The organism is uncultured Gilvimarinus sp., from assembly GCF_963975215.1.
Classification (GTDB): domain Bacteria; phylum Pseudomonadota; class Gammaproteobacteria; order Pseudomonadales; family Cellvibrionaceae; genus Gilvimarinus.
Map to the genome: position 1 here is coordinate 172361 of NZ_CAXBFW010000001.1, position 57671 is coordinate 230031.

A 57671-nucleotide genomic window follows, 5' to 3' on the forward strand; every position below is an offset into this window, starting at 1 on the left:
CCTGTGGGTGAATACCGGCCTCATGGCCGATGTACTGCGCTCGCTGGAGCGCGGTGCCGAAGGGGTTGGTTTGTATCGCACCGAGGTGCCGTTTTTACTGCGCGATCGCTTCCCCTCTGAGGAAGAGCAGCGGGTCATTTACCGCGAGCAGTTAGAGGCGTTTGCGCCCCACACCGTCACCATGCGAACCCTGGATATTGGCGGGGACAAGGCGCTGCCTTATTTTCCGATTGAAGAGGATAACCCCTTTCTGGGGTGGCGCGGTATTCGGGTAACACTCGACCACCCGGAGATTTTTCTGGCGCAAATTCGCGCCATGATCAAAGCCAGTAGCGGGCTGGATAACCTGCGTATTCTGTTGCCAATGATCTCGAGTGTGTCGGAGCTGGAGCAATCTAAAGCTTTGATTCATCGCGCCTACCACGAGCTGATCGAAGAGGGGTATGACGTCAACCTGCCTCCGCTCGGGGTGATGATTGAGGTGCCGGCGGCGGTTTATCAGGCGCGCGAGCTGGCTGCCCGAGTTGACTTTTTGTCGGTCGGCAGTAATGACCTTACTCAGTACTTATTGGCGGTGGATCGCAACAACGCCCGGGTGGCGGATCAGTATCAGGCGTTTCACCCGGCGGTGTTGCGCGCCTTGCAGCAGGTGGTAACCGATGGTCACACTCAGGGGGTGAGCGTTGGTATTTGTGGCGAGCTGGCCGGTGACCCGGGGGCGGCTATCTTGCTGATGGCCATGGGTTACGATGTGTTGTCGATGAACGCCACCAACCTGCCCAAAGTAAAGTCTGTTATCCGTGCGATTAACTTAGAGCAAGCCGAAGCGCTGCTGGACGATGTGATGCGTTTGGTGGACGCCGAGCAGGTGCGCGCCCGCATCGATCAGATGCTGCTGGAGACCGGCGTTAACCGCGTGGTGCGGCCCCTGGAGATAGACGCATAGGCGTATCGCCTACTCGCGGTTTTATCTGGCACAAACGCGGTGTTATGATTGCCGCTCTTTTTTTAGCTGGCGCTCGCTCTATGCTTACCCATCCCAATTTTGACCCTATTGCTGTCTCAATCGGCCCGTTAGACGTTCACTGGTACGGCTTGATGTATTTGGCCGCGTTTGCCTCGGCCTGGTGGATTGCCATGCGCCGGGCGAAGCGCCCGGACTCGCCAGTGACGCCCGCCCAGGTAGAAAATCTGATTACCTATGGTGCTTTCGGTGTGGTGATTGGCGGCCGTGTGGGCTATGTGGTGTTTTATCACTTTGATGCCTGGATGCGCGATCCACTGTGGCTGTTTCGTATTTGGGAGGGCGGCATGTCCTTCCATGGCGGTCTGATTGGTGTGCTGCTGGCTATGCTGTTTTACGCTCACCGGATTCGCATCCCCTATTTACGCTTAACCGACTTTGTGGCTCCTATGGTGCCGCTGGGGCTGGCTTTTGGGCGGCTGGGTAATTTTATTGGCCAGGAGTTATGGGGACGCCCTACAGACTTACCCTGGGCCATGGTATTCCCTAACGATCCCGAGCAGCTGGCGCGCCACCCTTCTCAGCTGTATCAATTTGCTCTTGAAGGTGTGTCGCTGTTTTTGCTGCTCTACTGGTTTTCACGCAAGCCGCGCCCGACCGCCGCGGTCAGCGGTATGTTTTTAATTGGTTATGCCTTCTTCCGCATTCTGGCGGAGTTTGCCCGCGAGCCCGATCAGCATATCCAGTTTGATTTGTTTGGCTGGGTCACCCGCGGCCAGCTGCTGTGCCTGCCGATGGCGGCCCTGGGTATCGGGTTGCTGATTTACGCGTATCGCTTTAGCGGAGCCGATAAAGCGCCCGCCGAGCAAAAGGAGGCCCCGTGAAGCAGTATTTGGAGTTAATGCAGGATGTGGTCGATAACGGCACTGATCGTGGTGATCGTACCGGTACCGGCACGCGCTCGGTGTTTGGCCGGCAACTGCGCTTTGATTTAAGTCAGGGCTTCCCTTTGGTGACCACCAAAACCGTGCACCTTAAAAGTGTTATCGTCGAGCTTTTGTGGTTTTTGCAGGGGCGCACCGACGTGCAGTGGCTGCAGGAGCGCGGCTGTAAAATCTGGAACGAGTGGGCCAGCGGTGACGGAGATCTCGGGCCGGTCTACGGCAAACAGTGGCGCAGCTGGGCTTGCCCCGATGGCTCGACCATTGACCAGATCGGCGATGTGGTTGCCCAGATAAAAGCCAAGCCCACCTCGCGCCGGTTAATTGTCAGCGCCTGGAACCCTGCCGATTTGCCCGATGAATCTGTTAGCCCGCAGGATAACGTGGCCGCCGGGCGTATGGCGCTGGCGGCCTGCCATACGTTATTTCAGTTTTATGTGGCCGATGGCAAGCTGTCTTGCCAGCTGTATCAGCGCAGTGCGGATTTGTTTTTGGGCGTGCCGTTTAATATCGCCAGCTACGCCCTGTTGACCCATATGATTGCTCAGCAGTGCGATTTGGGGGTGGGGGATTTTGTCCATACCTTTGGTGATTGTCACCTCTATCACAATCACCTGACTGACGATATTGTCTATGAGCAGCTCGGGCGCGAGCCTAAGGCGCTGCCTAAGCTGGCGATTGCCCGCCGGCCGGCGTCGATTTTTGACTATCAGCTCGAAGACTTTAGTTTTGAGGGGTATGATCCGCACCCGCGCATCAAAGCGCCGATTGCGATTTAAACGGGCTGATAAAACGAGGTGTACCCGATGCAAGTAGCCATGATTGTAGCCTGTGGTCATGACAACGCGATAGGCAAAGGCAATGCGATGCCCTGGCATCTGCCGGCAGATTTACAATACTTTAAATGCGTTACCTTGGGGAAGCCCATTATGATGGGCCGCAAAACGTACGAGTCGATTGGCCGGCCGTTGCCGGGCAGGCTTAATATCGTGATTACCCGCGACCCGAACTGGTCGGGGCCTGAGGGCGTGGCAACCGTTGCCAGTGTTCCGGCGGCGATCGCTTTGGCGCGCGCTGAAGCCGACGGCGATGAGGTGGTCATTATCGGTGGCGAGCAGATTTACCGTGCGGCGTTGCCGCTGACCGATCGTATTTATAAAACCGAGATTGATACGCGGGTAGAGGGGGCGGATGCGTTCTTCCCTGAGCTACCCGCCGAGCATTGGCGGGAGGTATCCCGGCAGGAGGGTGATGCAGAGGCTCCGCTGCGCCATCGTTTTTTAGTTTTGGAGTCAAGCTCTGACACGGATTCTTAATAATTAAATTGTATAAGATCCGTAGGTTTTGCAACCTAGTTCAGATCAAAAAGTAATCATGTGTTACTGGTGCTCGGTTGGGGGGCGGTAAAGTGTTACCCGCCTGATACCTATGTACACATGTGCAATACCATTTGGATAAAGCATTGAATGTAGAGGAACGCTCTTATTACAATGCTGCGTTCTTAAGCTGCCTCGAAAGAGGTATTCGTGGATTATGTGTCTGTGGCAGCACTCTGTCGCATATAACCTGATTGCAAGCACCCGAGTTGGGGGAAATATGAAAAAGCAGCGATTGAAAGCCGTGGCTCTGACCACTGTGCTTTCTGCCAGCGCGCTAGTGGGTAGCGTGGCCTTGGCAGATCAAACCCTGGATGAAATTCTTCAGGTAAGTCAGGCCAAAACTACTTTGGCGCGAGATTCTCAAAAACGTATCGATCGTTTGTCTCAGGAGACTGAGGACTTGCTGGTTCAGTTCAAGCAAGTTAACAAGCAAATCGAAGACATGCGTGTATACAACAGCCAGTTAGAGAAGCAAATTGCGGCTCAGTTAGCTGTTATTAAAGATCTGGATGACTCAATCGAGAACGTAACCGTGATCGAGCGTCGCATTCAGCCTTTGGTTCTGCGTATGCTGGATGCACTGGAGCAGTTCGTTAAGCTGGACAAGCCATTCAAAATGGATGAGCGTCTGGCCCGTATCGAAATGCTGCGTAACAACCAGGATCGTGCCGATATTTCAGTTGCTGAAAAATTCCGTCAAGTTCTGGAAGCCTACAAAATCGAAAGTGATTACGGCCGCTTCATCGAAGCGTACCGCGATACTCTGGATGTAGGTGGTCAGGAGCGCGAAGTAAACATTCTGCGCATCGGCCGTGTATCTCTGATGTATCAGACTACCGACACCGAATCATCAGGTGCCTGGGATCCTACTCAGGGCGCTTGGGTTGAGCTGGATAACTCTTATCGCGGCACTATTTTGAAAGGCTTGCGCATCGCGCGTAACGAAGCCTCTAAAGACATCATGTTTGTACCTGTCCAAGCACCGGAGGCAGCAAAATGAAAATGAAGTTTGCAAAACGCTGTCTGGTAGTAATGGCTGCCGGCTTAATGAGCACCAGTGCTGTAATGGCACAAGAAAGCGATCAGGCGGCAAGCCTGGATGAGCTGTTGAACATGGTAAAAGACTCGCGCGTGGCTGAAACGGCCGAGCACCGCAAGCGCGAACAACAGTTTACCCGCGAGAAAAACAATCAGGCGAGCCTGCTGAAGCAAGCTCAGGACACTCTGACTGCCGAAGAGCGTCGCTCTGAGCGTCTGGAAGAAACTCACGCCGAGCAAGAGTTAGATGTAGACGCCAAGCGTCAGCAGTTTAACGAGCGCTTAGGTTCACTGCGTGAGCTGTTTGGTCACCTGACCTCTACCGCTGGCGATCTTCGCTCTACGTTGAGTACCTCTTTGATTTCGGCGCAATACCCGAATCGTGGAGAGTTCCTGGCTGAGCTGATCGACAAAATGAACTCGAACACTCGTTTGCCTAGCATCGAAGAAATCGAGCGTCTGTGGTACGAGCAACAGCGTCAGATGGTTGAAAGCGGTCGCGTAGTAACCTTTACCGGTACCGTCATCAAGCCTAACGGCGAAAACGCCGAGCAAGAAATTGTTCGTGTTGGTTCATATAACTTGCTGTCTGAAGGCAAGTACCTGAACTACGTTCCGGATGGTTACAAAATGGAAGAGCTGATTCGTCAGCCTGACGGTAACTACTTGGATGCGGCTTCTGAATTGCAAAACGCTACCTCTGGCTTGGTTGGTGTCGGCCTTGACCCCACAGGCCCTACCGGCGGTACTCTGCTGGGCGCGCTGATTAACAGCCCGACCTGGAAGGAGCGTCTGTTGACTCAAGGCGGTGTGGTTGGTTACGCGATTATGGCGGTTGGTGCTCTGGGTCTGTTGATCGGCCTGTGGCGTATCATCTACCTGTTCACTGTAAGCGCTAAAGTAAGCAGCCAGCTGAAGTCAGATAAAGCCAACACTAACAACCCACTGGGTCGTGTGTTGAAGGCGGCGGAAGAAAATCCAAACGCCGATACCGAAACCCTGGAGCTGAAGCTTGAAGAGGCGGTGTTGAAAGAGCGTCCTGCGATCGAAAGTGGCTTGGCAATTCTGAAGATTATTGCCGCGGTTGCGCCTCTGATGGGTCTGTTGGGTACCGTTACCGGTATGATCTTGACCTTCCAGGCTATTACGATCTTCGGTGCGGGCGATCCGAAAAACATGGCAGGCGGTATCTCCTCTGCATTGATCACAACGGTTTGGGGTCTGTTAGTAGCGATTCCTGTGGTACTGATCCACACCGTGGTTAATGGCCGTGCTAAGCGTGTTATTCATGTTCTTGAAGAACAATCGGCAGGTATCATCGCCGAAAACGCAGAACGCAAGTAGGAGATAGAAGCATGCTGGCATTAATGGAAGCTATCGCAGCCATTAGAGCCTTTTTGGATCAGGGCGGTATGGTATTGTTATTTATCGCCGCCCTTACCTTTGTCATGTGGACCCTGATTTTTGAGCGGGTGTGGTATTTCAAAGGTGGTCTAAAAGGCGACCTTCAAAAATCTTTGGATATTTGGGAAGAGCGCAGTGAGCGTAAATCTTGGAATGCCCATCAGATCCGTTCGGCACTGATTTCTAAAGTCGAGCTAAAGGTTAATACCAATATGGACATGATCGCCACTATGGTGAGCTTGTGTCCTCTGCTCGGTCTGCTGGGTACGGTTACCGGTATGATTGAAGTGTTTAACGTTCTCGCAATGACCGGTGGTGGTGATGCCAAAGAAATGGCAGGCGGTGTATCTAAAGCGACAATCCCGACAATGGCGGGCATGGTTGCAGCGCTGTCAGGCTTGTTTGCCAACACCTACCTCACCCGGATTGCCGAGCGTGAAAATCAGTTGTTTGCCGATCACCTGACAATGGATCACTAAGGCTGGCACGTCGTATCAACCAGTAATAAGAGATTTGTCATGAGCAGGAAAAACGAATCTGAAGACGATCAGACCGGGGCGATCGATTTAACCCCTATGCTCGATGTGGTTTTCATCATGTTGATCTTCTTCATTGTGACTGCCACATTTATTAAAGAGACCGGGGTTGAAGTCGAGCGTCCGGAAGCAACCATGGCTGACGAAAAGAAAAACGCCAGTATCCTGATTGCTATTACAGACGAAGATGAAATCTGGATCGACAAGAACCAGGTTGATCCCCGTGGGGTGCGAGCGCAGATAGAGCGTTTGCTTGCCGACAACCCGAGAGGCTCCGTTGTTATCCAGGCCGATGCCGAAGCTAACGTTAAATTGTTAGCCGAGGTTGCCGATACTGCCCGTCAGTTGAATGTGAGCAACGTCGCTGTCTCCACAGCTAAGAAATAGGCCGCTATGAAACTTGTAAGAGTAATTATTGCTGCCGTTTTGGCGGTGGTCGTGACCCTCGGCCTTTTGTTTCTGATGCACTCGTTGATCAACTCCGATCTGAAGGCAGATGAGCAAGACGAGCAGGTACGGATCGAAGATATTCGCATGCCGGATACCGAGATCGAGACCCGTTACGAGACGGCTAAACCCGATAAGCCTGAGACACCCGAAACGCCTCCACCGGATATCCCGGAGCCGGATTTCGAGTCACCCGATATTAACCCCGAAGGGTTGAATATGGATGCACCGTCTCTGAGCAGTGATATCAATGTTAGCGCTGGCGGTATTGGTGGTGACGGTGAGTACCTTCCAATTGTGAAGGTTGCACCTCAGTATCCTCGTCGTGCAGCTCAGCGTGGTATCGAAGGGTTTGTGACTGTTGAGTTTACGGTAACCGTTAATGGCTCTACCAAAGACGTTGTGGTGATCGAAGGCATCGATAAAGATGGCGACCCAACCAGCATCTTTGACCGAGCGGCCATTAAAGCGGCCGAGAAGTTCAAGTATAAGCCGCGTGTTGTAGACGGTACGCCTATTGAGGTGCCGGGTGTTCGCAACCGCTTTGTATTTGAGCTTGCGCAATAAGGGTGATGAAAATGAAGAATGTAAAATCGATGATTTCAGGCACCTTCAAAAAATCACTGTTGGCTTCGGCGCTGCTTGCAGCGCCAGCCGTTACAGGATTTGTTGCGTACCAGCTGGTGCCGAACCAATCGTTATTGGTGGCCGGCAGTGCGCAGGCGCAAAGCGTACAGCCCATGCAGCCCGCCGAGCAAAAGCTTGATCCGCGGCGCTTGCCTGGTTTGTCGCAGAGCTTTATTGAAGATCTGCAGGAAGTCAGTGAAGCGTTAGACCCAACCGAAGAAGCTATTGCTGAAGGTGCTAAGTCTGACCCGCGTAGAGCATTGCAGATCGTCAATGAAATGGCTGAAGATTTGGGTGATTACAACCCTTATGAAAAAGTCATGGTCTACACCTACTACGGCTCCATCTACTACAACCTCGAAAACACCGAGAAAACGATCGAGAGTTTCGAGAATGTAATAGCGCAAAGCCCAAATTTACCGGTAGGTACCGAAGCTCAGTATCTGTACACCTTGGCGCAGCTGTATAGCCAGGAAGATCAGCCGCAAAAAGCACTGGATTATCTGAAGCGCTGGAGCAAGATGGTCACCAGCATTTCGGCCGAGCAATACGCCGTAATCGCACAGGTGTACTACGCCAACGATAATCTTGATGCGGCGCTGTCCAACATGCTGGAAGCGTCTCGTCAGTATGAGGCTGCGGGCAAAATTCCCAAGGAAGAGTGGTTAGGTTTTACGCGGGCGGTTTATTACACCCGTGAAGACTTCCCCGCAACTTTGGATATTGTTGAGCAGCTGGTGCGTCACTACCCTAAAATGAGCTACTGGCGTCAGCTGGTAGGTTTGTACTACGAGCTGGGGCGTATCGATGATTACTATCGCGCGCTGGACTCTATGTATGTGATGGGTGGCTTGAAAAAAGAGGGCCAGTTGCGCACTTTAGCGGGGGGCTTTATTGATAAAGACGCCCCTTACAAAGCCGCTAAGGTTTTAGACAAAGGCATTAACGAAGACAAAATCGTTGCCCCTACGTCGAAGAACTTAGAGCTTTTAGCCAACTCTTGGCGTTTGGCGCAAGAGACCGAGAAAGCGCTGGTTGAAATGAAGCGTGCGGCGGCTAAAGCCGAAGACGGTGATCTGTACTTTAACTTGGCGCGCTTGCTGTTCTCGCGCGACCAATTTGCTGAGGCGATTTCCGCTGGTAACAATGCGCTGAAAAAGGGTGGCTTAAGCCGTCCCGATTCGGTTCACCTGACCATTGGTCAGGCCGAGTTGTCTCGCAACAACTTTGATGCTGCCATTGCATCTTTTAAGAAAGCGGCAAAAGATGATCGCAGCCGCAAGTTTGCCACTCAGTGGACAAGCTACGCGGAGAGCGAGAAAAAGCGTCAGGAAGCACTGAAGGACAGTTAAGTTAGTAGGTCTGTCTTACAGTAAAAAAGCCGGCATTTGCCGGCTTTTTTTATGGGCAAAAGTTAGCGCACTAAAAAAGCCCGCCAGATTAAAAACCTGCGGGCTTTTTGTCGTTTTAGCCGATAAGCGCAAGCTTAGTCGAGCAAGCTTAGATCTCTTACGGCGCCTTTGTCGGCGCTGGTCGTGAGCTTGGCGTAGGCTTTAAGCGAGGCGCTGACCTTTCGTGGGCGATTCTCCACAGGCTTCCACGGGTTGTCGCGCTGCTCCATGCGCTCGCGGCGATCGTGCAGCTCGCGCAGGCTAATTTGCACATTGATGGAGCGCTCGGGGATATCAATACGAATGATATCGCCTGTCTCCACTAATCCGATGGCACCGCCAGCGGCGGCCTCTGGGGAGGCGTGACCAATAGACAGGCCTGAGGTACCGCCTGAGAATCGACCGTCCGTCAGCAGGGCACAGGCTTTGCCCAAGCCTTTTGATTTAAGGTAACTGGTGGGGTACAGCATTTCTTGCATACCGGGCCCACCGCGGGGGCCCTCGTAGCGAATAATCACCACGTTGCCAGCTTTTACCGTGCCGTTAAGTACGTCTTCTACCGCTTGTTCCTGGCTTTCAACCACGTGCGCCGGACCTTCAAACACTAAAATTGAATCATCTACGCCAGCGGTTTTGACCACACAGCCGTCTTCGGCGATATTGCCATACAGTACCGCAAGGCCTCCCTCCGTCGAGAAGGCGTGCTCCAGCGAGCGGATACAGCCAGTGGCGCGGTCACCATCGAGGCTTGGCCAGCGCGTCGCCTGAGAGAAGGCCACCTGGGTGGGGACACCGCCGGGGCCGGCTTTAAAGAACTCTACAACCTCGTCGGATGGGTTGCGCATAATGTCCCATTCGTCGAGGGCTTCTTTTAGCGTGTCGCCATACACCGTGGGTACCGAGGTGTCGAGCACGCCGGCGCGGTCGAGTTCACCCAAAATACCCATCACACCGCCGGCGCGATGGACATCCTCGATATGGTATTGCTGCGTGTTGGGGGCCACTTTGCACAGCTGCGGCACCTCGCGCGAGATGCGGTCGATATCGCTCATGCCAAAGTCCAGCTCCGCCTCTTGCGCGGCAGCCAATAGGTGCAAAATGGTATTGGTGGAGCCGCCCATGGCGATATCCAGTGCCATGGCATTACCAAAGGCCGCCTTAGAGCCGATTGCGCGGGGCAGTAAGTGCTCTTCGTCGCCTTCGTAGTAGCGTTTGGCCAGCTCGACAATGCGGTGGCCGGCGCGTTTAAACAGTTTTTCGCGATCGGCGTGAGTGGCAACGATGGTGCCGTTACCAGGCAGCGATAAACCCAGTGCTTCGGTCAGGCAGTTCATGGAATTGGCGGTAAACATTCCCGAGCAAGAGCCGCAGGTCGGGCAAGCGCTGCGCTCAACCTCGGAGAGGGTCTCGTCATCGACACTGTCGTCAGCGGCCATTACCATGGCATCGATCAGGTCTAACCCGTGATCGAGGAGCTTGGTTTTACCGGCCTCCATGGGGCCGCCAGAAACAAAAATCACCGGTACATTAAGGCGCATAGCCGCCATCAGCATTCCGGGCGTGATCTTGTCACAGTTGGAGATGCACACCAGTGCGTCGGCACAGTGGGCGTTGACCATATATTCAACTGAGTCGGCAATAATGTCGCGCGAGGGCAGGGAGTAGAGCATGCCATCGTGGCCCATGGCGATACCGTCATCGACCGCAATGGTGTTAAATTCTTTGGCGACACCGCCGGCCTTTTCCACCTCGCGGGCAACCAGTTGGCCCATGTCTTTTAAGTGCACGTGGCCTGGCACAAACTGCGTAAACGAGTTGGCGATGGCGATAATCGGCTTTTGAAAGTCATCGTCTTTCATGCCGGTGGCGCGCCACAGGGCGCGGGCGCCGGCCATGTTGCGGCCGGCGGTGGTGGTTCTGGAACGATAGGTTGGCATAAATACCCCGTTTAACACTATCAAGTAAGATCCCCGGCGCGAGGCGCCCCGGGAACCGGATAAATTCTAACCGGCAAGGATAACAGAATGGTGCCGTAAGGTCAGGCAGTGCGGTCGATTTGAGCGGATTAAGCGATCAGCGAATATCTTTGATAAACACCTTAGAGCCGCGCTGGTAGTTGTACATAGATTGCCGCTCGAGGGGTAAATCGCTGATTGCACCGGGTACAAACCCGTGCTCTAAAAACCAGTGAGCGGTTTGTGTGGTTAACACAAACAGTGTCTCAATGCCGCCGTCCCGTGCCCGCCGCTCCAGCTGCTCCAAAAGCTGCGATGCGCGCCCGCCTTTGCGGTATTCCGGGTGAGTGGCGACACAGGCTAGCTCGGCGACTTGCCCATAGGGGTAGACGGCGGCGCAGGCGATAATAGTGCCGTCTTTTTCCAGTACGTTAAATTTGGCGATCTCTGTCTCGAGCAGCTCGCGGGAGCGCCGCACCAAAATACCCTCGGCCTCGAGGGGCTCTATCAGGCCCAAAATGCCGCCAACGTCGTCGATGGTGGCGCCGCGCAGCTGCTCGTAATGGCCGGAGTACACCATGGTGCCCTGACCGTCGCGGGTGAACAGCTCGGCCAGCAGAGCGCCATCGGTGGTGTAGTTTACCAGCTGGGCGCGCTGCACACCTTGCAGGCAACTGAGGTAGGCGCTCTCCAGTGCCAATTGGGCCAGCTCGCTTGCCTGACCGTTTCGCTCTGCTAAATGTTGCTTGCATTGTGCCAGCGTAAACTGCCGTATTAAGCGCCCATCGGCGCCGGCAACACCGTCGGTATCGCAGTAGGCCAGCAGCTTGTCGGCTTTTAGTGCGATGGCCGCCTGAGTGGCCACATCGGTATAGGTTAGATTAAACACCTCACCGGTGGCGGAGTAGCCTAGGGGCGATAGCAGCGCGATCGCGCCGGCATCCAGCGCTCGTGTCAGTTGCGCGACGTTGATGCGACGCACTTTGCCGGTGTGCTGTAGGTCGACGCCGTCGAGTACTCCGTGGGGCATGGCTGCCACGTAATTGCCACTGGCGACCTCGATCCGCGCCCCGTGCATGGGCGAGTTGGGCAAACCGGTAGACAATGCCGCCTCCATGGTGATGCGCGCCTCGCCAATGGCCTGCAGCACACCCTGCAGTGACTCGGTGTCGGTAATACGCAAATTGCGGTGAAATTGCGTGGCGCACTGATGATTGCTTAGGCGTAAGTCGATTTGTGGCCGCGCGCCGTGTACCAGTACCAATCGCACCCCTAGGCTCGATAGCAACGCCAGATCGTGAATGATGTGGCCAAAGTTGCCGTGGGTTAATGCCTCGCCCGGGAGCATTACCACAAAGGTTTTGCCACGGTGGGCATTGATGTAGGGCGACGAATGGCGAAACCATTTTACGTAGTCCTGAATGTTGCTCACGCTCATGTTGTGCCCTTGTGGTTGGCCTCGGTGGCCGTTGAACTGATACAAAAATGATGGATAAGCGAGCGCAGAACGTCAATAGCCGGTGCTAACTGCTCGATCGCGATAAACTCATCGGGTTGGTGGGCCTGATCGATCGAGCCCGGCCCCATAACCACGGCCTGCATATCCAACTGCCGGTAAAAGGGTGCTTCGGTGGCAAAGCCTACGGCTTCGGCGGTGGCGCCGGTGAGTTTTTCACAGGCGCGTATAAGCTCACTATCGCGCGGCTGCAGTAATGGATCGACGCCTTCAAACAGGGTTGAGAAGACAATATCAATTTTCCGGCGCTCGGCTATGGGGACCAGCCGGCGGTTGATTTCGTGGCGCAATTCATCGTTGTGCATATCGGGTACCGAGCGCAAATCAAAGTGCAGCTCGCACTCGCCGCAAATGCGATTGGCACCGTCGCCACCGTGAATGCAGCCTAAGTTTAAGGTGGGCACGGCCACGGCAAAGCCCGGGTTGTGAAAGCGTTGCTGCAGCTCGCCGCGGTACTTAATCAGCTCGGAGGTGACTTCATGCATGGCCTCCAGGGCGCTGTTGCCCAGTGCCGGGTTGGACGAGTGCCCGCTTTTTCCCAGTACCCGGATGGACTCCATCAAAATACCCTTGTGCATATTGATGGGGCGCATGCCGGTGGGCTCGCCCACTACCGCGTAGTGCCCGGGGGCGATACCGGTGTCGAGCAGCGCCCGGGCACCGCTCATACTGCTCTCTTCGTCGGCGGTGGCAAGTACCACAATGGGGGCGCGCAGCCGGGCGGGGTCAATGTCGCGTACCGCCTCTATAACCGCCGGGAAGAAGCCTTTCATGTCGGTCGCCCCCAGGCCGTACAATCTGCCCTCGCGCTCTGTCAGCGTGAAGGGGTCAGAGCTCCATTGGTCGGCATCGTAAGGCACAGTATCGCTGTGACCGGCAAATACCAGCCCGCCTTCGCCACGGCCGAGGGTGGCCAATAAGTTGTACTTGCCCGGATGTTCGGGCACGGCGATGATTTCGGTTTGAAATCCAAGCGCCGCAAAATCCTCCGCTAGCTGATCAATCACTGCTTTATTACTGGTGTCCCACTGGGGTAGCGCGCAGCTGACCGATGGCTGAGCCACCAGGCGCGCCAGGGTTTGCGTGTAGCGATTTAGATCAAACGTCATAGCTGGACTCTCGATGTGTGAGTCGAGAGTGTAATACAGCTAGGCTAAACGCAGAAGAGCCCGCAATAGCGGGCTCTTCTGGTGGGCAGCTAATAGGTGTGATTAGCTGAACATGCCTTTGAACATAAAGAAGAACAAAATGGCCAGGCCCGCGCCGGCGGGCAGAGTCACCACCCAGGACATAAAGATCGAGCCCACCACGCGCAGGTTAAGCGCGCCGATGCCGCGCGCCATACCAACACCCAGTACAGCGCCCACCAGAGTGTGGGTGGTCGAAATAGGCAAGCCGGTGCCCGAGGCCAGTACCACGGTAGCGGCCGCGGCCAGCTCGGCGGCAAAGCCACGGCTAGGGGTCAGCTCGGTGATCTTTTTACCGATGGTAGCCATCACCTTAAAGCCGTAGGTGGCAAGGCCGATGACAATACCCGCACCACCGATCAGCAACACCCAGCTGGGCATGGCCGACTGGGCGGTAACACCGCCGGTTTTGATGACGTTAATAATCGCGGCCAGCGGTCCCACGGCGTTGGCAACATCGTTAGAGCCGTGGGCAAAGGCCATGGCGCACGCGGTAAACACCATAAGAATGGCAAACAGGCGCTCAACGTTAGCAAAGCGATTGCCCGTGTCAGTGGCCTCATCGCGTTTGATGTTACGTAAGAAGTAAATGCCAACGGCAGCTACAACTAATCCCAGCAGCGCAGCGATGCCAGCGCTTTGGAGAAAGCTTAAGTCGAAGCCGGTATCCTTAAAGACATGCTTTAAACCTTTAAGAATGGTTACCATGGCAATTAAAAAGCCTACGGCGAACATGTAAAAGGGGATATAGCGTTTGGCGGATAAGAAGGGGTCTTCGGTATTGAGGATAAGTCGCTGTACTGAGCGGAATATCCAGAAGGCGATAGTGCCGGCCAGCAGCGGCGAGACAACCCAGCTGGCGACGATAGACATCACCTTGCCCCAGGCGACCGCCTCGACCGATATCCCCACCGCCGCAAACCCGACGATGGCACCGACGATGGAGTGGGTGGTGGATACCGGCCAGCCGAGAATACTGGCGATTAGCAGCCAGGTACCCGCCGCCAGCAGGGCGGATAACATCCCGTACACAAGTAGCTCGGGAGAGCCCGCCATTACCGCCGGGTCGACGATCCCTTTGCGGATGGTGGAGGTGACCGCGCCGCCGGCGAGGTAGGCCCCCAAAAACTCAAAAATCATGGCGATAATAATCGCCTGTTTAATGGTCAGCGCTTTCGAGCCAACCGACGTGCCCATGGCATTGGCGACATCGTTGGCCCCGACCCCCCAGGCCATAAACAGGCCAAAGACGCAGGCGAGAATGAGTAGAATCTGGCCGTATTCTGCGATAACGGTCATGTGTGTATCCCCAGTAGTATTTTATTGGTGCAAATTCAGGCGGCGTACCGCCGCATATTAGCGCGCCAGCAGCAAGTGTAGACGGCTGCCCACGGCTTGGGCGCGGTCGGCTAAATCGCCAATCCAGTCGATCACTTTGTAGAGAAACATCACATCTACCGGTGGCCACTCGGACTCGAGCTTAAACAGCGCGGAGCGGATCTCGACTTGGAGGCTGTCGTTTTGGCGCTCGTACTGGTCGAGCTTTTCGATCATATCTTCTACCAGTGTTAGCTCGCGGCCACTAAAGCCGGTTTCGAGCAGCTCGTCGAGCTCGTTAATGGCTGTGAGGGCCTGCTCGGCGGTGCGCTGGCCCGACTGGACAAAGTCGACAAACAGCTGCTGCAGCGAGGCGGGGATACGCATTTTGCGCCCCAGCATGATGCCGGCGATATCCTGCGCTTTATTGGCGATGCGATCTTGCATGCTCAGCAGCTCGAGCAAGTCGGTGCGCGGTACGGGCAGAAACAGGCTTTTGGGCAGGTGCAGGCGCAGCTGCTTTTTCATGTCGTCCGCCTGATGCTCCAGCTCAACAATGGCTTCCTGGGTGGCGCGAGCCTGCACCCAGTCGTCGTTAATGACAGCCTCAAAAAAGCTCACCAGCTTGCTTGAGGCGTTGACGGCCACCGCCATATGCTCTTGCATCGGCTTAATGGGCGAGCGTCCAAACATGTTGGAAAATGGATTACCAAGGGGCATAAAATGTCTTCCTTCCGTAAAATGAGCGCGCAGTATAAAAATATCTGTGCGTCAGGTCACCCGTTAAGGCATATTTGTCTTCAGTCCGGGCGATACACCGCCGTGACGGCTGGCGTCGATGCAGGCTACAATCGCCGCTGACATGAAGGTTGATGGAGTAAGGTATGACGCAAAAGGTAGCGACTGACCGGGTGCTGGATTTGCGCTCGCTGCTGAATGATTTAGTGAGCGAAGGCCGCATGAGCCAGGAAGACGCTAACTTGCTGCAAGGCGCCAACCGCAACCGCCAGCAAGCCGCCATGCACCCGCTGGCGTATATTGCCAGCCAGTCCGTTGAGGATTTAACCCGCCCCAACAAGTTGCTCGACGGTGAAACCCTTACCCACTGGCTGGCCGGGCGCGCCGGGCTGCCAGTGGTGCATATCGATCCGCTCAAAATAAACGTCTCCCAAGTGACCTCGGTGGTCTCTTATGCCTTTGCTAAGCGCCACAGCATACTGTGCGTTGAAGTAACTCCCGACGAAGTCGTGATTGCCTGCGCCCAACCTTTCGTAGCCGGGTGGGAGCCTCAGGTCGAGCATGTGGCTCGTCGCCGGGTGCGGCGAGTGTTTGCCAATCCGGCTGATATCGATCGCTTCAGTATAGAGTTTTATACTCTGGCGCGCTCGGTTTCGGGCGCCAGTGGCGGCCCCGGCGGTTCCGGCGCGACCAATTTTGAGCAGCTGGTCGAGCTAAAAACTCTGGGCGACCCGGACGCCGACGACAAACACGTGGTCAATATTGTCGATTGGTTGTTACAGTATGCTTACGATCAGCGAGCCAGTGATATCCATATCGAGCCGCGTCGCGAGGTGGCTCGTATCCGCTTCCGTATCGATGGCGTGTTGCACGACGTCTACGAGCTGCCGGCGTCGGTGGCGATGGCGGTGACCAGCCGCTTTAAAGTACTGGGGCGCATGAATATTGCCGAGAAGCGCAAGCCCCAGGACGGCCGCATTAAAACCCGCCGCAGCGATGACAGTGAGGTAGAGCTGCGCTTGTCGACTCTGCCCACCGCGTTTGGCGAAAAACTCGTGATGCGCATCTTTGACCCCGAGGTACTGCTGCGCAGCTTTCACGACTTGGGCTTGGTGGGCGACGACTTTGCCCGCTGGGAGGGAATGACCAGCAAGCCCAACGGCATCGTCCTGGTCACCGGCCCGACCGGCTCGGGTAAAACCACCACGCTTTACTCATCCCTGCGCAAGTTGGCCACCAGCGAGGTGAATGTCAGCACCATCGAAGACCCCATCGAAATGGTGGAAGAGAGCTTCAACCAAACCCAGGTGCACCACAAGATCGAGCTGAATTTTGCCGCCGGTATCCGCACGCTGATGCGTCAGGACCCGGACATTATTATGGTGGGCGAGATGCGCGATCTGGAAACCTCGCAAATGGCCGTGCAGGCCGCGTTAACCGGCCACCTGGTGTTGTCGACGCTGCACACCAACGACGCACCCGCCACCGTGGCGCGCCTGCTAGATTTGGGTGTGCCGGCGTACCTTATTAACGCCACCTTGCTCGGCGTCATGGCCCAGCGCTTGGTGCGAACCCTGTGCCCGCACTGCAAAGAGCCGGGCACGATTCCGCAAAAAGAGTGGGGCGCGCTGGTGATGCCCTGGAAGGTGAATATGCCCGAGGTGGTGTACCGCCCGGTGGGCTGCCTGGAGTGTCGCAACACCGGTTATCTGGGGCGCCAAGGCATTTTTGAGATTCTGGTGTTATCCGATAGCCTAAAACAGTTAATTACCGAGGGTTGCGACCTGCAGGCGTTGCGCAAGCAGGCCATGCGCGAGGGGATGCGTACATTGCGTTTATCCGGCGCGCAAAAAATTGCCGCTGGTTTAACCACCCTGGAAGAAGTGCTGCGGGTCGCCCCGCCGCAGTCAAATTAAAATACTAGGAGCAAGCATGAGCGAGCGATGGACCTTGCCGGCAGAATTAACAGCCAGTGCCGATAGTTGGCTCGAGAAGCTACAAGAAGCCCTGACCCGAGAGGGTATTGAACGCCCCGAGACGTTACTTGAGGGCGCCCCGAATGCTCCCGAGGCCACTGAATTTAACGCCGAGCTGCGCTATGTGTTGGCAACCAGCGAGTTTGTGGCAAAAACTCTGAGTATTAATCCCGGGCACTTGGCCGCTCTGGCGCGCGGCGAGTTGTTTCGTGCGCAAACAGAGGACGATATCGCCGCTCTCGCTACTAAGCTTGCCGAGTGTGCCGATCAGGCCGCGCTGGATCGCACTTTAAGGCTGGCACGTAACCGCGCTATGGTGCGTATTATCTGGCGCGATTTTACTCGCGCGGCGAGCATGACCGAGACCACCGCCGAGCTGTCGGCGGTGGCGGACACCATGATTCATGGCGCGCTCAATTGGCACTACCGCGCTCTGATCGAGCGCTTTGGCGAGCCAGTGGGGCAGAGCTCCGGTGCGGTTCAGCCGCTGGTGGTGTTGGGGATGGGCAAGTTGGGCGCCCGCGAGCTAAACGTTTCTTCCGATATTGATTTGATTTTCTCCTACCCCGAGGCGGGCGAAACCAACGGCGAGAAAAAAACCTTAAGCAACCAAGAGTTTTTTATCCGCCTGGGGCAAAAGCTGATTCAGAGTCTGGATGCCAACAACGCCGACGGCTTTGTGTTTCGCGTTGATATGCGGCTGCGCCCGCACGGACAAAGTGGTGCGCTGGTGCAAAATTTTGATGCCATGGAAAGCTACTATCAATCCCAGGGGCGGGACTGGGAGCGCTACGCCATGATTAAGGCTCGGCCGGTGGCTTGGGTTGCCGGGGGCGAGCCCGCTTGCGATGAACTAATGCAACTGTTGGCCCCGTTTACCTATCGCCAGTACGTCGACTTTAGTGTGATTGAGTCGCTGCGCGCCATGAAAGGCCTGATTAACCGTCAGGTGCAGCGCAAGGGCATGGACTCTGACGTAAAGCTCGGCGTGGGCGGTATTCGCGAGGTCGAGTTTGTGGTGCAGCTGTTTCAGCTGATTCGCGGCGGGCGTGATTTAGCCCTGCGCGAGCGGCAGGTGTGTAAGTTGCTGCCACTGCTGGAGCAGGAAAAATACCTACCTGACGGGGCAGGCAAACAATTGCTTGAGGCCTACGTTTTTTTGCGCAATACCGAGCACGCGATTCAGGGTTATCAGGATCGCCAAACTCAGTCGTTGCCAGCTGATGAGCTTGGCTGTTTGCGCTTGGCGCGGGTGATGGGCTACCCAGATTGGGCGGCGTTTTTTGCCGATCTTGAAATCCACCGTGAGCGTGTTAATAACGAGTTTCAGCAGGTCATTGCCGACCCGGACTCGGAGCACGAGGTGGACAGTGAGTCGCTGGATGCGTGGTTCTCGGTGTGGGAGGCCACCGGCCCGGACGAGCAGGCGCTTGAGGTGTTGCGCGAGGCCAACTGGGTAAACGCCGAGCGTGTGCTCGCCCTGTTGGAGGACCTGCGCCAGAGCCGCCCGGTGCTGTCGATGCAGGCTTCGAGTCGCACGCGGTTGGACGCTTTTATGCCGCGGCTGTTACACGCGCTGGATCAGGCGCCCGAGATTGAAGCGGCCGAGGGCCTCAAGCGGGTGCTGCCCTTCGTCGAAGCCGTAGCGCGGCGCAGCGCCTATTTGGTGTTGCTGGTGGAAAACCCCACCGCCATGCAGCAGTTGGTAAGGCTCAGTGCCGCCAGCCCCTGGATTGCCGATCAGTTGGCGGCGCATCCGATTTTGCTCGATGAGCTGCTGACCCCAGAAAGCCTCTATGCGCCGCCGGCCAAAGACGAGCTGCGCGATGAGATGCGGCGCGAAGTGCTGCGCATGAGCTGGGACGACTTAGAAGGGCACATGGAGTCGCTGCGTTATTTTCGCTCGGCCCACGCCCTGCGGGTGGCTGCCAGTGAAGTCACCGGTGCGTTAGCGCTGATGAAGGTCAGCGATTACCTGACCTACATCGCCGAGGTGATTTTAGAGCACGTATTGGCCGTCGCCTGGGAGAACATGGTGGCGCGTCATGGCTACCCCTGCCGCAAAGACGGCACTCAAGAGCGCGAGCCCAACCTAATTATTGTCGGCTATGGCAAGCTCGGGGGCATTGAGTTGGGCCACGGCTCGGACCTGGATTTGGTATTTATTCACGATACCGACACCCAGGGCAGCACTGACGGCGACAAATCGGTCGACAATCAAACGTTTTACACTCGCCTGTGTCAGCGCATGATTCATATCATAACCACACAAATGGCCTCGGGTCAGTTGTACGAGGTGGATATGCGCCTGCGTCCGTCCGGCAACTCCGGGATGCTGGTGACCTCGCTGGCGGCGTATGAAAAATACCAGTTTACCGAGGCCTGGACCTGGGAGCATCAGGCGGCGGTGCGGGCCCGTCCGGTGGCCGGTGACCAGACGCTGATGGAGCGCTTTGCCAAAGTGCGTGAGGCGGTGCTGGTTAAACCGCGCGATGAGCCGGCGCTGCGCCGCGATGTTATCGAGATGCGCGAGAAAATGCGGGCACACCTGGGCAGCGCCAACGGTGACAGGCAATTATTTCACCTTAAGCAAGATGCTGGAGGTATCGTCGATATTGAATTTATGGTTCAATATGCCGTTTTGGCGTGGGCCCAAAAAGCGCCCGAGCTTACCCAGTACACGGACAACATCCGGATCCTGGAGACACTGGAGCAAGTTGGCCTAATGGCCGCTGAGACAGTTGCCCAACTGATTGAAGCCTACAAGGCTTATCGGTCCACCGGACACCGCCTTGCGTTACAACGCCAGGAGGCGGTACTGCAAGGCGAAGATGAGTTTGCCAGCGAACGTCGGCAAGTGATTGATGTGTGGCAAGCGTTAATGCTGAGTCCGGATCAAACCTAACGGCTCGCTAAAACCATCGCGCCCTTCCCTTATTTTACTGTGAATATTTTTAGGAGTTGGCTATGTCATTTGCCGATCGCGACGGCGTAATCTGGCTGGATGGCGAACTGGTACCTTGGCGCGATGCGCGGGTACACGTACTGACCCACACCCTGCATTACGGCATGGGTGTGTTTGAAGGGGTTCGTGCTTACGAAACTGCCGAAGACGGCACTTGTATTTTCCGCCTTAAAGAGCACACCGACCGGTTGTTCCGCTCGGCCCATATTATGCGTATGAAGTTGCCCTTCGATAAAGAGCAGCTCAACGCCGCGCAAAAGCAAGTCGTACGGGAAAACAACCTGCACGAGAGCTACCTGCGCCCCATGGCTTTTTATGGCTCTGAGGGCATGGGCCTGCGCGCCGATAACCTCAAGGTGCATGTGATGGTGGCGGCCTGGGATTGGCCCTCGTATATGTCGCCCGAGGCGCGCGACCTGGGTATTAAAGTGCGCACCTCCAGCTACACGCGCCACCATGTGAATATCTCCATGTGTAAAGCGAAAGCAAACGGCCACTACATTAACTCGCTGTTGGCCTTGCAAGAGGCGCTCGACAGCGGTTGTGAAGAAGCGCTGTTGCTCGACAACGAAGGTTATGTGGCTGAAGGTAGCGGTGAAAACGTATTTGTGATCCGCGACGGTATTATTTACACCCCGGAGCTCACCTCCTGCCTCGACGGTATTACTCGCAACACGATCTTCGCCCTGGCGGCTGATTGCGGCTATGAAGTGCGTGAAAAGCGTATTACCCGCGATGAAGTTTATGTGGCCGATGAAGTCTTTTTTACCGGCACGGCAGCCGAAGTACTGCCGATTCGCGAGCTGGACGGCCGCGCTATTGGTGAAGGTAAGCGCGGGCCTATGACCACGCAGCTGCAAGGCCTGTACTTCGATGCGGTTAAAGGTCGTCTACCGCAACACAAAGGCTGGTTGGCCCCGATTACAGATTAATGGCCCCGGTGAGTAAGCCCCGTTCCAACGCACGCACCCTGATTGTCGGCCCCTCGTGGGTCGGCGATATGGTGATGGCGCAGAGCTTGTTTAAGCTTTTGCGCCAGCAGCGCCCCGACAGCCCCATCGATGTATTGGCACCTGCCTGGAGCCGCCCTCTGACAGAGCGTATGCCAGAGGTGGATACCAGCATTGATATGCCCCTCGGTCACGGTCAGTTGATGCTGGGAGAGCGTTACCGGCTGGGTAAGGCGCTTGCCCAGCGCGGTTACGATCATGCCTTTGTGCTGCCCAACTCGATTAAGTCTGCCTTGGTTCCGGCGTTTGCCGGCATTGAGACACGCACCGGTTGGCGCGGTGAAATGCGCTTTGGCTTGCTCAATGATATTCGCAAACTCGACCCCAAGCGCTACCCGCTTATGGTCGAGCGCTTTGCCGCGTTAGCGTTTGCCCCGGGTGCGGCACTACCCGAGGCCATACCGCGTCCGGACTTGCGGGCGAGCTCAGAGGCTCTGCCCGCCCTGTGCGAGCAGTATGATCTAAGCCTTGACCGGCCGGTGCTGGCGCTGTGCCCGGGGGCTGAGTTTGGCCCGGCAAAACAGTGGCCTGCTGAGCACTATGCCGAGGTGGCCGCCCGCGCGATTGCCTCGGGCTGGCAAGTGTGGCTATTTGGCTCCGAAAAAGATCAACCGGTAACCGCCGCGATTTGCGATTTAGTGCCACAGGCTGAGCGGCACGCGTGCTACTCGCTGGCCGGGCGCACGAGTCTGGCGGATGCGATTGACCTGATGGCCGCGGCGGGCGCTGTGGTCAGTAATGACTCCGGCTTGATGCACATTGCGGCGGCACTAGGGTTGCCGCTGGTGGCCGTTTACGGCTCGACATCACCGGGCTTTACTCCGCCGCTAAGCGATCGCGTTGCTGTGGTCTCGGAGGCGCTCGAGTGCCAACCCTGCTTTAAACGCGAGTGTCCACTGGGGCACTTGCGCTGCCTGCGTGAGTTGGATTCTGCCCGGGTGCTGCGGGCGTTGGCGGACGTGACCAGCGGCGCCATTAGCCCTTGATGTTACAGTTTTTCACAGTGTTTGAGTGGGTGTTGCTATCGGCTGGGGGCGTTTTGTGCTTCAATACGCCGGCGTTTAGTCGCTCTATTACCACGTTGCGGCGCCAGCGCTTATCCTCGTTATAAGTCTGTAATCTGTTGATGACATCGCGGGCAACAATAAGCAGCCTTGCAAAGGTGTAGGTGAGATCAATTAATGAAACCGACAGTCGCCGCTGAATTTGTTGCGCCTTTTACGCCGTTATGTCGTTATGCTTCTTACACTGTTGCCGCGGCTGTTGCGCTTTGCCTGGCGATCCCCTCGGGTTACTCCTATGCTCCTGGTCTGCTGTTCTTGTGCGGTGTGCCTATCTTGTTTATTAAACGGCCACGCTTAAACCTTGAGCGCTCTGATTGGCTGCTTATCACTACCTTGCTGTTTTACTTTGTCGTTTCGGGGTCGATTAGCGCCTATCATCAGCTGGCCGGTAGCTCGTTTGAAGAGCCGAGCCGATTTTTATTGATTGTCCCGGTGCTGCTGTATTTACTTGCCTACCCTCCGCGGGAGCAGTATTGGTGGGGGGCGCTGGTGGTGGGGACGCTGGCGGGCGGCTCTCTGGCGCTGTGGCAAATGCTGGTCGAAGGGCGGATTCGTGCCGGTGGCTTTATGAACCCGATCCAGTTTGGCAATTTATCGCTGCTGATGGGGGTGCTGTGCTTAACGGGTATTGGTTGGGCGCGTCAGCAGCGCTACGCTCACTACTGGTATGTCGCGCTGTGTTTGGCGGCCGTGGCAGGGGCGATCGCATCGTTGGTCTCCGGTGCGAGAGGGGGCTGGCTGGCGCTGCCGATAATGCTTATGTTGCTCTATCTGTCCTACCGGCGGTATTTACCGAAACGAACTCTGGCCGTGGCTTTGGCGGTGATTGCGGTGGGTTTAACGGTGCTGTACTTAGTGCCGAAAACCGGAGTTCAGGGCCGTATTGACCGCGCCGTGGAGGATTATAAAGATTATTCTAACGGTGTGCGTATGAGTAGTTCGGTGGGTATGCGGCTTGAGATGTGGAGCGCCGGAACCGAGCTGGCCGTGCAAAAACCACTTTTGGGCTGGGGTGAATCCGCTTACGGCCAGAAGCTCACCGGTTTGATTGATGACGACCGCTCGCGGATGATTATCAGCCACTACGATCATGTGCACAGTGACGCTCTGGATGTATTCTTGCGCCGGGGCATTACGGGCCTGTTCGCCTTGTTATTGATTTATGCCGTCCCCTTTATGCTTTTTGCCCGTAAATTTATTCGCGGAGGTGCGGGTGATTGTTACGCTGTTGCGGGGATGATTTTATGCTCGTCTATTGCCATATTTGGGTTAACTCAGGCGTTTTTTCGTCATAACAGCGGCGTGACGGTGTACTTGTTTTATATGGTGGTGCTGTGGGCGTATTTGCGCGCAGCCGAGCGGCGTACCGTGGCGTCTTACGTTAAACGAAGCGGTGTCGCACCCCTTGAGCCAAGCCCCGAGGTTCACCGTGCTGGGTGAGGGCGACAAGCCGGAGGCGGTTCGCTTATCGGCCGTACTCATCGTCAAAAATGAAGCTGATAAGTTGGCCGATTGTTTGGCGAGCCTGGATTTTGCCGACGAGATTGTGGTGCTGGACTCTGGCAGTGACGATGCGACGGTTGCGATCGCCGAGCGATATGGCGCTCGGGTGACGGTCAATACGGATTGGCAGGGCTTTGGTGTACAGCGCCAGCGGGCGCAAGCTTTAGCACGCGGTGATTGGGTGTTGATGATTGATGCCGACGAGCGTGTAACTCCTGAGCTGCGATACAGTATCGCGGCCGCCCTTACCGGCCCTTCCGCTATCTATTATTTAAACCGCTTAAGCTGGTGTTTTGGTCGTTATATGCGGCACACCGCCATGTATCCCGATTGGATTCCCAGGCTGTATCCGCGTACTCTGGCGGGCTTTGACGATACCCGTGTGCACGAGCGCTTGTGTAACCGGGATAATTTACCGGAGCATCGCCTGGCGGGTGACTTGCTACACTTGGTGTACGACAACGTACGCCATCTAGTGAACAAGTCGGCTCTGTATGCGGAGCAGTGGGCCATTGCCCGTGCCGAGGCCGGGCGCACCTGCTCGCTGTGGTCTGCGTTCGGTCACGGGTTGTCGTGTTTTATACGTATGTACCTGTTGCGCCGGGGGTTTCTCGATGGCGGTCAGGGGTTTTTAATCGCGGTAGTGATGTCCCACTCGACTTTTGTAAAATACGCCGATCTTTGGGTGCGCTCCCGCTCCCAGCCCCATTCACCCTGAAACTGAAGGGCCTATGAGTCGCAAACAAACCAATAACCCCAATGCTGCATCGGAGACGGCTTCGCTGACGGTTTACCTCAGGCTTTTGGCCTACCTTAAGCCGCACCGGACGCTGTTTATTTTTAGTGTGTTGGGCTTTCTCGTTTACTCGGCGGCGCAGCCGGCCATGGCGCAGTTTCTTGACTACCTGCTGACCTTTATCGAAGCCGAAGAGCGCGGCCCAGCGTGGGTACCCTCTGCCATTATCTTGGGCATTATTGTGGTGCGCGGCATGGGCGGCTTTGTCGGCAACTACCTGATCGCCAAAGTATCGTTTCGCATTGTCGATACGCTGCGGGTGCAGTTGTTTAGCCACATGGTGTATTTGCCGGGTGAGTATTTTGATCGCAATGACTCGGGCCAATTGATGTCGGTGATCACCTTTAATGTTAACAATGTGACCACGGCCTCGACCGAAGCGTTAAAAACGCTAATTCGCGAAGGCACCACCGTGATCGCGCTGCTGGCTTATTTGTTTTACAAAAACTGGGCGCTGACGCTATTAATGATGACGGTGGTGCCGCTGATTGCGGCGTTGGTGGGGTTTGTCGGCAAACGCCTGCGCCGCCTGAGCACCAAAGTGCAACACAGCATGGGCGAGATTACTCAGGTTAGCTCGGAGATGATCAACGGCTATCGGGTAATGCGCAGCTTTGGTGGCGAGGAATATGAAAAGCGCCGCTTTGCCGAGGCCAGCTGGCGCAACTACCTGCAGAACATAAAAATTGTATTAACCACGACCCTCAATACGCCGTTAATTCAAACCCTGGTGGCACTATCCATGGGGGCGCTGTTGTGGGTGGCGCTAGGCTATATCGAGATTAACGACGCGAGCGCGTTTATCGCCTATTTTATGGCCGTAGGGATGGTGTTAAAACCTATGCGTCAACTCAGTGAAATTGTCCCGGTGATTCAAAAAGGTGTTGCGGCGGCCGACAGTGTATTCCAGGTGTTGGACGAAGAAACTGAAGAAGACCCAGGCAGCTATCGGGTGGAGCGCGTGAGCGGGCAGGTGTCGATCCGCAATTTAAGTTTTGCTTACGACGATGACACCACTGTGCTGAAAAATCTGTCGCTGGAGGTGAACGCCGGCGAGACGGTGGCGTTGGTGGGGCGCTCCGGCAGTGGTAAATCTACGTTGGTGAGTGTGTTGTCGCGCTTTTATCATCAGTTTGATGGCGCGCTTGAGGTGGATGGGGTAAACATTCGCGATTATCAACTCGCCAATTTGCGCGAGCAAATCGCTCTGGTAACGCAACATGTGGTGCTGTTTAACGATACGGTTGCCAATAACATTGCCTATGGGGCACTGCAGAATATTGGCGACGAAAAAATTCGCGAAGCCGCCGAGCTGGCCTATGCGCTGGAGTTTATCGAGCAGCTGCCACAGGGCTTTGATACCCTGATTGGCGAGGGCGGTACCCGCTTGTCCGGTGGTCAGCGTCAGCGCTTGGCGATTGCCCGGGCCATTTTAAAAGACGCGCCTATCTTGCTGTTAGATGAGGCGACCTCGGCGCTGGATAACGAATCCGAGCGTTACATTCAGCAAGCGCTTGAGGCGGTGTCGAAGGGGCGCACGACTTTTGTGATTGCCCACAGACTTTCCACCATTGAGCAGGCCGATAAAATTGTGGTGATGGACTCGGGTGAGATTGTCGAGCAGGGTACTCATCAAGAGTTAATGGGCATGAATGGGCATTATGCGCGTTTGCACAGCGCCTCACTGGATGGCGCATTAGCGCCGCGATAGACAACTTTTTATTATTCGTCTGGCGAAAGGGCATACAGACTATGCAGCTTCCTGCAGCGCGATTTGACCGCGCACAAATCTTAGTGGTTGGCGACGTTATGCTCGATCGCTACTGGCACGGCGACACCTCGCGGATCTCCCCCGAGGCGCCGGTGCCCGTGGTGCGCGTAAATGAAACCGATGATCGCGCCGGCGGGGCCGGTAACGTCGCGCTTAACCTGGCGGCGCTAGGCGCGGGCGCCTCGCTCATCAGTGTGGTGGGGGCCGATGAGGCCGCCGACGTGCTGTGTGGTCAATTACAGGCGGCCAATATCCGCACCGACTTTCAGGTGGCGAAGGCCAAGCCCACCATTACCAAACTGCGGGTGATGAGTCGCCATCAGCAGTTGTTGCGAATGGACTTTGAGCAGCCTTTTACCGCGGCCGACTCCGCCGAGCTCGCGGCTAAAGCCGAGGCCATGTTGCCCAGTGTGGGCGCATTGGTGTTGTCCGACTACGCCAAAGGCACACTGGCTGATTGCCAATCTTTAATTCGCCTCGCCCGGGCACAGCAGGTACCGGTATTGGTCGACCCCAAAGGTACCGATTTTAGCCGCTACCGCGGAGCGACTCTGTTAACCCCTAATTTACACGAGCTCGAAGCTGTCGTTGGCGCGTGTCCGACCGAGCGCGTGTTAGTTGAGAAAGCGTCGGCACTCATGGCCGAGCTGGATTTGCAGGCGTTGTTGGTTACCCGCGGCGAGCAGGGTATGACTCTGCTTCGCCCAGGCGAGAGCGAGTTGCACTTGCCTGCGCGCGCGCGTGAAGTGTTTGACGTGACCGGCGCCGGCGACACCGTGATTGCGGTGCTGGCTGCGTCTATTGCCTCTGGTTGCTCATTGGCTGAGGCCACCGGCCTGGCGAATCTGGCGGCTGGCTTGGTTGTGGCCAAACTGGGTACTGCTACCATCAGTGGGCCGGAGTTGCGCCGCGCCGTGGGTGCCGAGCAGGGTGTCGAGCGCGGCGTGGTCAGTGCCGAGCAGTTAGTGTCGGCGCTATCGGAAGCTCGCGCCCAGGGCGAGAAAATTGTGTTTACGAACGGCTGCTTCGATATTATTCACGCCGGCCACGTCGGTTATCTGGAGCAGGCGCGCACCTTGGGTGATCGTTTGGTGGTGGCGATTAACTCCGACGAGTCGGTGCAACGGCTCAAAGGGCCGTTGCGCCCGATTAACCCGGTAGATCGCCGTATGGCGGTGTTAGCGGGGCTCGAGGCGGTGGACTGGGTGGTCAGCTTTACTGAAGACACCCCCGAGAGTTTGCTGCGCCAGCTGCGCCCGGATGTGTTAGTGAAAGGCGGCGATTATACCGAGGATGATGTGGTCGGCGGGCCCATTGTCAAACAGTACGGTGGCGAGGTGGCGGTGCTGCGCTTTTACGATGATTGCTCCACCACCGGTATTATAGAGACCATTACCAACAAGCAGCGCTAAGTTATCGTTGCTGTGAGGGCGTCGCCGAAGAAGCCGGGGTTAGGCCTCGGCTTTTTGTTGTGCGGCCGTTTTCAATGCGCCGCGACGATATATTTGCAAATAGCAAAACAGCGCAATAATCAACGAGTAGGGCGCGCCCAGCTCGAACACTTCTTCGATGATGGTGGTGTGTACTTCGGTGTGTGCGCTGACGTCGATGCCGAACTCTCCCAGTTTACGCGCGATGCCATCCAGAGTTCGTGCCACTACCAATAGCCCGCCAGCACAACAAATACTGATTGCCACCATATTAAATTGTACGGCTCGTGTCAGAAGCGGGCGTAGGTATTTAACAATCAGCGTAATGGCCAGCCATATAACTAGCAATACCACCACCAGCGTGACGCCTTTTTCCAGCAGCGAGACATCCGGCGAGCGGAATGTGGCCGATTTGAACAGGCCCAGTGTGGAATAGCGTTTGTCAAAATCCAGCTCGCGCAGGCCGAGTAGCGTCACCGCTATTATCAATGGGTAGTGGTTTTTTAAGACATGCGTGCCGCCGAGCAAAAGCATGAGTCCGGCACACACCAGATACCCCACTGCCGAGGTGCGATCGATTAGGCCGCCCTCTTGTGCGGCTTGTTGGGTAAGCTCGTCATCCAGCGGCAGGTAATAGCCAATGATGGCTATCAGCGCCAGCAGTAACAGGCTTTGGAGCCAAAAAAAGCGGAGAGGGCGAAAAGCGGGTATGGTTTTCATGATAGTGGGCCGGTGCGCAAAAGGCGGCTATTGTAGCGACAAAACTATCAAAATGCGAAAGCCACCTCTGTCGGCGGGGTGTCGGCCAGATTAGATTAGCTTGATGACTTGCACGTCATCGGGCATACGGCTGGCTCCGGCGGCTTCGAGGGCATCAAGATACGCCTGCCAGTAGCGATCCTGGTGCTGGCCGAACTCGTAGAGTTGATCCCACGTGTAAATCCCGGTGTCGTGACCGTCGTCAAACACCAGTTTTACCGCGTAGTTGCCGACCGCCTCAATGCGCTTAATGTTAACGTCCTGTTTGCCAGTTTGCAGTGTCGCCTGCCCCGGGCCGTGGCCTTTGACCTCGGCGCTGGGGGAGTGGACGCGCAAAAACTCAGCGCTTAAGCGGTAGTGATTTGTGCCGAACTGGATTTCCAGTTCGGCACTTTTGCTGTGCAGCGTCAGACGCTCTGGGGCTCTCATGCAAATACCCGTTAAAGGATGTAGCGGCTGAGGTCTTCGTTTTGCGACAGCTCGCCCAGTTGTTTTTCGACGTATGTGGCGTCGATGGATACCTCGGGCTCGCCATTGCCGGCATCAAACGAGACGCTTTCCAGCAGCCGCTCCAGCAAGGTGTGCAGGCGACGGGCACCGATATTTTCGGTGCGCTCATTGACCTCGTAAGCCATTTCGGCAATGCGACGAATGCCATCGGCAGTAAACTCAATCTTAACACCTTCGGTTTTTAGCAGCGCCTGATGTTGCTCGGTGAGTGACGCGGAGGGCTCGGTGAGAATTCGCTCGAAGTCATCGGGGGTCAGCGCTTGTAGCTCTACGCGAATGGGTAGGCGACCTTGCAGCTCGGGAATCAAATCCGAAGGCTTACTTAAGTGAAAGGCGCCCGAGGTGATAAACAAAATATGGTCGGTTTTTACCATGCCGTGCTTGGTGCTGACGGTGCAGCCCTCGATTAACGGCAGCAAATCGCGCTGCACGCCTTCGCGCGACACATCGGTGCCGCTACTTTCGCCGCGCTTGGCGACTTTATCGATTTCGTCGATAAACACAATGCCATTTTGCTCGACAGATTCGATCGACTGAGCTTTTAAATCTTCGTTGTTCACCAGTTTGGCCGCTTCTTCCTCTTGCAGGGTTTTGAGCGCCTGCTTCACGGTCATTTTGCTGGTTTGGGTTTTGTCGTTAGACATGGACGAGAACATATTTTGCAGCTGGCTGGTCATCTCTTCCATGCCAGGAGGCGCCATAATCTCTACCCCCACTGGAGTGGCGGAGACTTCGATCTCAATTTCGCGCTCATCCAATTCACCTTCGCGCAACTTCTTGCGAAAGATCTGTCTGGTGTTTTGGCCGCTGTCGGTTTCTTCGTCGCCACGGGCTTTGGGTAGCAATACGTCAAGTACGCGATCTTCGGCGGCTTCGGCTGCGCGTAACTCGACGCGCTTCATGGCTTGCTCGCGCTGCATTTTAATGGCGCTTTCAAGCAAGTCGCGAATAATCGACTCGACATCGCGGCCCACATAGCCTACCTCGGTAAATTTAGTGGCCTCGACTTTAATAAAGGGTGCGTTGGCCAGCTTGGCTAAACGGCGGGCAATTTCGGTTTTGCCCACGCCGGTGGGGCCAATCATCAAAATATTTTTTGGCGTGATTTCGCTGCGCAGGTCGGCCTCTACCTGCATGCGGCGCCAGCGATTGCGCAGGGCGATGGCAACAGAGCGCTTGGCGTCGTGCTGGCCGACAATAAAGCGGTCGAGCTCGTGAACAATTTCACGGGGAGTCATGCTAGACATATCGATAGTACTCGCGGTTTAGTAATCCAGTGTTTCGATGGTCTGGTTGTGATTGGTGTAAATGCAGATATCGCCGGCGATGTTTAGGCCTTTTTCGACAATGCTGCCGGCGTCTAGCTCGGTGTTATCCAGCAGCGCGCGTGCCGCCGACTGAGCAAACGCACCGCCAGAGCCGATGGCGATTAGGTCGTCTTCGGGCTGAATAACGTCGCCGTTACCGGTGATAATTAGCGAGGCCTCTTTGTCGGCAACGGCCAGCAGTGCCTCTAGCCGGCGCAGTGAGCGCTCGGTACGCCAGTCTTTGGCAAGCTCTACGGCAGCGCGAGTGAGTTGGCCGTTGTAGGCCTCTAACTTGGCTTCAAACCGCTCGAATAGGGTAAAGGCGTCGGCGGTGCCGCCAGCGAACCCGGCCAACACCTGATCTTTGTATAAGCGCCTGACTTTGCGGGCGTTGCCTTTCATGATGGTGTTGCCCAGTGATACCTGGCCGTCGCCACCGATAACTACGGTGTTGCCACGGCGCACGGAGAGTATGGTGGTGCCTCGGTACTGTTCCACGGAAAGTCCTTTGTGCAATAAAACTGATGCCACCGTATGGGTGCCGGTGGCGTTGAACTGAATAGATGGGGGCGCACCCGATGATTTCAAGCGCGCGAGGGGCGAGTGCTAGTTACCTGGCTTGCGCTTGAGAACGAGTGCGTTGTATTGGTTGGATACCAGGGTCGAGCGGGCTTTGGCCAGGCGGCTTTGGTTGTCGAACGGGCCAACGACAACCCGGTGCCAGCGCTCGCCATTATTAATGGTGACGCTTTCGGTGCGGGCGTCCAGATTAAGCAGGATGAGCTGGGCGCGCAGTTTATCGGCGTCGTCCGGGCTGCGAAATGAACCGACTTGCAGTAAATACTCCACCGGTGCGGCCGGTGGGGTATCGTCGCTGCGACGTGTGGGCTCAGTGGCCGGTACGATCACTTCCTCCTCTTGCAGGAGCTTGTAAAAATCAAAGCGCGGTTTGGGCAGTGGCGCTTCTGCCTCGGGCTCGGGGGCGGGCCTTGCTTGCGGCTCGGGCGTTAATTGGGTGTTGGGGGTGGGCTGAGGCGTCGTCCGGCCGGGCGAGATTCCCCACAAGTACACCAAAAACATAATAAAGGCGCCTAACATGGAGCCAATAAACAGCCATACCCACCAGGGTATTTGGCTGCGCGGCGGCTGGCGCTTAGGGGCTGGGCGCTTTTTGCGGGCGTAATCGCGGGTCATGTCGGGTCGCTTAACAGTAAAAGGCGCTATTTTACGGGCGTGTAGGCCGCCGCTGCAATTGCCTAAGTGCAATAAGCGGCAATCAGTGCTCTCAACTCATTTCCTGAGGGTCAATATCAATCGCCCAGCGGGTGTCGCGCGTTATTTTTTGTTGGTCGAGAAGGCCAATAAGCTGGCCTAAATAAACGCTAAGGCCCCGGCGACTCAACGCTTTAAATTGCAGCAGGTAGCGAAATCGTTGGCCGCGTTTTTCCATGAGTGCCGGCAAGGGGCCGAGTATTTGTATTTGATGCTCGCTGGGTAGGGTTTCGGCCAGCTCGCGCGCGGTTTGCAAAACAGCCATGGCAGCACCGGGGTTAGGAGCGTCTGCGCGCAACAGAGCGAGAAACGCCAGGGGGGGCATTAGGGTGAGCTCACGTTCATCGAGCAGCGCCTGGGCAAATTGCCCGTAACCTTGGTTAAGCAGTAATTGCAGCAACGGGTGGTCGCCGTGCTGGCTTTGCAGTAGTACTTGCCCAGGCTGGTCGGCTCGCCCGGCTCGCCCCGCCACCTGGGTAATCAGCTGCCCCATGCGCTCGGGCCCGCGAAAGTCGGCACTAAACAGGCCGCTGTCGATATCCAAAATAACCACAAGAGTCACTTTGGGAAAGTGGTGGCCTTTGGCGAGCATCTGTGTGCCCACTAAGATGCAGGGTTCTCCCTCGTGTACTTTATCGATTAGGGCGTCCAGCGAGCCCTTGTTGCGGGTCGAGTCGCGGTCGATACGGATAACCGGCGTATCCGAAAATGTTTGGGATAAATACTCTTCGCTGCGCTCGGTGCCGGCGCCCAGCGGCTCGAGCCTGGGGCTTTGGCACGATTCGCAGCGCTTTGCCGGCGGCCGCTGGAAGTCACAGTGGTGGCAGTGCAGGTGGTATGGGTTGCGATGCAGGGTAAGCTTGGCATCGCAGTGCGGGCAATTAAGTTGATGGCCGCAATCGCGGCACTGCAGTACTGGCGCAAAGCCGCGGCGATTGAGAAATACCAGTGCCTGATTGCCAGCCCCGATGTGTTGCTCTATCGCGTTGAGCGCTTCAGGCGTTAAGCCTTGGTGCTCTTTAGCGGATTGGCTATCGATGACCTCAATGGGGGCGGTGGGGTTGGCGGTTGCTCGCTGGGTGAGCCGTAGGTGTTGGTAGCGCCCGGTACGGGCGTTGTGCAGCGCTTCAAGTGAGGGCGTCGCTGTGCCTAATAGTAGTGGGATGTTGAGTTTTTGCGCGCGTACGGCGGCCAGATCACGGGCTGAATAGCGAAACCCGTCCTGCTGTTTAAAGGAGCCATCGTGTTCTTCGTCGACAATAATCAGCGCCGGGTTGGCCAGCGGGGTAAAAATAGCCGAGCGAGTACCAATAATAACCCGTGCTTCACCGCTGCTGGCGCGCAGCCAATTGTTTAACCGCTCGGTATCGTTAAGCGCCGAGTGCACCGCGCAGACGCTGGGACCAAAGCGCCGGCGAAAACGCGCCAGGGTTTGTGGTGTTAAACCAATTTCGGGCACCAGCACCAGTGCCTGTGCCTGCGGATCGTTAGCGAGTGCGCGGGCAATTCCCTGTAAATAGACCTCGGTTTTACCGCTGCCGGTGGTGCCGTCGAGTAGGTAAATACCAAAGCTGTCCAGGCCGATGGCGTCGAGTGCGCACTGCTGCTCGGAGTTGAGCGTTAATGGTGGCTCACCGCGAAACGAGGTGGCTTCGCGGGCGGGGCGAATAAGCTTTTTATCGCCCAGAGCCCGGAGCGCCTCGCGACTATACCCTTCGGCCTTGAGCTCGGACCAGCGGCATACGCCTGTTTGCTGTAGTTTCTCGATAAGCTCCGCTTGCCTGCGCGAGCGTTTGAGTGCACCTGAGGGTAACCCTTGCCCCTCTTCGGTGAGCTCCCACAATTGCGAGCTGGGGTCGTTTTTTAGCTCGGCGGCACTGCCTTGGCGCAGCGCCGCGGGCAGTGCCGCCTGTAGTGCCTCTCCCAGCGGGGCGTGGTAGTAGTCAGCGGCCCAGCGGATAAATGCTAGCAGCGGCTCTGGCAGCAGTGGTTGCGAGTCGATAATGGTGTCAATAGGTTTAATTTTGTTGGCGTCGAAGTCGCATTGATCGGTGCTGGCGATAACGATGCCCGCCAGCGCGCGCCCGGCAAATGTCACCCGCACCCGGGACCCTGGCGCGGGCGCTGGGGTGGGGGCTAAATAATGGAATAAGCGGCGCAGGGGCACAGGGAGCGCAACAAGCAAGTAAGGAGCGGCGGTCATCATGGACGGCGGGGTCCGGCGGTTGTTTTGGGTGAATGTTGAGGGTGATAGCTTACTGGAATTGAGCCCGATTGTGGTGGTTGATGCCGCAGGCCCGCCAATATGAGCAAGTTGCACGGAAAGTGGACAATTTTGCTTGCTTTCGTGTTTTATTCTGCTAGTATCGCCGCTCTCAAAATTTAGTTGCTTTAACCCTGCGGTTCCGTGCCAGGCGAAATGATCGGGTGGCGGAGCACAAAACATAGGCGAATATCATGCAAGCAGAAATTCATCCCCAGTACGTCGACGTGACTGCAAACTGCAGCTGCGGCAACAGCATTAAAACCCGCTCTACTCTGGGCGAAGACTTCCATATCGATGTCTGCTCTGAGTGTCACCCTTTCTATACCGGTAAGCAGAAAGTGGTTGATACCGGTGGTCGTATTGATCGCTTTAACAAGCGCTTCGGTGGCCGCATCGGCGGCAAGAAGTAAGCGATTGTCGCCGCAGAGGTTAATCCCTCTCGCTAAAAAAGCCCGCCAGGATGCTGAGTGGGCTTTTTTTTGTCTGCTGATTAGGGTTTTGCCGCAGCCGGAACTTGCCCGGCTGCGGTGTTAAAACAGCTCCTCAGGGAGAACGTCCGGAGTGCGCTGGTTGCCGTTTCCGGCCTCGTTGCCCTCGGTGAGTTCGGGCACATTGTCCACCCGGAAAATCTCGAAAATTGCGTCCGGGTCTTGTGGTCCGGCGCGTTTGCCCGTTTCGGGATTGATTCTTACGGTGATAATGCCGTCGGGGCGCTGTGCGGGGCGCTCTGGCTTGTCGGCCAGCGCGGCGCGCATATAGTCAATCCAGATAGGCAGAGCTGCCGAGCCGCCGTACTCGCGGTTGCCCAGTGGCGTGTTACTGTCAAAGCCCAGCCAGGTAATGGTGACAATCTCGGGGTTGTAGCCGGCAAACCAGGCATCGCGTGGGCCGTTGGTCGTACCGGTTTTGCCGGCAATATCGCCCCGCTCAAGCACTCGGGCACGCTTGCCGGTACCGCGGGCGATGACATCGCGCAGCATCGAGTCGGCGATAAAGGCGGTTTGGGCATCGAGAATACGTTTTGCCGGTGGCGGAGCGTCGTTAGGCTTTTCGCTGGGTTGTTGCCCCCCCAGCAGTTCTTCCAGGGTGCGTGCCTCGGCGGGTTTGCTGCTGGTTGCTGTAGCGCAATTGCGACAGACGGTGTCAGGGGTGGCATTAAACACGATACGACCGTCCACTGCCTCGATGCGCTTAATCAAATAAGGCTGTACGGCAAAACCGCCATTGGCGAAGGTGGTGTAGCCCCGCGCCAGATCGAGCGGGGTGACATCGTGGCTGCCAAGGGCCAGGGATAAGTCGCGCGGTAAGGCGTCTTTATCGAAGCCAAACCGGGCAAGGCTTTCGTGGGCGGTGTCCATGCCCAGCGCGCGCAGTATACGAATAGACACCAGGTTGCGAGAGCGGTAGAGGGCCGTGCGCATACGCATGGGCCCTAAAAAGCTGCCGCCGTCGTTTTCCGGTCGCCAAGTGCCTTCAAGGCTGGCGTCCTCAATTACGATAGGCGCATCGTTAATAATGGTGGCAGGGGTGTAGCCGTGCTCCAGCGCTGTGGTGTAGATAAAGGGTTTGAAGGCGGAGCCTGGTTGGCGGGTGGCCTGAGTGACACGGTTAAAGTGGCTCTGTTCAAAATCAAACCCGCCCGCCATAGAGATAATGGCGCCATCGGTAGGATCTAGCGATACCAGTGCGGCCTCGGCTGCGGGCAATTGTGCCAGTGCGATCCCCTCTGGTGTGTGGCGCAGGCGAATAACGTCGCCAGGGGTCAGTACGTCGGACGCTTGGGTGGGTTTTTCTCCGCGATAATTCTCGCTTAGGTAGGGGCGGGCATCTGCGATACCTTGATCCCAGCCAAGTTGGGCCTCGCTTGCATCGGGTAACAGCAGTGTGGCGGACTGTTCGTCGGTATGGCTAACCACTGCGGGCGTTAGGCCGCCGTATACGGGAATGTTTTGCAGCGTGTCGAGCCACTGTTCGGCGGGGGCGTCTGCCGCCAGTTGTTGCTCGGGACCGCGGTAACCATGGCGCTGATCGTAGGTAATGAGGCCATTGATAACCGCGCTTTGCGCGACTTCTTGTAAGTGAGCATTTACTGTTGTGTAAACGCTGTAACCATCAGTGTAGGCCGAATTGCCAAAGCGTGTGATGGCATCTTGCCGCGCCATTTCGGCGACGTAAGGGGCGTACAACTCTGGTGTCAGGCCGTGGTACTTTGCCGTCACCTCGGCGGCTGTGGCTGCTTTCCAGGTCGCTTGATCTATATGCCCCAGTTCGAGCATGCGCCCTAAGATCCAGTTGCGGCGGATCAGGGCTCGCTCCGGGTTGGCCAGCGGATTGTAGGCCGAGGGCGCTTTGGGAAGGCCGGCGATCATGGCCCATTGCGGCAGGGTTAATTGGTCGATGTTTTTGCCGTAATAAACATTGGCTGCCGCCTGAATACCGTAAGCGCGGTTACCGAAGTAAATTTTATTGTTGTAAAGTGTGAGAATCTCCTCTTTACTAAGTTCACGTTCTATTTGAAGTGCTAGCAGGATCTCGTTGAATTTACGGGCAAATGTTTGCTGGAGAGTCAGGAAAAAGTTCCGCGCGAGCTGCATGGTAATGGTGCTACCACCGGACTGAATCTGACCTGTTTGCAATAATTGTGATGTGGCTCGCAAAAGTCCTCTGATAGAGACGCCGTTATGATCGTAGAATTGGGCATCCTCTGCTGATAATAACGCTTTGATATACAGCGGGGGTATATCGTCGTAATTAATGGGGGTGCGGCGCTGTTCGCCAAACTCACCAATCAGCCGGTTATCGCTTGAGTAAATCCGCAGCGGAGTCTGCAACTTAACCTGTCGCAGGCTCTGCACATCGGGCAGCTTTGGGTTTAAATAGAGGTAGAGTCCGGCAAAGGTAACGCCGGTTGCACCGCAACCTGCGACGAGTAACCAGAAAAGCAGTGTGATATAAGAATATTTTTTAGGCATTTTTTCTAAGCGAATTAGATAGTTAGCGGTATTAACCGACTGGATGCTGCATTATACGGGGTTTTTGCCTGTTTACATATGTGCGATCTTGTTGCAGGCTTAAGTTAAAGTGCTATAACATAAACGACGTCTAAGTTACGGATATAGATAGAAAAATGGGCATTTTCGGATTCTTAGAAAAAAAGACGAAGCCAGTTGTGGGGTTGGACATAAGCTCGACGTCTATAAAACTCTTAGAGCTGAGCCGTAGTGGCGATCGGTATCGTGTAGAGACCTACGCGGTTCGACCTTTGCCGCCCAATGCGGTCGTTGAGAAAAACATCAACGACGAAGCGGCGGTCGCCGAGGTTATCAAATCGCTGGTGAAGCAATCAAAGACCAAAATCAAGCATGCCGCGGTATCAGTCGCCGGCTCTGCTGTGATTACTAAGGTCATTGAGATGCCGGCCGGATTGTCCGATGACGATCTGGAGAACCGTATCTATATTGAGGCTGACCAGTACATCCCTTTCCCAATTGACGAAGTCTCGATCGATTTTGAGGTTCAGGGCGAATCGCCCAACGACCCGGATCAGGTCGAGGTGTTGCTGGCCGCGTGCCGCACCGAAAATGTCGACTCTCGGGTTTCAACACTGCAATTGGCGGGGTTGGAGGAAGAGGTTGTCGATGTCGAAGCATACGCCATGGAGCGCGCTTTTGAGTTGGTGTTAGAGCAGCTTGAAGATCAGGACAATCAGGTGGTCGCGGTATTGGATATCGGTGCAACCATGACCACGCTAAGTGTACTGGTCGATGGCAAAACCGTGTATACCCGCGAGCAGTTGTTTGGTGGCCGGCAGTTAACAGAAGAAATTCAGCGCCGCTATGGTTTGTCGATGGAAGAGGCCGGGCTTGCGAAAAAGCAGGGCGGCTTACCCGATGACTACCAATCCGAAGTGCTCCAACCCTTTAAAGAATCGGTCGTGCAGCAAGTGACCCGCTCGCTGCAGTTCTTCTTTTCCGCCAGCGAGTATAACGATGTTGATTACATTGTGTTGGCCGGTGGCGTCGCCTCCATGGAGGGGCTGGTTGAGCTTATCGAAGAAAAGCTAGGTACGCAGGCAATGGTGGCCAACCCATTCGCTAGCATGTCGGTGGCGTCGCGGGTTAATGCGGCCGCGCTGGCAAATGATGCACCCTCATTGATGGTGGCAACTGGCTTAGCGATGAGGAGCTTTGACTAATGGCGAATATCAACCTACTTCCCTGGCGTGTAAAAGAGCGGGAGAAGAAAAAGAAAGATTTTATTGCGATCATGTTTGGGGTGGCCGTTGTCACTGTTGTGATTGCCTATTTATGGATCGCCAACGCCAACGGTAAAGTCGATCATCAGCGTCAGCGCAACCAAATGCTGAAAACTGAAATCGCTACACTTGAAAGTAAAGTGTCCGAACTGAACGACTTGCAGCAGCGCCGCCAGGACTTGCTGGCTTTGATGAAGTTGATTCGGGATCTGGAGGGAACCCGCTCGGTCATTGTGCACCACTTTGACGAGCTGGTGCGCGCCTTACCGGATGGCGTTTACCTGACAATGGTGAGCCGCGAAGGTGAGCTGATGAGCATTGAAGGCTTTGCCGAATCGAATAACCGAGTGTCGAGCTTTATGCGCAATTTAGACGCTTCAGAGTGGTACAGCGAGCCTAATCTGGCTTCGGTGGATGCCGCACCACAACAGGGTGGTCAGGCAAATGCGTTTTCGATGACGGTGAAGACGATTGTCTCTAAAGCGCAACAGGCCTTACAAGAACAACAGGAGGAGCAGTAATGTCTCTGCGGGAATCCTTCGAGCAGGCTCGAGACTTTGACTATAGTGACTCCACAAAATTGGGTGTTTGGCCGCTGCCGACAAAAATTTTAGTGTGTGTCTTAATTGTGGCGGCGCTGCTGGCGGCGACCTATTACGTTAAAATTAAAGAAATTGAAAGCACTCTGGTGCGGGTAAAAGCCGAAGAGCAAACGCTGCGCAAAACGTTTGAGACAAAGAGTGCTCAGGCGGCAAACCTGGATGCCTACCGTGCGCAAATGGAAGAAATGCAGCGCTCATTCGAATCCTTGTTGGCTCGCCTGCCCACGGATACGCAAGTGCCCGGCTTACTGGAAGATATCGATGCGCGCAGTGTCGAGAGTGGTTCAAGTATCCAAAGCATTGAGCTGGAGCCTCAGCGTGCGGCAGAGTACTACACCGAGTTGCCTATTAAGATTAACGTCACGGGCAGCTATCACGATTTTGGTAATTTTGTGAGCGGTGTGGCCGGTATGCCTCGTATCGTGACATTGCATAATTTCACCATCGAGAACGCGAAAGAAGGCGGTGACTTAGTGATGCAGATCGATGCAAAAACATACCACTACCAGCCAGAGGGGGAAGCCAATGAACAACAATAAGTTAGTGTTGGCGTCCGTGTTGGCTGCAATGGCCGTGTTGGCCGGTTGTGGTGGCAGCAGTGGTGATTTGCGCGATTTGCGTAACTACATCGAAGAAACCAAGCGCCGTCCGGGCGAGCAAATTGAACCGCTGCCGGTGTTTCGGCCATTGCCACCTTTTAGTTATGCCGCTATGACGTTGCGCAGCCCCTTTGAAAAGCCGGTGGAAGAGCTGGCGCGGGTTAAGGGTGGTAAGTCAGTAAAGCCTGATCTTACCCGGGCAAAAGAGTATTTAGAGAGTTTTAATATTGCCAATATGACAATGGTTGGCTCCGTGTCAAAAGATGGCTCTCTGTGGGCACTGATAGATACCGGCCCGGGTGCTCAGCGCAGCGTTGAGCCGGTAACGGTGGGTAACTATATGGGGCGCAATCACGGCAAAATTATTTCGGCGACTCCCAATCAGCTCGAGCTGATGGAAATTGTCTCTGACGGTGACGACGGCTGGGTTGAGCGTCCACGTATTATTAAATTAGAAGAAAAGGAATAGGCGGTCATGCGTGCTTTGTTCTTAATGGGGTTAAAAATGAGAAAAACAGTCGCGTTACTTTCGGTCTGTCTGTTGTCACCGTTCGCAGGGGCGGCGGCGTTAGATGATATCCGGTTTGCGGAGCTGCCTAATCAGCGTTTTGAGGTGCGTTTGAGTTTTGATGAGGCGCCGCCAGAACCACAAGGCTACACGATAGAGTCTCCTGCTCGAATCGTGTTGGATTTCCCGGAGGTCGAGAGTGAGCTTAAAGAGCGACGCTACCCGCTGGCCTTTGATAACGGTAAGAGCGCGCTGGTGCTCACCTCGGGTGGTCGTACCCGCCTGATTCTGAACCTTGAAAATTTGACCAACTACAGCTCGCGCATCGATGGCAATGCCTACGTGATTGAGGTGGGTGGTACTGGCGAGCGGCAAGTAGCTGCGAGCAAGCCGGCGAGCGTATCGGCTCCTGTAACAGGTAGTGATGATCGCTCTCGTTCAAAGGCTACGCGTGCGGTGAGCGGCATTGACTTTCGCCGCGGCGATGCCGGTGAAGGGCGTATTATCGTAGATTTGTCTACCGATCGTATCAGTGCCGATATGCGTGATACCGCTGACGGTTTGCGAGTAACTTTTGCCAATACGGCATTGCCCAGTGAGTTGCGCCGGCGCCTGGATGTGCTGGATTTTGCGACCCCGGTAGCGACGATTGCGGCTAATAACGACAACGGCGATGTGGTGCTGGACGTATCCGCGAATGGCGATTACGACTACCTGGCTTACCAAACTGATAATCGTTATGTGATTAGCGTTAAGCCTTTGACGCCCGCTGAGAAAGCCGAGCAAGAACGTTTATTTGAATATACCGGTTCACGCTTGTCCTTTAACTTTCAGGACATCGAAGTGCGTGCGGTGCTGCAGATTATTGCCGACTTTACCGACTTGAATCTCGTGGCCTCTGACACGGTGCAGGGCCGCATAACTTTGCGCTTGGATAATGTCCCGTGGGATCAGGCGCTGGACATGGTCCTGAAAACCAAGGGGCTAGATAAGCGTCAGGTGGGCAATGTATTAATGGTGGCTCCTGCCGCCGAGATTGCTGAGCGTGAGCGACAAGAGCTTTCGACCAAGCGTCAGCTGGAGGAGCTTGCACCTCTGCGTACTGAATATATTCGGGTGCGCTACGCCAGTGCGAAAGAAATCTTTGAGCTGTTTAAAGGTGGCAGTGGTAGTGGTGATAGCGACGATGGCACTGCCAGTCGATCCACTGGCAGCGTACTGTCAGGCCGAGGGCAGGCCGTGGTTGATGAGCGCACTAACTCCATTATTGTGACGGATACGGCCGAGCGCATTGATGCCTTTAAGCGTCTGGTTGAAGAGATCGATATCCCTATCCGTCAGGTAATGATTGAAGCGCGCCTGGTAATTGCCAATAAAGACTTTCGCGAAGAGCTGGGTGTTCGCTGGGGCGGGGTCGGTGCCAGCCTGAACTCTGACTCTTTATTCGAAGTGGGTGGCTCTACTAGTGGTCTGGATTCGGATCCGGGAACGCCTGCCGACTTTATTTACGGTGGCGGCTCGATGGATCTTAATGAAAATATGATGGTGGACATGGGGGTTGCCAACCCTGTGGGCAGCATCGCATTTGGTCTGTTGACGGATAATGCTTACTTAGACCTTGAGTTGTCGGCGCTGGAGTACAACGGCTACGCAGAGATTGTCTCTCAACCGAAGGTGATTACCGGCGATAAGCAGCGCGCTAAAATCTCGACCGGTAGCGAAATTCCGTATCAGGAGGCATCGGCTAGTGGTGCGACATCAGCCTCGTTTAAAGAGGTGGTGCTGGAGCTGGACGTAACGCCGCAAATTACCCCAGACAACAACATTATTATGGAGTTGGCGATTAAGAAAGATTTACTGGCGGAGTTTAATACTGAATTTGGTGTTCCGATTATTGATATTACCCGCCTCAACACTAAGGTGCTGGTGTCCGATGGTCAGACGATTGTGCTGGGTGGCATCTTTGAGATGCAGCAGCTCAATGGTGTCGACAAGGTGCCGTTCTTAGGTGATATTCCGTACCTTGGCCGATTGTTCCGCCGCGACGTGAAAAACTCAGAGAAGAGTGAGTTGTTGATCTTTATCACGCCGCGCATTATGGCCGAGAGTTTAACCGAATAAGACTATGCTAGATCGGCACGTATTTCTTGTCGGCCCCATGGGGGTCGGCAAGTCAACCATCGGTAGAGTTCTTGCCTCCGAATTAAATGTCCCCTTCTATGATACGGATCGTGTGATTGAAAGTCGCACCGGTGCCGATATCCCGTGGATTTTTGATATGGAAGGGGAGGAGGGCTTTCGGGTTCGCGAGACCGGCGTTTTGCAGGATTTAGTTGCTGAGCCGCCCTGCGTTATCGCGACTGGGGGCGGCATTGTAACCAAGCCTGAGAACTGTGAGCTGATGTCGCAGGGGTTGGTGTGCTACTTGACGGCCTCTGTGGATCAGCTGGTAGAGCGCACATCCCGCGACAAAAAGCGACCTTTACTGCAAGTTGATAACCCGCGTGAAAAAATTATCGAAATTCTTGCTGCCCGCGACGAGCTGTATCGCGGTGTGGCTGATGTCTGTCTCAATACCGACAGATTCTCTCCCAAAGCCGCCGTCGCCGAAATTCTCGAACAACTTCCTTAAGGGCGCCTCCGTGGCGCCTGCCTGCGATTGTAGCTGATGTGCTAAAGTACAGCCATTACGATCGTGTATCCATTGAGCATCAAAGACATTAACTATGAAGACCTTAACAGTTGACTTGGGGGAGCGCAGCTACCCTATTTTTATTGGCGCTGAGCTTATGGGCCGGGCGGCGCTGTTGGGCCAATACATTGCCGGCAAGCAGGTATGTATTGTAACCAACGATACCGTAGCAAAGCTCTATCTTGTTGAGCTAGAGCAAGCCTTGAGCAACAGCGCCGAGGTTCACTCGGTTGTGCTGCCCGACGGCGAGCAGCATAAAAATCTGGAGACGTTGAACCTTATATTTGACGGGCTTTTGCAGCAGCGTTTTAATCGCACGGTTACTTTAATCGCCCTGGGTGGAGGTGTTATCGGCGATATGACAGGTTTTGCTGCGGCCTGCTATCAGCGCGGAGTCAATTTTATTCAGGTGCCAACGACATTGCTGTCTATGGTGGACTCTTCGGTGGGTGGCAAAACCGGCGTAAACCACCCGCTGGGCAAAAATATGATAGGGGCTTTTTATCAGCCTCAGGCCGTGGTCGCTGATGTGGCGGTACTGAAAACGTTGCCGCCCAGAGAGCTGGCCGCCGGTGTCGCGGAGGTTATTAAATACGGCCTTATCTGTGACTATGAGTTTTTTGAGTGGCTTGAGGCTAATATTGACCGCGTGATAGCGGGCGATCCAGATGCTCTGTCATTTTGTATTGAACGCTCTTGCCTAAACAAGGCAAAGGTTGTGGCGCAGGATGAGCGTGAAGGTGGTATTCGGGCCATATTAAATCTGGGACACACCTTTGGCCATGCCATTGAGACAGCGCAAGGCTACGGAGCCTGGCTGCATGGCGAGGCCGTTGGCGCGGGTATGGTCATGGCTCTGGATTTGTCGCGTCGAATGGGTTTGATTAACGAGGCTGACTTGACCCGGGCGGTGACTCTTATCCAGCGTGCCAACCTTCCGGTGGTAGCGCCAGCGGATATGACTGAAGCACAGTTTGTTGAGCTAATGTCGGTCGACAAAAAAGTTCAGGATGGGCGGCTTAGGCTGGTGTTGCTCCGCAAGCTGGGTGAGGCGTTTGTTACCTCCGACATCGACCGGAGCTTTTTGAGCCAAACTATTAGTGCCTGCCGTTAGGCAAGCGGGAGAGATTGCATGGTGCCGGATTACTGCGCGCGGCTAGGGTTAGATAGCGATCCGTTTACTAATGATACTTTTTATGTCACACCCGATTTAGAGTTGTTGGCTGATCAAATCACCCACGCCAGTCAGTTTAGTGCCGGCTTTGTGGTGGTTTGCGGTGAAAGTGGCCTGGGCAAAACAGCTTTTGCTAAGTTCTTTTACCGTCAGTTAATGGCTATTCAAGAGAGTGTGTTGCTGGATGTTGCTGTGGCAAGCTCTTCGCAGGCGCTTCTTTTGCAGCTGGCTGATTTTCTTGCTTTGCCCGTTTCAGATAGCTCAAGTATGGGCGAGATACTCGCCCAGTTGCGCACGACCACAAACAGTGGTGGTGAGGCGCTGGGTGTAACGGTGGTGCTGGATAATGCGCACTTGCTCGCCGATGACACATTGGCCGCCCTTGTAAGCTTGCTGCAAGTGCCCGCGGGCCACAGCCGCCCCTTTAGCTTTATACTTTTTTCCGAGTTAGAGCTGGCCGCTCGCCTCGATCAGTTTGAGATGCCTGATGTCGCGGTGCAAGATCTTGTCTTTCCTCCGATGAATGCTTCCGATGCGACGGCTATGCTTAACTATCGGGTAGAGCTCGCAGGCTTTTTGGGCGAGCCGATATTTGCGCTTCGTCGGGTGGAGTCGTTAATGGGCGACACCGGTGGGCGTTTAGATGAGTTGCTAGAGCTGGCCCGCCTGGAGCTGCAAAACCATTCCTCTGAGGCCTCTATTGATGATCCCGTACAGGGTGGGGCTAAAAGCGGTGGTATACCGGTTGTCCATATTGCGGCGGTTGCTGGCTTGCTGGCTGCTCTGGGGCTCGTTTACTTGTATCAAGGGGGCGATGTACCCGAGCCGCCAGAGCAGGGCGTGGTGAAGCGCTTGCCTGCGCCGGAGCCAGCTCCCAAGCCGGAGCGGCGGGTACTTTCGTCGAAAGAGCCGGAAGTTAATGCCCCCCTGACACATGAAGCTGTTAAACCGGTAATGCCTCCGGAGCAAGAGGCCGCTCAGGCGGCGGGCGCTACCCAAAATAAGGCGGCAGCAGATCAAGCGGAGCCTGTTGTCGAAACCCAAAAGCCTTCTGGGGCGGCCGAACCTAAGGCTGAAGTTGCTGATGACCGGGTTGATCCCGCCTCTTCTGTGGCTTCGGGCGACACAACTAACCCAGAGCCGGTTGAGCCGGAGGCCGCTAAAACACCGGCCGTCAGCTGGCAAAATGATGAGGCTGAGATTTTATCTTGGTCCGAGTCGGATTACTCACTACAAGTGTTAGGAGTGTCGAGCCGCGACGCCGCTATGAGCTATGTAAAAAAGCAGAGCAACGCTGATTCGCTGCGGGTGATGGAGACAAAACGTTCTCAGAGGCCTTGGTATATTGTGTTGGCGGGGCGTTACAGTTCAGCGGCACAGGCTAAACAAGCGGTATCAGGTTTGCCGGCAAGTCAGATAAAGGCGGGGCCTTGGCCTCGGCGTGTGGGAACGCTGCAGGAAGAGATTAGCAAGCAGTAATCTTTTGGAGTATAAAAAAGGCGGCAAAGAAAGTTTCTTTGCCGCCTTTTTTATTGCAGTTGTAACTTAATTTGATGAGTAAGAAATTACGTTAACGTGCCCGACTGAGTGAATAATCGACTCTTCGCCATCGGCTGTTGGTACGGTTACTGTAATGTAAGCCGTTCCTTCGGTCGACTGGGATTCGCTGACATTAACTGTCAATATAACGATTGTGCCCTCAGGGTTTCCGGCTAACTCACCTTCAGGAGAGACGCTAGCCTCAATACCTTCGCCAGTCGTTTCGGCGGCAATTTCCGTACCTTTAGGTAGGCCGTTGCCATTGACGTCGGCAACCATCATCGGGATCCGCATACTACCGCCAGGTTGCAAGCGAAACTGTTCCGAAGCGGCTGGTTGTCCAGGTAGACGGTAGTTGCTGCCTGGCATGAAAAAGAGTTCCTTCTCTTCGGTCGTTATTAGCATAATGTCGTCTCTGACCAGTACGCTGTCACGGCTGCAGTCGCCCGCTGCGGCGTCTTCTTCGCGGCATAAGCTTCCGTTATATATTCCGTCACCTGGAACATACTCGCCGGTGCCGCCGTCATTAATTGATGCAACTTCTTCGTTACTGTCATATTCGCCGTTAAAGTTGCGGTCTATATAGGCTGAGCCTAAATCATCGCAGCCAAATGCTCGAGAAGATGCGCCCGAGATGGGTGATGGTCGTTTGCATTGCGCCATACGTGATGCATTGTTGTCCGAGCTGGCAGTGTAAAATAAGTCGGTACCGAGGTCGTACATGCCGTTATTGTTAATGTCGACGAACGACTCGTTGCCAATGGTCGTGGCAATAATCTTGACGCGGCCGTTACGGCAGTCGCTACCTCGGCCGGCGACGTTCCCGTTGGGGCAGTAAAAGGTTAGGCTTTCTTCGTCCATCTCAACCTGAGTCTCGGAGTACAACTGTGGTTTCTGGCTGCGCCACGTGGCCGTGCAAACTCCAGGGGTGCCAATTTCTTCCTCTCCTTCATCATCAAACACAACCCCGGTTAGGCACGAGGCCGTGATCGAGCCACCATTGGTGGTGAAATACACAGGGGTGCGATTAGGTACTGGGTTGTTAAACGCGTCGGCTAAATTGACGGTAATTTGCGAGAGGACATTGTTCGTGCTCCAGGCAATAGGGTAGAGGTCGCTTGCGGCAATGCTCATGCTGTTTTGGTCGGGTAGGCCGGTAGAAACAATCAACTCGTTAGATTGGCTTGTAACGCCGGTATCGGTAGTGGCTGTTACTCGCACGCTGGTTGGGGTGGTGCCGGACTGGACGGTGGTGCTTACGTAGCCGTCGCTGCCCGATACCGCACTGGCGTTGACCAGTGATAGGCCGCCGGCCGTGGTGTTTAGTGCGAAGCTAACTTCTACGCCTTTAACGGGTGCGCCTGTTGTCCCGCGGATTTGAAAGCGAACTTGAGAGGCTTCAGTGCCTCCGGTGCCTTTTAGGGCGATGTAGTTGGGACTTGCATCGGCAAAATTGATGCTGGTCACCGTGTCAGACTCGATGTTCAGCTCAGTGGTAGCGCTGATAACGCCACCGCCATAGGTGGTGGTGGCTTTGATGCTGTCGCTGCCGATACAGCCATTGGCGGTGTAGCGCACACCCGCCTGACCATTGCTGGTGTCCACCACATTGCCGGCGCTATCGTCATCGCTGGCGCCACCAATAGGTTCTACCAAAGACTCTCCCGACGCAATACAGGGGGAGTTGAATGTCACCTGAGTGCTGTCTGTTATAAGCTCATCGCCTTGCACGACGTTCACCGTTAACGTTGTGCTGCCGCCGGCGGACAGGGCGTTGCCGTTAGTTTCGGTGCCTATTTCTCCAGGGACAAAGTCGGCGCCCGAGCCGTAGCCAATTTGTGCGACGCTGGTTGAGGGGTCCTCACCACCGGGGTCTTGACCATTAATTTGATCCAGAGTAGTGCCATCGCTGCTGCCACCACAGGCCGCAAGGCCGAGGCATAAGGCGATCGCTGAGGTTAACTTTATTGTCGTTGACCCAAGTTGTTGTATCCGCATGTTGAATTCCTGGTTGCCGGCGTTGTAATTGTGTTTGGCCGCTGTTGTGCTTGCTAAACCGCCGCCCGGCGGGGCATCGCACACCCAAGCGTGGGCTGTTAGGGCAAAAATACCCCTAATATTTAGTTGTATCGCCTAAATTAGCGTAAATCGCGAGCAGGATAAAGGGGCCAGCGTATTAAAAAGAGGAATAGTGGCACATTTTCACAAATTTCTTTTGTTTTCAGGCTTTTGTTGGCAGTTTTGCGAGTAAATTCTCGCTTGTGTCTGGCTTCATTTGCGGGCTGTGGTTGCATCTTGTGGCAATTGCCAATAACCTGAGCTTAAAGGCCCGTAATACGCGGCTTATCGTACAATCTCGCCGGCTGAGGCCGGCATCCTCGCGCCACTGTTCCGCTTGCCTAAATGGGCTTGAGCGGGTAATATTCTGCGCCCATTTGTAATAGCCCCTCTAGTTCAGGGGCTTTTTTGTCGGTAGCACTACTCGCGCTTTTGGCCGGGCGGTGCGCTGCCGCAGATACTGATATTGAGAGACAGCGTATGACCACTGGCCTGTACAGGTTGGACGAGTTTAAAGACAACTGTGGATTTGGTCTTATTGCCCACTTGAAGGGTAAGACTAGCCATCGTCTGCTCGAGACCGCGATCGAATCTTTGACGTGCATGACTCACCGTGGCGGTATTGCCGCTGATGGTAAAACAGGCGATGGCTGCGGTTTATTGCTGCAGAAACCTGACAGCTTCATGCGCGCGGTTGCGGCTGAGTCATTCTCCACGCCGTTGACCGATATTTATGGTGTCGGCGCCGTTATGTTGAGCCGCGACGCTGCGCAAGCTGACGCGGCTCGCGAAGTACTTGAGGGCGAAATCGCCAATGTCGGTTTGAGCGTTGCCGGTTGGCGTGACGTGCCGGTCGATACCGGTTGTCTGGGGCCGATTGCGCTCGAGTCACTGCCGCTGTTTAACCATGTGTTTGTCAACAGTCCCGATGGCCTGAGTAATGCCGAAGTGAGCGCTAAGCTGTTAATGGCTCGCCGACGTACCGAGATTGCCCTGCAAAGCGATCGCGCATTTTATATTGCCAGCTTAAGCACCACTGTACTGTCCTACAAAGGCTTAATGATGCCCGTGGACTTGCCACAGTTTTTTGCCGATCTTGCCGACGAACGCCTTGAGACCGCGATCTGTGTGTTCCACCAGCGCTTCTCAACGAACACGACACCCCAGTGGCCGCTGGCTCAGCCGTTTCGCATGCTGGCCCACAATGGTGAAATTAATACGGTCATGGGTAACCGCAACTGGTCGGTTGCGCGTACCGATAAGTTCTCTACGCCGCTGCTGCCCGATATTGCCGAGGTTGCGCCGCTGGTTAACCGCACGGGCTCTGATTCATCAAGCCTGGATAACATGCTGGAAGTGCTGCTGATTGGCGGTATGGAGCTGCATCGCGCCGTGCGTATGCTGGTGCCACCGGCCTGGCAAAATGTCGAGCACATGGATTCTGATTTGCGGGCGTTCTACGAGTACAACTCGATGCACGTGGAGCCGTGGGATGGCCCTGCTGGCCTGGTGATTACCGATGGTCGTTACGCCGTCTGTACACTTGATCGCAACGGCTTGCGCCCTTCGCGCTGGGTCATTACTAAAGATGACATTATTACCGTGGCGTCCGAAGTCGGGGTGTACAACTACAAGCCCGAAGATGTCGTCGCCAAGGGCCGTTTAGGGCCCGGGCAGATACTGTCGGTAGATACTGAGACGGGCGAGCTGTTTCATACGCAAGATGTCGACAACCAGCTTAAAAAAGGTCAGCCGTATAAGCGCTGGCTAAAAGACAATGCCGTTCGTATCGAGTCTACGCTCGAGACTGATGTGGCCGAAAATGGCTTGTCTGGCGCTGATATGAAAGCGTTTATGAAAATGTATCAGGTTACCTTTGAGGAGCGCGACCAAGTGTTGCGCCCGCTCGCCGAAGGTGGTCAGGAGGCCGTAGGCTCGATGGGGGATGATACCCCTATGGCCGTGTTATCGAGCAAACAGCGCTCGGTGTACGATTATTTCCGTCAGCAGTTTGCGCAGGTGACTAATCCGCCCATCGATCCGCTACGTGAAGCCATTGTGATGTCGCTCGAGACCTGTGTTGGTCGCGAGTTGTCGGTATACGAGGAGACCGAAGAGCACGCTAATCGCGTTATTCTAACCTCGCCGGTACTGTCTCCTGCTAAGTTTCGCGCCCTCACTAATCTGGGCCGCAGCGACTATAAAGCCGAGACTTTCTCGCTGGCCTACGACCCCTCAAAAACGGGATTGCAGCAGGCTATTAACGATTTGACAGCGCGCGTGGCCAATGCCGTGCGTGGTGGTACCGTTTTGGTGGTGTTGAGCGATATGGAGCTCAAGCAAGGCCAGCTGCCCGTTCACGCGTTGCTGGCAACCGGCGCTGTGCATCACTACCTGACGCAAAATGGTCTGCGCTGTGATGCCAATATCATCGTCGAGACCGGTACTGCGCGCGACTCGCACCAGGTCGCATCCTTGATCGGTTACGGTGCTACGGCTGTGTACCCATACCTCAGCTATTACGTGATGAACGATTTGCTGAGCAAAGGTGAGTTGCTTACCGATGTAGATCACGCCTATAAAAATTACCGCAAAGGGCTCGACAAAGGTCTGTTAAAGATTCTGTCGAAGATGGGTATCTCGACCATTACCTCGTATCGCGGTGCGCAACTGTTTGAAGCTGTCGGCTTAGCTGAAGAGGTGGTGGACACCTGTTTTGTCGGCACCCCCTCACGCATTAAAGGTGCTCGTTTCGAAGATCTTGAGGCTGATCAAAAAGCGTTGGCAAAAACCGCCTGGTTAGATCGCAAGCCAATTGTTCAGGGTGGTCTGCTTAAGTATGTTCACGGTCAGGAATATCACGCTTTTAACCCCGATGTGGTGCAAGCATTGCAAAATGCCGTGCAAACCGGCGACTGGAAGCTGTGGCAAAAATATTCCGACCTGGTTAACAACCGCCCGGTCGCGACCTTGCGGGATTTGATTAAAGTGAACGGCGGGGCCAATAAGCCGGTGCCGCTGGAAGAGGTCGAGCCTATCGAGAGCATTATTAAGCGCTTCGATTCGGCCGGTATGTCTTTGGGGGCGCTGTCGCCCGAAGCGCACGAAGCGCTTGCCGAAGCGATGAACACTCTGGGTGGTCGCTCGAACAGTGGCGAGGGTGGCGAAGACCCGGTGCGTTTTGGCACCAACAAAGTCTCTAAAATTAAGCAGATTGCCTCGGGCCGTTTTGGTGTGACTCCGCACTATCTGGTAAACGCTGAAGTGCTGCAAATTAAAGTCGCTCAGGGTGCTAAGCCTGGTGAGGGCGGCCAGTTACCCGGTGGCAAAGTAAACGCTTTGATTGCGCGCCTGCGTTACTCAGTGCCAGGTGTTACTTTGATTTCGCCGCCACCGCATCACGATATTTACTCAATCGAAGATCTGGCGCAGCTGATTTATGACTTAAAACAAGTCAATCCCGATGCGCTGGTGTCTGTTAAGTTAGTCTCGCGCCCTGGGGTTGGTACGATCGCCGCGGGTGTCGCCAAAGCGTACGCCGATTTAATTACTATCTCCGGCTACGACGGCGGCACCGCGGCAAGCCCGTTAACCTCGATTCGCTACGCCGGCTCGCCCTGGGAGCTAGGTCTATCGGAAACACACCAAACGCTGCGTGCTAATGACTTGCGCGATAAAGTGCGGGTGCAAACCGATGGCGGTTTAAAAACCGGGCTCGATGTGATTAAAGCGGCGATGCTTGGGGCCGAGAGCTTTGGCTTTGGCACCGCGCCGATGGTGGCGCTGGGTTGTAAGTACCTGCGTATTTGCCACCTCAATAACTGCGCAACCGGCGTTGCCACTCAAAACGAGAAGCTGCGCCGCGATCACTACATTGGCACCGTCGAAATGGCGAAAAACTTTTTCCGCTTTGTGGCCGAGGAAGTACGCATTTTGATGGCCGACCTAGGTGTGAAAACGCTGGCAGAGCTGGTTGGCCGGGTCGATCTTTTGGCCTTAACGGAAGGTCAAACCGTTAAACAAAAAAATCTGGACTTGAGCCCGATTATTCACACCGACGAATTTTTGGCAACCAAGCCGCAGTTGTGTGCCGTGTCGCGCAACACACCGTTTGATAAGGGTGAGTTGGCCGAGGCCATGGTGAAAGAGGTGTTGCCGGCGATCGAGGCGAAATCCGGTGGTGAATTTAAGTTTCACCTGACTAACTGCGACCGCTCTATCGGCGCACGCTTAAGTGGTGAAATTGCCAAGCGCCACGGTAACCAGGGTATGGCCGACAACCCCATCAGGCTTAATTTAACCGGTATTGCCGGCCAGAGCTTTGGTGTGTGGAATGCCGGCGGCCTGGAGCTTTATCTCGAAGGTGATGCCAACGATTACGTTGGCAAGGGTATGGCTGGCGGTAAGATTGTTATTCGTCCGCCAGCGGGCTCTGAGTTTGCGTCAAACGCGACCAGCATTATGGGTAATACCTGTTTGTATGGCGCCACCGGGGGCAAACTATTTGCGGCCGGTACGGCGGGCGAGCGCTGCGCTGTGCGTAACTCGGGCGCTCAGGTTGTGGTAGAAGGTGCGGGCGATCACTGTTGTGAATACATGACCGGTGGCGTCGTCACTGTGTTGGGTGACACTGGCGTTAACTTTGGCGCTGGTATGACCGGCGGCTTTGCGTATGTACTGGATGAGACCAATCAGTTTGTCGATCGTTACAATCACGAGCTGGTTGAGATTCACCGTGTTGACACCGAATCGCTAGAGGCGCATCGTCATCACCTGCGCGGCGTTATTGAAGAGTTTGTCCAAGAAACCGAAAGTGTCTGGGGCGAGAAAATCCTGGCCAACTTCGATGATTACGTGGGTAAATTCTGGTTAGTAAAACCCAAGGCCGCCAGCGTGAAAAGTCTGCTGGAAAGCGTTAAGACGCGCGGCGAATAACCCCGTTGGGTTTAACAGTTTAGAGGCATTAACTATGGCCGAACGTTTGAGCAATAACTTCCAGTTTCTTGATGTTGGTCGTCAGGATCCATCGAAGAAAGACATCCAGACTCGCAAACATCAGTTTGTCGAGATCTATGAGCCATACAGCAAAGATGAGGTGGCGGGCCAGGCTCATCGCTGCCTTGAGTGTGGCAACCCTTATTGTGAGTGGAAGTGTCCAGTCCATAACTTTATTCCTAACTGGTTAAAGTTAATCTCTGAGGGCAATATTTTTGAGGCGGCTGAACTCAGCCATCAAACCAACACCTTGCCCGAGGTCTGCGGGCGTGTGTGCCCTCAGGATCGTCTGTGTGAAGGTGCCTGTACGCTAAACGATGGTTTTGGTGCAGTGACGATCGGTAATGCCGAGAAGTACATCACCGATACCGCGTTTGCCATGGGCTGGCGCCCGGACATGTCCAAAGTAAAGTGGACCGATAAAAAAGTGGCCGTTATCGGTGCCGGCCCTGCCGGCCTTGGTTGTGCCGATGTGTTAGTGCGCAACGGCGTAAAGCCAGTGGTGTTTGATCGCTACCCCGAAATCGGTGGCTTGCTAACCTTTGGTATTCCGGAGTTTAAGTTAGAGAAGTCGGTTATGACCCGTCGCCGTGAAATTTTCACAGAGATGGGTATCGAGTTTCGCTTAAATACCAACGTCGGTACTGACGTTACTATGGCCGAGTTAATGAGTGAGTACGATGCCGTATTTATGGGTATGGGTACTTACAATTACATGAAAGGCGGCTTCCCCGGCGAAGATTTGCCGGGCGTTTACGATGCCCTGCCGTTTTTGGTGTCCAACGTTAATCGCAACTTAGGTTTTGAAAAAAGCGCCGACGAGTTTGTCAGCGTTAGCGGCAAGCGTGTTGTAGTGCTTGGTGGTGGCGACACTGCTATGGATTGTAATCGCACCTCAATTCGTCAGGGGGCTGAGTCAGTGTCTTGTGCTTATCGCCGCGACGAAGAAAATATGCCTGGCTCTAAGCGCGAAGTGCAAAACGCGCGCGAAGAGGGCGTCGAGTTTTTGTTTAATCGCCAGCCCGTCGCCATTGTTGGTGAAGATAAAGTCGAAGGCGTTAAAGTGGTTACTACGCAGCTGGGCGAGCCTGACGAGAACGGTCGCCGTCGTCCCGAGCCTATCGCCGGCAGTGAAGAAATTTTGCCTGCGGATGTCGTGCTGGTCGCGTTTGGTTTTCGCCCGAGCCCACCTGAGTGGTTGGCGGAGCAAAGTGTCGATGTGAATAGCTGGGGTGGCGTCGTTGCACCCGAGACGCAAGAGTTCAAGTTTCAAACCAGTAACCCTAAAGTGTTTGCCGGGGGCGATATGGTAAGAGGCTCTGATCTGGTTGTAACGGCTATTTGGGAGGGCCGCGAGGCCGCCGAAGGTATCTTAGACTACCTCGAAGTTTAAGCAAAAAAGCCGGTCATTTGACCGGCTTTTTTATCGCCGGCGAAACTGGCGCTGGCACAAATCATAACAAGACACTCGATGGATATCTGATTGACCATGACCCAACTTAAAAACGATCGTTTTTTACGTGCGCTGTTGCGTGAGCCTGTCGATGTAACCCCCGTGTGGATGATGCGCCAAGCCGGACGTTACTTACCAGAGTACCGCGCTAGCCGTGAACGAGCGGGTAATTTTATGGGGCTGTGCGGCAACCCTGAGATGGCGTGTGAGGTAACTCTGCAGCCGCTGGAGCGCTACCCGCTAGATGCGGCCATACTGTTCTCCGACATCCTTACCATTCCGGATGCCATGGGACTGGGCCTGTATTTTGAAACGGGCGAAGGCCCTAAGTTTAAAAAGCCTGTGCGCACCGAGGCCGACATTAATGCGTTGCAGGTTGTCGACCCGGCCAAAGACTTGCCGTATGTAGTCGACGCGGTATCGCTTATTCGTCGTGAACTGAACGGGCGCGTGCCGCTGATTGGGTTTTCGGGTAGCCCCTGGACGCTGGCGACTTACATGATCGAAGGTGGCTCGAGTAAAGACTTTCGCTGCGCCAAGCAAATGCTCTATAACCAACCCGAGCTAATGCATCAGTTGCTCAATACTTTGGCCGAGTCTGTGATTGTTTACCTCAATGCACAAATTGAGGCCGGTGCCCAGGCGGTGCAAATTTTTGATACCTGGGGCGGAGCCTTATCGCACGCAGCCTACCAAGAGTTTTCGCTGGCTTACCTCGATAAAATTGTCAAAGGCCTGATCCGCGAGCGAGAGGGGCGCCGGGTGCCGGTTATTTTGTTTACCAAAGGTGGTGGCCAGTGGCTAGAGGCCATGGCGGATACCGGCGCTGATGCGCTGGGACTTGACTGGACCACCGACATCGGTGCGGCGCGCACCCGGGTGGGCTCGCGCGTGGCGCTGCAGGGCAATATGGATCCGACCATCCTCTACGCGTCTCCCGATCGTATTCGGCAAGAGGTCGGGGCGATCCTGCAGTCGTTTGGCACTGGGGCGGGGCATGTTTTTAATCTGGGGCACGGTATTACCCCAGAGGTCGATCCGGAGCACGCCGGTGCTTTTATCCGGGCGGTTCACGATTTATCGGCGCAATACAACCCTTGATCGGTAGTCTCTGGCGCCACCTGCGAATATTGATTACACTGGCTTAACGCCAATGCCCCAGCGCTAGCGAAGGGGTTAAGAGGGAATGGCAGTGGGGATAAAACAGGTCAAGCTAAGTGTGAACGAGCTCACCATCGGCATGTATGTGTCGGGGTTGGATCGGCCGTGGGCGCAAACCCCGTTCCCGCTGCAGGGCTTTTATATTCGCGATATTGACGAGCTGAAAAAACTTAAAAGCCTTTGCAGCCACGTTTATATCGATGTGGTAAAAGGACGCTCGCCGCTGGCTACTAAGCTGCGCTCATACGATGGCGCGACGGGTGCGCCTGGCGGTAAAAGTGAAGCCACCCGGCGTGTTGATAGCGCCCCGGTTACCGTTCCGGTTAAGCCGATAAAAATCCAGCGCAATCAATACCAGGAGGTTAAATCCCTGGGGCGTGAGGTTAAAAGAGCCCGCGACCTGCACCAAAAGGTGTACTCCGCGGTTGCCGATGTTCTCTCCCAGTTAGATACAGAAACTTTTTACGATATTCCTGTGGCCGAGACGCGTCGCCTCGCCAGCGATATGGTCGATAGCGTGCTGCGCAACCCCGACGCCTTTACCTGGCTCTCGCGAGTGCAGGAGACTGACGAGTACACCTATAGTCATGCGCTGCGCTCATCGGTGTGGGCGATCTTATTTGGTCGTCATATTGGCCTGGCAAAGCGTGAGCTAGACATTCTCGCGATGGGGGTTTTGCTGAAGGACGTGGGGAAAACCAAGCTGCCTCACGAGCTTATTATTAAAGCGGATCGCACACCTGAAGAGCAAAAACAATACGAAGGTTTTGTCGCCCTTGGCGTCGAGCTGCTAAAAGGCGCCGATGGTATGGAGCCGCGCGTCATAAGCGTTGTGCGCACCCACTGCGAGCGCTTAAATGGCAGTGGCTTTCCACAGCACCTTATGGGCGACAAAATTCCGTTGTTGGGTAAAATTGCCGGCATTGTGACCTTTTACGATACCGTTATTACTCCTCGCGGGGCCACGGTCCCTATCGCGCCCTCCAAAGCGGTTGCCCGGTTATACGAGCTGCGCAATATTCAGTTTCAGGAAGATCTCGTGGTCGAGTTTATTCGCGCGATTGGTTTGTACCCCACCGGAACACTCGTCGAACTCAACACCGGCGAGGTTGGTGTGGTGGTCGAGCAGAACTTTGAGCGCCGTCTAAAACCCAAAGTAATGGTGGTGATCGATGCGCTCAAGCAGCCATTAAAAACGCACAGGCTGCTCGATTTAGCCGACGATGACCGCACCAAGCAAGCGTTGATTGATGCGGGCAAGGTCTCATTGGCCGATGTGCAAAAAGTGGAGATTGCGCGCGATTTGGAGCCCGGCAGTTACGATGTCGATATCATCGCGATTCGGGATGATTACCTGCTCTCTACCGAGAAAAAAGGCCTGCGCGCGCTACTGGATCGCTTTACCCGCTCGTAGGCTTAGCCGATGGTTTTGCCCATGGCCTCGCCCATACGGGTGGCGCTTTCGGCTTTAAAGGCTTCGTCCCAGAGAACTTTATCCTTCCCGAATAACACGATTGCTGTAGAGCCCAGTTTAAAGCGGCCCATTTCGGCACCTTTTTCTAAGGTGATTGGGGCGGCCTGATCGGTTCCATAATGGGTTGTAACAACGCGGCGCTTAAAAGGGGCGACCTCGCCGGCCCACACAGTTTCGATGCCGGCGACAATCATGGCGCCCACCAAAACAACGGCCATGGGGCCTGCATCGGTATCAAAAATACACACGGCGCGCTCGTTGCGGGCAAACAGTCGGGGTACTTCGCGGGCGGTAGCGGTATTTACCGAGAATAAGTCGCCGGGGATGACGGTCATTTGTCGCAGTCGCCCGGTGAGTGGCATATGCACCCGGTGGTAATCTTTGGGTGATAAGTAAACCGTGGCAAAATGGCCGTCGGCAAACTCGGCGGCTAAGGTCTCGTCGCCACCAAGCAACTCGCAGGCGCTGTAGAGCTGCCCTTTGGCCTGAAAAATACGGCCCTCTTCGATCCTGCCCACCTGGCTAATGGCGCCATCAGCGGGGCAGACAACGCTGTTACCGGTGTCGTCGATGGGGCGAGCGTCGGCTTTTAACGCGCGGGTAAAAAAATCGTTAAAGCAGGCGTAGCTGGCCGGGTCTTCGTTCAGTGCCTGAGACATATCCACGTGGTAGCGCTTAATAAACCAGTTAATAAACGCGCTTTTCACAGTCTGGTTTTGACAGCTTGCCAGTTTGCCGGCTAAACGGGACAGTGCGTGCTGCGGTACCAGATACTGCAGGCTGGTAAATAACTTATCATTCATGGAGTTGCTATCCTTTCGGCTCAAATGCGGCGCCCGTGGCGTAGGTGTATGCTATCAGAGATTTGCCATGGCGGCGTTCTCCGGTGTCGATCTGGCTGCTAAACTGCGCCGTTTATTGCCTGACAATACCGTGTGATAGCGAGGTTCGAGTGCTTCAGTTTCAAATTATTCCTGTAACTCACTACCAGCAAAACTGCTCGTTGATTTGGTGCGAGCAGACTGGCGAGGCTGCCTTGATCGACCCCGGCGGTGACCCTGAGCGCATCCGCCAGACGCTTGAGCAGGCGGG

46 protein-coding genes (2 of these 46 running past the window's edge) are annotated in these 57671 nt (G+C 55.3%); 32 read left to right on the forward strand and 14 right to left on the reverse strand.

Translation table 11 applies throughout. The features are described from left to right. The 10 genes from ptsP to AAC019_RS00710 all read left to right on the forward strand — a co-directional run. A protein-coding gene (gene ptsP / locus AAC019_RS00665; RefSeq protein ID WP_339896860.1) for a phosphoenolpyruvate--protein phosphotransferase crosses the window boundary here: on the forward strand, window positions 1-946 show its end. Its footprint begins 1319 nt before the window's first position; 946 of the gene's 2265 nt are visible here — the last part of the coding sequence; its start codon lies off the left edge, out of view; it ends in the stop codon at window positions 944-946. An 80-nt stretch (window positions 947-1026) separates the two neighbouring features. Next, on the forward strand, window positions 1027-1848 hold the full coding sequence (gene lgt, locus AAC019_RS00670; protein ID WP_339896612.1) for a prolipoprotein diacylglyceryl transferase: 822 nt from the start codon (window positions 1027-1029) through the stop codon (window positions 1846-1848). Further along, window positions 1845-2684 carry a thymidylate synthase gene (locus tag AAC019_RS00675; protein ID WP_339896613.1) on the forward strand — a complete coding sequence of 280 codons (840 nt, stop codon included), beginning with the start codon at window positions 1845-1847 and terminating at the stop codon, window positions 2682-2684. The genes lgt and AAC019_RS00675 overlap by 4 nt, the downstream gene beginning before the upstream one ends. Window positions 2685-2711: 27 nt before the next feature. Then, a complete protein-coding gene (locus tag AAC019_RS00680) occupies window positions 2712-3221 on the forward strand; it encodes a dihydrofolate reductase (RefSeq protein WP_339896614.1) in 510 nt (169 codons plus the stop codon). Between the two features lie 280 nt (window positions 3222-3501). Then, window positions 3502-4284, forward strand: coding sequence for a DUF3450 domain-containing protein (locus tag AAC019_RS00685; RefSeq protein WP_339896615.1), 783 nt, complete (start codon window positions 3502-3504; stop codon window positions 4282-4284). After that, complete coding sequence (locus AAC019_RS00690; protein WP_339896616.1) at window positions 4281-5666, forward strand: MotA/TolQ/ExbB proton channel family protein; 1386 nt, start codon at window positions 4281-4283, stop codon at window positions 5664-5666. Before AAC019_RS00685 ends, AAC019_RS00690 begins: the two co-directional genes overlap by 4 nt. 11 nt (window positions 5667-5677) lie before the next feature. Next, the gene (locus AAC019_RS00695; protein WP_339896617.1) at window positions 5678-6205 is read left to right on the forward strand and encodes a MotA/TolQ/ExbB proton channel family protein; all 528 of its coding nucleotides are present in this window, start codon (window positions 5678-5680) and stop codon (window positions 6203-6205) included. Window positions 6206-6244: 39 nt separating this feature from the next. Then, window positions 6245-6649 carry a biopolymer transporter ExbD gene (locus AAC019_RS00700; RefSeq protein WP_041524226.1) on the forward strand — a complete coding sequence of 135 codons (405 nt, stop codon included), beginning with the start codon at window positions 6245-6247 and terminating at the stop codon, window positions 6647-6649. 6 nt (window positions 6650-6655) lie between these two features. Then, window positions 6656-7276 (forward strand): energy transducer TonB, encoded by a 621-nt coding sequence (locus tag AAC019_RS00705; protein ID WP_339896618.1) that lies wholly within the window; start codon window positions 6656-6658, stop codon window positions 7274-7276. 11 nt (window positions 7277-7287) lie between these two features. Next, window positions 7288-8688 (forward strand): hypothetical protein, encoded by a 1401-nt coding sequence (locus AAC019_RS00710; protein WP_339896619.1) that lies wholly within the window; start codon window positions 7288-7290, stop codon window positions 8686-8688. Window positions 8689-8822: 134 nt separating this feature from the next. Here AAC019_RS00710 and ilvD read toward each other — a convergent pair whose 3' ends face one another. The 5 genes from ilvD to AAC019_RS00735 all read right to left on the reverse strand — a co-directional run bounded on the left by ilvD (window position 8823) and on the right by AAC019_RS00735 (window position 15422). Next, window positions 8823-10664: a dihydroxy-acid dehydratase gene (gene ilvD / locus AAC019_RS00715; RefSeq protein ID WP_339896620.1), complete on the reverse strand. Its 1842-nt coding sequence runs from the start codon at window positions 10662-10664 to the stop codon at window positions 8823-8825. Between the two features lie 136 nt (window positions 10665-10800). Continuing rightward, window positions 10801-12120, reverse strand: a complete 1320-nt coding sequence (gene argA, locus AAC019_RS00720; protein ID WP_339896621.1) for an amino-acid N-acetyltransferase — start codon at window positions 12118-12120, stop codon at window positions 10801-10803. Beyond that, window positions 12117-13307, reverse strand: a complete 1191-nt coding sequence (argE, locus tag AAC019_RS00725; RefSeq protein ID WP_339896622.1) for an acetylornithine deacetylase — start codon at window positions 13305-13307, stop codon at window positions 12117-12119. The genes argA and argE overlap by 4 nt, the downstream gene beginning before the upstream one ends. A gap of 102 nt (window positions 13308-13409) precedes the next feature. Continuing rightward, window positions 13410-14684, reverse strand: coding sequence for an inorganic phosphate transporter (locus AAC019_RS00730; RefSeq protein ID WP_339896623.1), 1275 nt, complete (start codon window positions 14682-14684; stop codon window positions 13410-13412). Between the two features lie 57 nt (window positions 14685-14741). Further along, entirely contained in the window at window positions 14742-15422 is a 681-nt protein-coding gene (locus tag AAC019_RS00735) for a TIGR00153 family protein (protein WP_339896624.1), read from the reverse strand. 164 nt (window positions 15423-15586) lie between these two features. Between AAC019_RS00735 and AAC019_RS00740 the strand changes: the two genes are divergently transcribed. From AAC019_RS00740 to hldE, 8 genes are all read left to right on the forward strand, one after another. Then, window positions 15587-17356: a type II/IV secretion system protein gene (locus tag AAC019_RS00740; protein ID WP_339896625.1), complete on the forward strand. Its 1770-nt coding sequence runs from the start codon at window positions 15587-15589 to the stop codon at window positions 17354-17356. Between the two features lie 16 nt (window positions 17357-17372). Next, entirely contained in the window at window positions 17373-20321 is a 2949-nt protein-coding gene (gene glnE, locus AAC019_RS00745; RefSeq protein ID WP_339896626.1) for a bifunctional [glutamate--ammonia ligase]-adenylyl-L-tyrosine phosphorylase/[glutamate--ammonia-ligase] adenylyltransferase, read from the forward strand. A 62-nt stretch (window positions 20322-20383) separates the two neighbouring features. Further along, window positions 20384-21313 carry a branched-chain amino acid transaminase gene (locus tag AAC019_RS00750; protein WP_339896627.1) on the forward strand — a complete coding sequence of 310 codons (930 nt, stop codon included), beginning with the start codon at window positions 20384-20386 and terminating at the stop codon, window positions 21311-21313. Between the two features lie 8 nt (window positions 21314-21321). Then, window positions 21322-22377, forward strand: a complete 1056-nt coding sequence (gene waaF / locus AAC019_RS00755; protein ID WP_339896628.1) for a lipopolysaccharide heptosyltransferase II — start codon at window positions 21322-21324, stop codon at window positions 22375-22377. A gap of 195 nt (window positions 22378-22572) precedes the next feature. Further along, window positions 22573-23895, forward strand: coding sequence for an O-antigen ligase family protein (locus AAC019_RS00760; RefSeq protein ID WP_339896629.1), 1323 nt, complete (start codon window positions 22573-22575; stop codon window positions 23893-23895). After that, window positions 23861-24676 carry a glycosyltransferase family 2 protein gene (locus AAC019_RS00765; protein WP_339896630.1) on the forward strand — a complete coding sequence of 272 codons (816 nt, stop codon included), beginning with the start codon at window positions 23861-23863 and terminating at the stop codon, window positions 24674-24676. The genes AAC019_RS00760 and AAC019_RS00765 overlap by 35 nt, the downstream gene beginning before the upstream one ends. Window positions 24677-24689: 13 nt before the next feature. After that, the gene (msbA, locus tag AAC019_RS00770) at window positions 24690-26465 is read left to right on the forward strand and encodes a lipid A export permease/ATP-binding protein MsbA (protein ID WP_339896631.1); all 1776 of its coding nucleotides are present in this window, start codon (window positions 24690-24692) and stop codon (window positions 26463-26465) included. 41 nt (window positions 26466-26506) lie between these two features. Next, window positions 26507-27937 carry a bifunctional D-glycero-beta-D-manno-heptose-7-phosphate kinase/D-glycero-beta-D-manno-heptose 1-phosphate adenylyltransferase HldE gene (gene hldE, locus AAC019_RS00775; protein WP_339896632.1) on the forward strand — a complete coding sequence of 477 codons (1431 nt, stop codon included), beginning with the start codon at window positions 26507-26509 and terminating at the stop codon, window positions 27935-27937. A gap of 39 nt (window positions 27938-27976) precedes the next feature. On the opposite strand, the gene AAC019_RS00780 is transcribed toward hldE, so the two are convergent. The 6 genes from AAC019_RS00780 to AAC019_RS00805 form a co-directional block, all read right to left on the reverse strand. After that, window positions 27977-28675, reverse strand: a complete 699-nt coding sequence (locus AAC019_RS00780; RefSeq protein ID WP_339896633.1) for a hypothetical protein — start codon at window positions 28673-28675, stop codon at window positions 27977-27979. A gap of 90 nt (window positions 28676-28765) precedes the next feature. Next, window positions 28766-29143 carry a DUF971 domain-containing protein gene (locus AAC019_RS00785; protein WP_339896634.1) on the reverse strand — a complete coding sequence of 126 codons (378 nt, stop codon included), beginning with the start codon at window positions 29141-29143 and terminating at the stop codon, window positions 28766-28768. 11 nt (window positions 29144-29154) lie between these two features. Further along, the gene (gene hslU, locus AAC019_RS00790) at window positions 29155-30471 is read right to left on the reverse strand and encodes an ATP-dependent protease ATPase subunit HslU (RefSeq protein ID WP_339896635.1); all 1317 of its coding nucleotides are present in this window, start codon (window positions 30469-30471) and stop codon (window positions 29155-29157) included. A gap of 18 nt (window positions 30472-30489) precedes the next feature. Continuing rightward, on the reverse strand, window positions 30490-31029 hold the full coding sequence (gene hslV / locus AAC019_RS00795) for an ATP-dependent protease subunit HslV (protein ID WP_339896636.1): 540 nt from the start codon (window positions 31027-31029) through the stop codon (window positions 30490-30492). A 108-nt stretch (window positions 31030-31137) separates the two neighbouring features. After that, entirely contained in the window at window positions 31138-31725 is a 588-nt protein-coding gene (locus AAC019_RS00800) for an SPOR domain-containing protein (protein WP_339896637.1), read from the reverse strand. A 91-nt stretch (window positions 31726-31816) separates the two neighbouring features. Next, window positions 31817-34009: a primosomal protein N' gene (locus AAC019_RS00805; protein WP_339896638.1), complete on the reverse strand. Its 2193-nt coding sequence runs from the start codon at window positions 34007-34009 to the stop codon at window positions 31817-31819. A gap of 251 nt (window positions 34010-34260) precedes the next feature. On the opposite strand from AAC019_RS00805, the gene rpmE reads away from it, so the two are divergent. After that, the gene (gene rpmE, locus AAC019_RS00810) at window positions 34261-34479 is read left to right on the forward strand and encodes a 50S ribosomal protein L31 (protein WP_339896640.1); all 219 of its coding nucleotides are present in this window, start codon (window positions 34261-34263) and stop codon (window positions 34477-34479) included. A gap of 120 nt (window positions 34480-34599) precedes the next feature. On the opposite strand, the gene AAC019_RS00815 is transcribed toward rpmE, so the two are convergent. Further along, window positions 34600-37041 carry a penicillin-binding protein 1A gene (locus AAC019_RS00815; protein ID WP_339896641.1) on the reverse strand — a complete coding sequence of 814 codons (2442 nt, stop codon included), beginning with the start codon at window positions 37039-37041 and terminating at the stop codon, window positions 34600-34602. A gap of 155 nt (window positions 37042-37196) precedes the next feature. Between AAC019_RS00815 and AAC019_RS00820 the strand changes: the two genes are divergently transcribed. The 8 genes from AAC019_RS00820 (at window position 37197) to AAC019_RS00855 (ending at window position 45378) form a co-directional block, all read left to right on the forward strand. Continuing rightward, on the forward strand, window positions 37197-38264 hold the full coding sequence (locus AAC019_RS00820) for a pilus assembly protein PilM (RefSeq protein WP_041524207.1): 1068 nt from the start codon (window positions 37197-37199) through the stop codon (window positions 38262-38264). Continuing rightward, window positions 38264-38845: a PilN domain-containing protein gene (locus AAC019_RS00825; protein WP_339896642.1), complete on the forward strand. Its 582-nt coding sequence runs from the start codon at window positions 38264-38266 to the stop codon at window positions 38843-38845. Before AAC019_RS00820 ends, AAC019_RS00825 begins: the two co-directional genes overlap by 1 nt. Continuing rightward, entirely contained in the window at window positions 38845-39465 is a 621-nt protein-coding gene (locus AAC019_RS00830; protein ID WP_339896643.1) for a type 4a pilus biogenesis protein PilO, read from the forward strand. The genes AAC019_RS00825 and AAC019_RS00830 overlap by 1 nt, the downstream gene beginning before the upstream one ends. Further along, window positions 39452-39994, forward strand: coding sequence for a pilus assembly protein PilP (locus AAC019_RS00835; RefSeq protein ID WP_339896644.1), 543 nt, complete (start codon window positions 39452-39454; stop codon window positions 39992-39994). The genes AAC019_RS00830 and AAC019_RS00835 overlap by 14 nt, the downstream gene beginning before the upstream one ends. 36 nt (window positions 39995-40030) lie before the next feature. Then, complete coding sequence (locus AAC019_RS00840; RefSeq protein ID WP_339896645.1) at window positions 40031-42154, forward strand: type IV pilus secretin PilQ family protein; 2124 nt, start codon at window positions 40031-40033, stop codon at window positions 42152-42154. A 4-nt stretch (window positions 42155-42158) separates the two neighbouring features. Beyond that, window positions 42159-42665 (forward strand): shikimate kinase AroK, encoded by a 507-nt coding sequence (aroK, locus tag AAC019_RS00845; protein WP_339896646.1) that lies wholly within the window; start codon window positions 42159-42161, stop codon window positions 42663-42665. Window positions 42666-42759: 94 nt separating this feature from the next. Next, the gene (aroB, locus tag AAC019_RS00850; protein WP_339896647.1) at window positions 42760-43839 is read left to right on the forward strand and encodes a 3-dehydroquinate synthase; all 1080 of its coding nucleotides are present in this window, start codon (window positions 42760-42762) and stop codon (window positions 43837-43839) included. 18 nt (window positions 43840-43857) lie between these two features. Further along, window positions 43858-45378, forward strand: coding sequence for an AAA family ATPase (locus tag AAC019_RS00855; RefSeq protein WP_339896648.1), 1521 nt, complete (start codon window positions 43858-43860; stop codon window positions 45376-45378). A gap of 66 nt (window positions 45379-45444) precedes the next feature. Here AAC019_RS00855 and AAC019_RS00860 read toward each other — a convergent pair whose 3' ends face one another. Then, complete coding sequence (locus AAC019_RS00860; protein WP_339896649.1) at window positions 45445-47436, reverse strand: hypothetical protein; 1992 nt, start codon at window positions 47434-47436, stop codon at window positions 45445-45447. Window positions 47437-47976: 540 nt separating this feature from the next. Here AAC019_RS00860 and gltB point away from each other — a divergent pair. The 4 genes from gltB to AAC019_RS00880 all read left to right on the forward strand — a co-directional run bounded on the left by gltB (window position 47977) and on the right by AAC019_RS00880 (window position 56519). Then, window positions 47977-52431, forward strand: coding sequence for a glutamate synthase large subunit (gene gltB, locus AAC019_RS00865; protein WP_339896650.1), 4455 nt, complete (start codon window positions 47977-47979; stop codon window positions 52429-52431). Between the two features lie 34 nt (window positions 52432-52465). Further along, complete coding sequence (locus AAC019_RS00870) at window positions 52466-53884, forward strand: FAD-dependent oxidoreductase (RefSeq protein ID WP_339896651.1); 1419 nt, start codon at window positions 52466-52468, stop codon at window positions 53882-53884. Between the two features lie 96 nt (window positions 53885-53980). Further along, the gene (gene hemE, locus AAC019_RS00875; protein ID WP_339896653.1) at window positions 53981-55045 is read left to right on the forward strand and encodes a uroporphyrinogen decarboxylase; all 1065 of its coding nucleotides are present in this window, start codon (window positions 53981-53983) and stop codon (window positions 55043-55045) included. Between the two features lie 91 nt (window positions 55046-55136). Next, complete coding sequence (locus AAC019_RS00880; protein ID WP_339896861.1) at window positions 55137-56519, forward strand: DUF3391 domain-containing protein; 1383 nt, start codon at window positions 55137-55139, stop codon at window positions 56517-56519. Between the two features lie 2 nt (window positions 56520-56521). Here the strand turns inward: AAC019_RS00880 and asd are convergent, their stop codons facing one another. Beyond that, window positions 56522-57382, reverse strand: coding sequence for an archaetidylserine decarboxylase (gene asd, locus AAC019_RS00885; protein WP_339896654.1), 861 nt, complete (start codon window positions 57380-57382; stop codon window positions 56522-56524). Window positions 57383-57531: 149 nt separating this feature from the next. Between asd and AAC019_RS00890 the strand changes: the two genes are divergently transcribed. Continuing rightward, a protein-coding gene (locus AAC019_RS00890; RefSeq protein ID WP_339896655.1) for an MBL fold metallo-hydrolase crosses the window boundary here: on the forward strand, window positions 57532-57671 show its beginning. Its footprint extends 511 nt past the window's final position; 140 of the gene's 651 nt are visible here — the first part of the coding sequence; the start codon lies at window positions 57532-57534; the stop codon falls past the right edge of the window.

Coding starts and splice junctions, on each gene's coding strand:
- AAC019_RS00800 (WP_339896637.1), bottom strand. CDS start 31,725: ATGACCCGCGATTACGCCCGCAAAAAGCGCCCAGCCCCTAAGCGCCAG.
- hslU (WP_339896635.1), bottom strand. CDS start 30,471: ATGTCTAGCATGACTCCCCGTGAAATTGTTCACGAGCTCGACCGCTTT.
- aroB (WP_339896647.1), top strand. CDS start 42,760: ATGAAGACCTTAACAGTTGACTTGGGGGAGCGCAGCTACCCTATTTTT.
- AAC019_RS00830 (WP_339896643.1), top strand. CDS start 38,845: ATGTCTCTGCGGGAATCCTTCGAGCAGGCTCGAGACTTTGACTATAGT.
- rpmE (WP_339896640.1), top strand. CDS start 34,261: ATGCAAGCAGAAATTCATCCCCAGTACGTCGACGTGACTGCAAACTGC.
- hldE (WP_339896632.1), top strand. CDS start 26,507: ATGCAGCTTCCTGCAGCGCGATTTGACCGCGCACAAATCTTAGTGGTT.
- AAC019_RS00685 (WP_339896615.1), top strand. CDS start 3,502: ATGAAAAAGCAGCGATTGAAAGCCGTGGCTCTGACCACTGTGCTTTCT.
- AAC019_RS00835 (WP_339896644.1), top strand. CDS start 39,452: ATGAACAACAATAAGTTAGTGTTGGCGTCCGTGTTGGCTGCAATGGCC.
- AAC019_RS00705 (WP_339896618.1), top strand. CDS start 6,656: ATGAAACTTGTAAGAGTAATTATTGCTGCCGTTTTGGCGGTGGTCGTG.
- AAC019_RS00855 (WP_339896648.1), top strand. CDS start 43,858: ATGGTGCCGGATTACTGCGCGCGGCTAGGGTTAGATAGCGATCCGTTT.
- AAC019_RS00690 (WP_339896616.1), top strand. CDS start 4,281: ATGAAAATGAAGTTTGCAAAACGCTGTCTGGTAGTAATGGCTGCCGGC.
- AAC019_RS00870 (WP_339896651.1), top strand. CDS start 52,466: ATGGCCGAACGTTTGAGCAATAACTTCCAGTTTCTTGATGTTGGTCGT.
- AAC019_RS00860 (WP_339896649.1), bottom strand. CDS start 47,436: ATGCGGATACAACAACTTGGGTCAACGACAATAAAGTTAACCTCAGCG.
- AAC019_RS00750 (WP_339896627.1), top strand. CDS start 20,384: ATGTCATTTGCCGATCGCGACGGCGTAATCTGGCTGGATGGCGAACTG.
- gltB (WP_339896650.1), top strand. CDS start 47,977: ATGACCACTGGCCTGTACAGGTTGGACGAGTTTAAAGACAACTGTGGA.
- AAC019_RS00780 (WP_339896633.1), bottom strand. CDS start 28,675: ATGAAAACCATACCCGCTTTTCGCCCTCTCCGCTTTTTTTGGCTCCAA.
- AAC019_RS00815 (WP_339896641.1), bottom strand. CDS start 37,041: ATGCCTAAAAAATATTCTTATATCACACTGCTTTTCTGGTTACTCGTC.
- lgt (WP_339896612.1), top strand. CDS start 1,027: ATGCTTACCCATCCCAATTTTGACCCTATTGCTGTCTCAATCGGCCCG.
- AAC019_RS00820 (WP_041524207.1), top strand. CDS start 37,197: ATGGGCATTTTCGGATTCTTAGAAAAAAAGACGAAGCCAGTTGTGGGG.
- AAC019_RS00805 (WP_339896638.1), bottom strand. CDS start 34,009: ATGATGACCGCCGCTCCTTACTTGCTTGTTGCGCTCCCTGTGCCCCTG.
- argE (WP_339896622.1), bottom strand. CDS start 13,307: ATGACGTTTGATCTAAATCGCTACACGCAAACCCTGGCGCGCCTGGTG.
- ilvD (WP_339896620.1), bottom strand. CDS start 10,664: ATGCCAACCTATCGTTCCAGAACCACCACCGCCGGCCGCAACATGGCC.
- aroK (WP_339896646.1), top strand. CDS start 42,159: ATGCTAGATCGGCACGTATTTCTTGTCGGCCCCATGGGGGTCGGCAAG.
- AAC019_RS00710 (WP_339896619.1), top strand. CDS start 7,288: ATGAAGAATGTAAAATCGATGATTTCAGGCACCTTCAAAAAATCACTG.
- AAC019_RS00785 (WP_339896634.1), bottom strand. CDS start 29,143: ATGAGAGCCCCAGAGCGTCTGACGCTGCACAGCAAAAGTGCCGAACTG.
- msbA (WP_339896631.1), top strand. CDS start 24,690: ATGAGTCGCAAACAAACCAATAACCCCAATGCTGCATCGGAGACGGCT.
- AAC019_RS00730 (WP_339896623.1), bottom strand. CDS start 14,684: ATGACCGTTATCGCAGAATACGGCCAGATTCTACTCATTCTCGCCTGC.
- AAC019_RS00825 (WP_339896642.1), top strand. CDS start 38,264: ATGGCGAATATCAACCTACTTCCCTGGCGTGTAAAAGAGCGGGAGAAG.
- hemE (WP_339896653.1), top strand. CDS start 53,981: ATGACCCAACTTAAAAACGATCGTTTTTTACGTGCGCTGTTGCGTGAG.
- AAC019_RS00695 (WP_339896617.1), top strand. CDS start 5,678: ATGCTGGCATTAATGGAAGCTATCGCAGCCATTAGAGCCTTTTTGGAT.
- AAC019_RS00680 (WP_339896614.1), top strand. CDS start 2,712: ATGCAAGTAGCCATGATTGTAGCCTGTGGTCATGACAACGCGATAGGC.
- AAC019_RS00735 (WP_339896624.1), bottom strand. CDS start 15,422: ATGCCCCTTGGTAATCCATTTTCCAACATGTTTGGACGCTCGCCCATT.
- asd (WP_339896654.1), bottom strand. CDS start 57,382: ATGAATGATAAGTTATTTACCAGCCTGCAGTATCTGGTACCGCAGCAC.
- AAC019_RS00700 (WP_041524226.1), top strand. CDS start 6,245: ATGAGCAGGAAAAACGAATCTGAAGACGATCAGACCGGGGCGATCGAT.
- argA (WP_339896621.1), bottom strand. CDS start 12,120: ATGAGCGTGAGCAACATTCAGGACTACGTAAAATGGTTTCGCCATTCG.
- glnE (WP_339896626.1), top strand. CDS start 17,373: ATGAGCGAGCGATGGACCTTGCCGGCAGAATTAACAGCCAGTGCCGAT.
- AAC019_RS00740 (WP_339896625.1), top strand. CDS start 15,587: ATGACGCAAAAGGTAGCGACTGACCGGGTGCTGGATTTGCGCTCGCTG.
- AAC019_RS00760 (WP_339896629.1), top strand. CDS start 22,573: ATGAAACCGACAGTCGCCGCTGAATTTGTTGCGCCTTTTACGCCGTTA.
- AAC019_RS00840 (WP_339896645.1), top strand. CDS start 40,031: ATGAGAAAAACAGTCGCGTTACTTTCGGTCTGTCTGTTGTCACCGTTC.